The sequence below is a fragment of the Streptococcus sp. 27098_8_82 genome (assembly GCF_041431615.1).
Lineage (GTDB): Bacteria > Bacillota > Bacilli > Lactobacillales > Streptococcaceae > Streptococcus > Streptococcus sanguinis_K.
Map to the genome: position 1 here is coordinate 1 of NZ_JAPVYB010000009.1, position 55,538 is coordinate 55,538.

At 42.7% G+C, this 55,538-nt stretch carries 68 protein-coding genes (1 of these 68 running past the window's edge); 6 read left to right on the top strand and 62 right to left on the bottom strand.

Translation table 11 applies throughout. The features are described 5' to 3' along the window. The 8 genes from O3627_RS10420 to pcrA form a co-directional block, all read right to left on the bottom strand. Positions 1-2,294: GBS Bsp-like repeat-containing protein (locus O3627_RS10420; RefSeq protein ID WP_371621376.1), on the bottom strand; the 2,294-nt coding region annotated here is incomplete at its 3' end. 65 nt (positions 2,295-2,359) lie between these two features. Beyond that, complete coding sequence (tpiA, locus tag O3627_RS10425) at positions 2,360-3,118, bottom strand: triose-phosphate isomerase (protein ID WP_002906859.1); 759 nt, start codon at positions 3,116-3,118, stop codon at positions 2,360-2,362. 280 nt (positions 3,119-3,398) lie between these two features. Continuing rightward, entirely contained in the window at positions 3,399-4,253 is an 855-nt protein-coding gene (gene rfbD / locus O3627_RS10430) for a dTDP-4-dehydrorhamnose reductase (RefSeq protein ID WP_002906860.1), read from the bottom strand. A 261-nt stretch (positions 4,254-4,514) separates the two neighbouring features. Further along, positions 4,515-5,999, bottom strand: a complete 1,485-nt coding sequence (locus O3627_RS10435) for a glucosyltransferase domain-containing protein (protein ID WP_343091832.1) — start codon at positions 5,997-5,999, stop codon at positions 4,515-4,517. Further along, positions 5,996-6,922: a glycosyltransferase family 2 protein gene (locus tag O3627_RS10440; RefSeq protein WP_002895909.1), complete on the bottom strand. Its 927-nt coding sequence runs from the start codon at positions 6,920-6,922 to the stop codon at positions 5,996-5,998. Before O3627_RS10440 ends, O3627_RS10435 begins: the two co-directional genes overlap by 4 nt. A gap of 100 nt (positions 6,923-7,022) precedes the next feature. After that, positions 7,023-8,303: an O-acetylhomoserine aminocarboxypropyltransferase/cysteine synthase family protein gene (locus O3627_RS10445; RefSeq protein WP_125356955.1), complete on the bottom strand. Its 1,281-nt coding sequence runs from the start codon at positions 8,301-8,303 to the stop codon at positions 7,023-7,025. Between the two features lie 98 nt (positions 8,304-8,401). Next, complete coding sequence (locus tag O3627_RS10450; RefSeq protein WP_125356956.1) at positions 8,402-8,800, bottom strand: NUDIX pyrophosphatase; 399 nt, start codon at positions 8,798-8,800, stop codon at positions 8,402-8,404. Further along, on the bottom strand, positions 8,797-11,085 hold the full coding sequence (pcrA, locus tag O3627_RS10455) for a DNA helicase PcrA (RefSeq protein WP_125356957.1): 2,289 nt from the start codon (positions 11,083-11,085) through the stop codon (positions 8,797-8,799). The genes O3627_RS10450 and pcrA overlap by 4 nt, the downstream gene beginning before the upstream one ends. Before the next feature lie 260 nt (positions 11,086-11,345). Between pcrA and O3627_RS10460 the strand changes: the two genes are divergently transcribed. Further along, a complete protein-coding gene (locus tag O3627_RS10460) occupies positions 11,346-12,542 on the top strand; it encodes a cation diffusion facilitator family transporter (protein ID WP_125356958.1) in 1,197 nt (398 codons plus the stop codon). 32 nt (positions 12,543-12,574) lie between these two features. Here the strand turns inward: O3627_RS10460 and O3627_RS10465 are convergent, their stop codons facing one another. From O3627_RS10465 to O3627_RS10715, 51 genes are all read right to left on the bottom strand, one after another. After that, a complete protein-coding gene (locus tag O3627_RS10465) occupies positions 12,575-13,312 on the bottom strand; it encodes a hydrolase (protein WP_185756161.1) in 738 nt (245 codons plus the stop codon). A 138-nt stretch (positions 13,313-13,450) separates the two neighbouring features. Continuing rightward, a complete protein-coding gene (gene lepB / locus O3627_RS10470; RefSeq protein WP_002897850.1) occupies positions 13,451-14,008 on the bottom strand; it encodes a signal peptidase I in 558 nt (185 codons plus the stop codon). 419 nt (positions 14,009-14,427) lie between these two features. Further along, positions 14,428-15,132 carry a CHAP domain-containing protein gene (locus tag O3627_RS10475; RefSeq protein ID WP_371621377.1) on the bottom strand — a complete coding sequence of 235 codons (705 nt, stop codon included), beginning with the start codon at positions 15,130-15,132 and terminating at the stop codon, positions 14,428-14,430. A gap of 15 nt (positions 15,133-15,147) precedes the next feature. Then, positions 15,148-15,330, bottom strand: coding sequence for a holin (locus tag O3627_RS10480; protein ID WP_371621378.1), 183 nt, complete (start codon positions 15,328-15,330; stop codon positions 15,148-15,150). A gap of 3 nt (positions 15,331-15,333) precedes the next feature. Beyond that, positions 15,334-15,615: a hypothetical protein gene (locus tag O3627_RS10485; protein WP_161543108.1), complete on the bottom strand. Its 282-nt coding sequence runs from the start codon at positions 15,613-15,615 to the stop codon at positions 15,334-15,336. 26 nt (positions 15,616-15,641) lie between these two features. Beyond that, the gene (locus O3627_RS10490; RefSeq protein WP_371621379.1) at positions 15,642-16,229 is read right to left on the bottom strand and encodes a DUF1366 domain-containing protein; all 588 of its coding nucleotides are present in this window, start codon (positions 16,227-16,229) and stop codon (positions 15,642-15,644) included. A 16-nt stretch (positions 16,230-16,245) separates the two neighbouring features. Then, entirely contained in the window at positions 16,246-18,192 is a 1,947-nt protein-coding gene (locus O3627_RS10495) for a DUF859 family phage minor structural protein (protein WP_371621380.1), read from the bottom strand. A gap of 41 nt (positions 18,193-18,233) precedes the next feature. Continuing rightward, the gene (locus O3627_RS10500) at positions 18,234-21,515 is read right to left on the bottom strand and encodes a phage tail spike protein (RefSeq protein ID WP_371621381.1); all 3,282 of its coding nucleotides are present in this window, start codon (positions 21,513-21,515) and stop codon (positions 18,234-18,236) included. Continuing rightward, positions 21,515-23,065, bottom strand: a complete 1,551-nt coding sequence (locus O3627_RS10505; RefSeq protein ID WP_371621382.1) for a distal tail protein Dit — start codon at positions 23,063-23,065, stop codon at positions 21,515-21,517. Before O3627_RS10505 ends, O3627_RS10500 begins: the two co-directional genes overlap by 1 nt. Further along, positions 23,062-26,487 carry a hypothetical protein gene (locus tag O3627_RS10510; RefSeq protein WP_371621383.1) on the bottom strand — a complete coding sequence of 1,142 codons (3,426 nt, stop codon included), beginning with the start codon at positions 26,485-26,487 and terminating at the stop codon, positions 23,062-23,064. Before O3627_RS10510 ends, O3627_RS10505 begins: the two co-directional genes overlap by 4 nt. Further along, positions 26,487-26,819 carry a hypothetical protein gene (locus tag O3627_RS10515; protein WP_371621384.1) on the bottom strand — a complete coding sequence of 111 codons (333 nt, stop codon included), beginning with the start codon at positions 26,817-26,819 and terminating at the stop codon, positions 26,487-26,489. The genes O3627_RS10510 and O3627_RS10515 overlap by 1 nt, the downstream gene beginning before the upstream one ends. Before the next feature lie 38 nt (positions 26,820-26,857). After that, a complete protein-coding gene (locus O3627_RS10520) occupies positions 26,858-27,208 on the bottom strand; it encodes a tail assembly chaperone (protein ID WP_371621385.1) in 351 nt (116 codons plus the stop codon). 53 nt (positions 27,209-27,261) lie between these two features. Further along, a complete protein-coding gene (locus O3627_RS10525; RefSeq protein ID WP_371621386.1) occupies positions 27,262-27,735 on the bottom strand; it encodes a phage major tail protein, TP901-1 family in 474 nt (157 codons plus the stop codon). A 16-nt stretch (positions 27,736-27,751) separates the two neighbouring features. Next, positions 27,752-28,141, bottom strand: a complete 390-nt coding sequence (locus O3627_RS10530) for a hypothetical protein (protein ID WP_371621387.1) — start codon at positions 28,139-28,141, stop codon at positions 27,752-27,754. Continuing rightward, on the bottom strand, positions 28,131-28,493 hold the full coding sequence (locus tag O3627_RS10535; protein WP_371621388.1) for an HK97-gp10 family putative phage morphogenesis protein: 363 nt from the start codon (positions 28,491-28,493) through the stop codon (positions 28,131-28,133). Before O3627_RS10535 ends, O3627_RS10530 begins: the two co-directional genes overlap by 11 nt. Continuing rightward, a complete protein-coding gene (locus tag O3627_RS10540; RefSeq protein ID WP_371621389.1) occupies positions 28,483-28,800 on the bottom strand; it encodes a hypothetical protein in 318 nt (105 codons plus the stop codon). The genes O3627_RS10535 and O3627_RS10540 overlap by 11 nt, the downstream gene beginning before the upstream one ends. Continuing rightward, entirely contained in the window at positions 28,797-29,114 is a 318-nt protein-coding gene (locus tag O3627_RS10545) for a phage head-tail connector protein (protein ID WP_371621390.1), read from the bottom strand. The genes O3627_RS10540 and O3627_RS10545 overlap by 4 nt, the downstream gene beginning before the upstream one ends. 4 nt (positions 29,115-29,118) lie before the next feature. Beyond that, positions 29,119-29,301 carry a Rho termination factor N-terminal domain-containing protein gene (locus O3627_RS10550; protein ID WP_371621391.1) on the bottom strand — a complete coding sequence of 61 codons (183 nt, stop codon included), beginning with the start codon at positions 29,299-29,301 and terminating at the stop codon, positions 29,119-29,121. Continuing rightward, a complete protein-coding gene (locus O3627_RS10555) occupies positions 29,301-30,140 on the bottom strand; it encodes a N4-gp56 family major capsid protein (protein ID WP_150902333.1) in 840 nt (279 codons plus the stop codon). Before O3627_RS10555 ends, O3627_RS10550 begins: the two co-directional genes overlap by 1 nt. 5 nt (positions 30,141-30,145) lie before the next feature. Next, the gene (locus O3627_RS10560) at positions 30,146-30,736 is read right to left on the bottom strand and encodes a DUF4355 domain-containing protein (protein WP_371621392.1); all 591 of its coding nucleotides are present in this window, start codon (positions 30,734-30,736) and stop codon (positions 30,146-30,148) included. Positions 30,737-31,007: 271 nt separating this feature from the next. Beyond that, positions 31,008-31,922, bottom strand: a complete 915-nt coding sequence (locus O3627_RS10565) for a minor capsid protein (protein WP_371621393.1) — start codon at positions 31,920-31,922, stop codon at positions 31,008-31,010. Then, complete coding sequence (locus O3627_RS10570; RefSeq protein ID WP_371621394.1) at positions 31,912-33,306, bottom strand: phage portal protein; 1,395 nt, start codon at positions 33,304-33,306, stop codon at positions 31,912-31,914. The genes O3627_RS10565 and O3627_RS10570 overlap by 11 nt, the downstream gene beginning before the upstream one ends. Continuing rightward, the gene (locus O3627_RS10575) at positions 33,306-34,535 is read right to left on the bottom strand and encodes a PBSX family phage terminase large subunit (protein ID WP_371621395.1); all 1,230 of its coding nucleotides are present in this window, start codon (positions 34,533-34,535) and stop codon (positions 33,306-33,308) included. Before O3627_RS10575 ends, O3627_RS10570 begins: the two co-directional genes overlap by 1 nt. Further along, positions 34,528-35,016, bottom strand: coding sequence for a terminase small subunit (locus O3627_RS10580; protein WP_371621428.1), 489 nt, complete (start codon positions 35,014-35,016; stop codon positions 34,528-34,530). The genes O3627_RS10575 and O3627_RS10580 overlap by 8 nt, the downstream gene beginning before the upstream one ends. 495 nt (positions 35,017-35,511) lie before the next feature. After that, positions 35,512-35,958: an ArpU family phage packaging/lysis transcriptional regulator gene (locus O3627_RS10585; protein WP_371621396.1), complete on the bottom strand. Its 447-nt coding sequence runs from the start codon at positions 35,956-35,958 to the stop codon at positions 35,512-35,514. After that, positions 35,949-36,206, bottom strand: a complete 258-nt coding sequence (locus O3627_RS10590) for a hypothetical protein (RefSeq protein WP_371621397.1) — start codon at positions 36,204-36,206, stop codon at positions 35,949-35,951. The genes O3627_RS10585 and O3627_RS10590 overlap by 10 nt, the downstream gene beginning before the upstream one ends. A 35-nt stretch (positions 36,207-36,241) precedes the next feature. Beyond that, positions 36,242-36,400 (bottom strand): hypothetical protein, encoded by a 159-nt coding sequence (locus O3627_RS10595; protein WP_371621398.1) that lies wholly within the window; start codon positions 36,398-36,400, stop codon positions 36,242-36,244. A 48-nt stretch (positions 36,401-36,448) separates the two neighbouring features. Next, positions 36,449-36,856, bottom strand: a complete 408-nt coding sequence (locus tag O3627_RS10600) for a hypothetical protein (protein WP_371621399.1) — start codon at positions 36,854-36,856, stop codon at positions 36,449-36,451. 1 nt (position 36,857) lies between these two features. Further along, complete coding sequence (locus tag O3627_RS10605) at positions 36,858-37,052, bottom strand: hypothetical protein (protein WP_371621400.1); 195 nt, start codon at positions 37,050-37,052, stop codon at positions 36,858-36,860. Between the two features lie 10 nt (positions 37,053-37,062). Beyond that, a complete protein-coding gene (locus O3627_RS10610; RefSeq protein WP_371621401.1) occupies positions 37,063-37,485 on the bottom strand; it encodes a hypothetical protein in 423 nt (140 codons plus the stop codon). Then, entirely contained in the window at positions 37,469-37,669 is a 201-nt protein-coding gene (locus O3627_RS10615; RefSeq protein ID WP_371621402.1) for a hypothetical protein, read from the bottom strand. Before O3627_RS10615 ends, O3627_RS10610 begins: the two co-directional genes overlap by 17 nt. Beyond that, the gene (locus O3627_RS10620; RefSeq protein WP_371621403.1) at positions 37,666-38,088 is read right to left on the bottom strand and encodes a RusA family crossover junction endodeoxyribonuclease; all 423 of its coding nucleotides are present in this window, start codon (positions 38,086-38,088) and stop codon (positions 37,666-37,668) included. Before O3627_RS10620 ends, O3627_RS10615 begins: the two co-directional genes overlap by 4 nt. Then, entirely contained in the window at positions 38,085-39,110 is a 1,026-nt protein-coding gene (locus tag O3627_RS10625) for a DNA cytosine methyltransferase (protein ID WP_371621404.1), read from the bottom strand. Before O3627_RS10625 ends, O3627_RS10620 begins: the two co-directional genes overlap by 4 nt. Before the next feature lie 12 nt (positions 39,111-39,122). Then, on the bottom strand, positions 39,123-39,872 hold the full coding sequence (locus O3627_RS10630; protein ID WP_371621405.1) for a site-specific DNA-methyltransferase: 750 nt from the start codon (positions 39,870-39,872) through the stop codon (positions 39,123-39,125). Positions 39,873-40,003: 131 nt separating this feature from the next. Then, the gene (locus O3627_RS10635) at positions 40,004-40,192 is read right to left on the bottom strand and encodes a sporulation protein Cse60 (protein WP_371621406.1); all 189 of its coding nucleotides are present in this window, start codon (positions 40,190-40,192) and stop codon (positions 40,004-40,006) included. Next, complete coding sequence (locus O3627_RS10640; protein ID WP_371621407.1) at positions 40,189-41,190, bottom strand: DUF1351 domain-containing protein; 1,002 nt, start codon at positions 41,188-41,190, stop codon at positions 40,189-40,191. Before O3627_RS10640 ends, O3627_RS10635 begins: the two co-directional genes overlap by 4 nt. Before the next feature lie 15 nt (positions 41,191-41,205). Further along, the gene (gene bet / locus O3627_RS10645; RefSeq protein ID WP_371621408.1) at positions 41,206-41,949 is read right to left on the bottom strand and encodes a phage recombination protein Bet; all 744 of its coding nucleotides are present in this window, start codon (positions 41,947-41,949) and stop codon (positions 41,206-41,208) included. Positions 41,950-42,194: 245 nt separating this feature from the next. Beyond that, positions 42,195-42,356 carry a hypothetical protein gene (locus tag O3627_RS10650; RefSeq protein WP_371621409.1) on the bottom strand — a complete coding sequence of 54 codons (162 nt, stop codon included), beginning with the start codon at positions 42,354-42,356 and terminating at the stop codon, positions 42,195-42,197. Continuing rightward, on the bottom strand, positions 42,353-42,556 hold the full coding sequence (locus O3627_RS10655) for a hypothetical protein (RefSeq protein WP_371621410.1): 204 nt from the start codon (positions 42,554-42,556) through the stop codon (positions 42,353-42,355). The genes O3627_RS10650 and O3627_RS10655 overlap by 4 nt, the downstream gene beginning before the upstream one ends. Continuing rightward, positions 42,553-43,395, bottom strand: a complete 843-nt coding sequence (locus O3627_RS10660) for an ATP-binding protein (RefSeq protein ID WP_371621411.1) — start codon at positions 43,393-43,395, stop codon at positions 42,553-42,555. Before O3627_RS10660 ends, O3627_RS10655 begins: the two co-directional genes overlap by 4 nt. Before the next feature lies 1 nt (position 43,396). Next, positions 43,397-44,302: a DnaD domain protein gene (locus O3627_RS10665; protein WP_371621412.1), complete on the bottom strand. Its 906-nt coding sequence runs from the start codon at positions 44,300-44,302 to the stop codon at positions 43,397-43,399. A gap of 16 nt (positions 44,303-44,318) precedes the next feature. Further along, positions 44,319-45,593 (bottom strand): Ig-like domain-containing protein, encoded by a 1,275-nt coding sequence (locus O3627_RS10670; RefSeq protein WP_371621413.1) that lies wholly within the window; start codon positions 45,591-45,593, stop codon positions 44,319-44,321. Then, positions 45,590-45,949, bottom strand: a complete 360-nt coding sequence (locus tag O3627_RS10675) for a hypothetical protein (RefSeq protein ID WP_371621414.1) — start codon at positions 45,947-45,949, stop codon at positions 45,590-45,592. Before O3627_RS10675 ends, O3627_RS10670 begins: the two co-directional genes overlap by 4 nt. A 28-nt stretch (positions 45,950-45,977) precedes the next feature. After that, positions 45,978-46,364 carry a YopX family protein gene (locus tag O3627_RS10680; protein WP_371621415.1) on the bottom strand — a complete coding sequence of 129 codons (387 nt, stop codon included), beginning with the start codon at positions 46,362-46,364 and terminating at the stop codon, positions 45,978-45,980. Then, entirely contained in the window at positions 46,361-46,846 is a 486-nt protein-coding gene (locus tag O3627_RS10685) for a MazG-like family protein (RefSeq protein ID WP_371621416.1), read from the bottom strand. Before O3627_RS10685 ends, O3627_RS10680 begins: the two co-directional genes overlap by 4 nt. A gap of 22 nt (positions 46,847-46,868) precedes the next feature. Then, positions 46,869-47,660, bottom strand: coding sequence for a DNA adenine methylase (locus tag O3627_RS10690; protein ID WP_371621417.1), 792 nt, complete (start codon positions 47,658-47,660; stop codon positions 46,869-46,871). 26 nt (positions 47,661-47,686) lie between these two features. Next, positions 47,687-47,941, bottom strand: a complete 255-nt coding sequence (locus O3627_RS10695; protein WP_371621418.1) for a hypothetical protein — start codon at positions 47,939-47,941, stop codon at positions 47,687-47,689. Between the two features lie 43 nt (positions 47,942-47,984). Beyond that, on the bottom strand, positions 47,985-48,305 hold the full coding sequence (locus O3627_RS10700) for an excisionase (RefSeq protein WP_371621419.1): 321 nt from the start codon (positions 48,303-48,305) through the stop codon (positions 47,985-47,987). 9 nt (positions 48,306-48,314) lie between these two features. Beyond that, entirely contained in the window at positions 48,315-48,527 is a 213-nt protein-coding gene (locus tag O3627_RS10705; RefSeq protein ID WP_371621420.1) for a helix-turn-helix domain-containing protein, read from the bottom strand. 9 nt (positions 48,528-48,536) lie between these two features. Continuing rightward, positions 48,537-48,887 carry an ORF6C domain-containing protein gene (locus tag O3627_RS10710; RefSeq protein ID WP_371621421.1) on the bottom strand — a complete coding sequence of 117 codons (351 nt, stop codon included), beginning with the start codon at positions 48,885-48,887 and terminating at the stop codon, positions 48,537-48,539. 59 nt (positions 48,888-48,946) lie between these two features. Beyond that, positions 48,947-49,882 carry a DUF3102 domain-containing protein gene (locus tag O3627_RS10715; RefSeq protein ID WP_371621422.1) on the bottom strand — a complete coding sequence of 312 codons (936 nt, stop codon included), beginning with the start codon at positions 49,880-49,882 and terminating at the stop codon, positions 48,947-48,949. 105 nt (positions 49,883-49,987) lie between these two features. Here O3627_RS10715 and O3627_RS10720 point away from each other — a divergent pair, with 105 nt between their 5' ends. Next, complete coding sequence (locus O3627_RS10720) at positions 49,988-50,182, top strand: hypothetical protein (protein ID WP_371621423.1); 195 nt, start codon at positions 49,988-49,990, stop codon at positions 50,180-50,182. Between the two features lie 101 nt (positions 50,183-50,283). On the opposite strand, the gene O3627_RS10725 is transcribed toward O3627_RS10720, so the two are convergent. Then, on the bottom strand, positions 50,284-50,544 hold the full coding sequence (locus tag O3627_RS10725; RefSeq protein WP_371621424.1) for a hypothetical protein: 261 nt from the start codon (positions 50,542-50,544) through the stop codon (positions 50,284-50,286). Between the two features lie 303 nt (positions 50,545-50,847). Here O3627_RS10725 and O3627_RS10730 point away from each other — a divergent pair, with 303 nt between their 5' ends. The 4 genes from O3627_RS10730 to O3627_RS10745 all read left to right on the top strand — a co-directional run bounded on the left by O3627_RS10730 (position 50,848) and on the right by O3627_RS10745 (position 53,154). Further along, positions 50,848-51,198 carry a helix-turn-helix domain-containing protein gene (locus O3627_RS10730; protein WP_125352066.1) on the top strand — a complete coding sequence of 117 codons (351 nt, stop codon included), beginning with the start codon at positions 50,848-50,850 and terminating at the stop codon, positions 51,196-51,198. Between the two features lie 18 nt (positions 51,199-51,216). Continuing rightward, positions 51,217-51,600, top strand: coding sequence for an ImmA/IrrE family metallo-endopeptidase (locus tag O3627_RS10735; RefSeq protein WP_371621425.1), 384 nt, complete (start codon positions 51,217-51,219; stop codon positions 51,598-51,600). A gap of 66 nt (positions 51,601-51,666) precedes the next feature. Further along, positions 51,667-51,876, top strand: a complete 210-nt coding sequence (locus O3627_RS10740; RefSeq protein ID WP_371621426.1) for a hypothetical protein — start codon at positions 51,667-51,669, stop codon at positions 51,874-51,876. A gap of 126 nt (positions 51,877-52,002) precedes the next feature. Continuing rightward, the gene (locus tag O3627_RS10745) at positions 52,003-53,154 is read left to right on the top strand and encodes a tyrosine-type recombinase/integrase (RefSeq protein ID WP_371621427.1); all 1,152 of its coding nucleotides are present in this window, start codon (positions 52,003-52,005) and stop codon (positions 53,152-53,154) included. Positions 53,155-53,243: 89 nt separating this feature from the next. Here O3627_RS10745 and pyk read toward each other — a convergent pair whose 3' ends face one another. Beyond that, a complete protein-coding gene (gene pyk, locus O3627_RS10750) occupies positions 53,244-54,749 on the bottom strand; it encodes a pyruvate kinase (RefSeq protein WP_002897851.1) in 1,506 nt (501 codons plus the stop codon). Positions 54,750-54,805: 56 nt separating this feature from the next. Continuing rightward, positions 54,806-55,538 carry the 3' portion of a 6-phosphofructokinase gene (gene pfkA / locus O3627_RS10755; RefSeq protein WP_002895919.1) on the bottom strand. The gene runs 278 nt beyond the window's last position, so only the last 733 of its 1,011 coding nucleotides appear in the window; its start codon lies off the right edge, out of view; it ends in the stop codon at positions 54,806-54,808.

The window sequence follows — 55,538 nt, forward strand, 5'->3', positions numbered from 1 at the left end:
TTGTACCACTTGATATCATCTTGGCCATTGGCCTCTGACCAAGTTGGTAGGGAAACAGTCTTGAGACCGCCTGGCGATACGATATCTGAAACCACAATATCAAAATCGCCAGTTTCGCTGTTGCGATTCTGAATACTGATTTTGCCTTGAACTTTTGGTTTTTCTATAGAAATAGTCGTTTTAGTGCCACTTACACCTACCAAGCTGCCATCATTTTGCACATAGTAGAGATGAATATTGTACTCACCCTCTACATTTTTGTGATCGCTCAGACGGACACGCTTACGATAGGTGCCATCAGCTTGACGCTCAGCGTTGTACCATTTGATATCATCTTGGCCGTTAGCCTCAGACCAAGTTGGCAGGGAAACTTCCTTCAGGCCGCCCGGAGATGAAATACCTGAAACCACAATATCAAAATCGCCGGTTTCTTTATTTCGATTTTGAATACTGATGGTGCCTTTAGGTTTTCCAAGAGAAACGGTCGTTTTAGTGCCGCTTACACCAACCAAGCGGCCGTCATTTTGGACATAATAGAGATGGACGTTGTACTCGCCCTGCACATTATTGTGGTCGCTTATGCGTACTCGCTTACGATAAGTGCCGTCAGCCTGACGTTCAGCAGTATACCATTTGATATCATCTTGACCATTAGCTTCTGACCAAGTTGGCAGAGAGACAGTCTTAAGACCACCTGGGGATGAGATACCTGAAACCACAATATCGAAATCACCAGTTTCGCTGTTGCGATTCTGAATGCTGATTTTGCCCTGTGGCTTGATGACAGATACATTAGTCGTAGTACCGCCGACACCGACTAATTGACCGTCGTTGCGGACATAGTAGAGATGGACATTGTACTTTCCAACTGAATCTTTATGTCTGCTAGAATCAACAGAAACTTTATAAGTACCATTGGCCTGCTGAGTGGCTGTGTACCAGATAATATCGTCTTGACCATTAGCTTCAGACCACACCGGAACACTAACAACAGACACTCCATAAGGAGCAGAAACGTTTGAAATCACAACATCAAAGCTTCCGTTGACATTATTCTTATTCTGAATACTGATGTTACCCTTTAAAGGCTGCTTAGCAAGAGCAGACTGCTGGGTAAATCTTCCGGAATAGTCAACGCTATGGTCAAATACATGTTTGCCAGCTAAAAGCTGAGCCTGAGCTGTAAACTGCCATGCTCCAGCGCCACTGTTGTATTTGAGAGATTTAGCTCCATCAAGATTTAAATTAGAGGACGGATACTGGGCCACCCAGAAGTTGCTATAGCCAAATTGCGATGTATTAACTGGTCCCTTGCTGCGAAGATTATTTTGATCCAGCCAGCTGGCACTGGTATAATACATCAGGTTGGAATAACCCAGTCTGCGCATCTCATCCGCCCAAGCCTGGGTATGCTGGTTAATCCCATTTTGCATTTTGGGATCTTCCATGTCGTTGACCATGACTGTGTTTTTAGGCAAACCTAGTCTATTAGCAAAGGCAGCGTAATAACGAGCTTCTGCTCTCGCTTCTTCATCACTGGTATAGTGCGAGAAGGCATAGGTCGATACTTGTAAACCAGCTCCCTGAGCATTTCTCACTTGAGACTCGGCAAATGGATTAGTGTAATGGGTTCCTTCAGTCAGTTTGACAACGACACCGCCAACCCCTTGCTGGGCTAATTTACGATAGTCATCTACGCTGATATGGCCATTGTGGCTGCTGACATCTACAAAGGAAGTGCCTTTAATCTCTGCTTGGGAATTCCCGCGGGCTGCCTGAGCCTTTGACCCAGCATTATAAAATACAGTTTTTCCAGCACTACTAGCTTTTGGTGCTGATGCTACTGCAGGACTAGGCTTGGGCTCTGAGGCAGTAGCAGAATCTGAAACAGAAGAGCTTGCTTTTGCTGACTGATCAGCTGCAGTTTCATTCTGATTAGAAGCATTTGCATCTGGCTGACTTTGCCCTTCTGGCTTAGCAGAAGCTACCTGAGTTTCTACAGGAACTGATTGAGCTGCTCCTCCAGACTCAACAGCTGTTCCTGTAGCGTTCGTTGCTTCCTCCTCTTGCTTAACAGCTTGAACTGACTGTTCTGCAGTTGACACTGCTACAGTCGCCTGATTAGACGTTTGTGATGCGGCCGCATTCACTGTTTGATTCTGGGAACTAACAGACCTTTCTGTTTTTAAAACTTCTGACTCAGCGATATTATGTTCCTCGGCTTTTGCAACATTGGCAGTCGCTGCCAACAAAATAGCCGTACTCGCTAAATAAACTAATTCTTTCGATTTCAACTTTTCTCTCCAACTTTTAAAAAACTTGTCACCTTTGGGAGGACAAGTCTTTTTTCAACATTTTTTTATTTTACAAAATCAAGCAATGCCAAGAAGCTTTCAGCTTCAAGTGATGCACCACCAACAAGAGCACCGTCAACATCTGGACAAGCCATATAAGACGCAACATTTTCAGGTTTTACAGAACCACCGTACTGAACACGAACCTTGTCTGCTACTTCTTGACCAAAGTCAGCTGCTACAACGTCACGAACTGCTTTACACATCTTTTGAGCGTCATCTTGAGTTGCTGACTTACCAGTACCGATAGCCCAGATTGGCTCATAAGCGATAACCAATGATGCAACTTGCTCAGCTGTCAAGTCTTTCAAAGCAGCTGATACTTGAGCACCAACGAAATCTACTGCTTTACCAGCTTCGTAAGTTTCCAGTGATTCACCACAGCAGATGATTGGCACCAGACCATTGCGGAAGATAGCATGCGCTTTTTTGTTGATGTCTTGGTCTGTTTCATGGAAATAATCGCGACGTTCTGAGTGACCGATAACAATGTAGTCAACTCCAACTTCTGCAAGAACTTTAGGGCTGTTTTCACCAGTGAAGGCACCTGCATCTTCAAAGTAAGCGTTTTGCGCTGCAACCTTAAGATTGGTTCCTTTAGCTGCTGCCAAAACAGTTGTCAAATCAAGTGCTGGAGCAGCGATACCAGCTTCTACCAAATCTGAAGAAGGTAGCTTAGCAGCAACTGCTTCTACAAAAGCCTTTGCTTCTTCAGGATTTTTGTTCATTTTCCAGTTACCAGCAATAAATGGTTTACGTGACATATTCACACACCTCTTCTATTTTATTTATAGTAACATTGTAACACAGTTGAATGAAATAATAAAGGTTATCCACAGAATTTCATCAAATTGAAACATCTTTATTTTAAGGGGATAGGATCTGTGGAAAATTCTTCTCATTATCATTTCCCACCCGCATCTTCAAGCCAGCTCTTTCTCCACCAGAGCACGCACCTGAAACCACTTCCCCAACTAGCTAGAAGAAAAAAACAGAACCTAGTCTGAGACTAAGTTCTGTCGCTGTTATTAACTTCAAAGAAAATCACTGTTTCTTCTCTTGCTTGTAAAACTCTTTTAAGGCATCCTGCCAAGTCGGAATGATAAAGCCTGTAGCCTTGGCCTTGGTCAGGCTCATAGTTGAGTTGAAAGGCCGCTTAGCCTTGGCCGGGAACTTGCTGGAATCAACCGGCTGGACTTCCACATCTGTATCTTTGAGAATTTCCAATGCAAAGTCATACCAAGTTGTATCCTCAGCTGCATCATTAGACAGATGGTAATAACCAAATTCCTTTTGGTTTTCAGCCAGATGAGTCATAAATTCAGCCAGCGTACGAGTCCAAGTCGGACGACCATGCTGGTCATTGACTACAGTCAGAGTTTTGTGAGTCTTAGCAAGATTTTGCATGGTAAAGACAAAGTTTTTACCGTAGTTACCAAAGACCCAGGCAGTACGGATAATATAGAAACGGCTGGAATATTTCTCAACTAGCTCCTCACCCATGCGCTTGGTACGGCCATACTCTGTCTGTGGATCCGGCCGGTCATCTACTTCCCATTCCTCTCCGACAGGCTTTTGTCCGTCAAAGACATAGTCTGTTGAGATGTAGACCAAGGTCGCTCCGTGTGCTTCTGCTGCTTTTGCAACATTTTCGGTCCCGGTCACATTGATGGCATAGTCCAGCTCTTTTCCTTCGTCCTCAGCCGCATCAACTGCAGTATAAGCTGCGCAGTGATAAACCAAGCTTGGCTTGACTTCCGCAAAGACCTTGTCCACCATTTGTGCATTGGTAATATCCATTTCCGCCACATCAACAGCCACATACTCCTCATTGCGCTCATCCAAAAGATAGCGAAGCTCTGTACCTAGCTGTCCATTCGCACCTGTAATTAAAATCATTTGTCTTTCCTTTCACATCATAAACATTCAATGAGTTTATTATAACAAAAAAAGCAGAAAAAATCTGCTTGATCGAATCATACCTCTAGTCATTTTTAGAAAATAAAATCTCATACTTTTTATACTCCATATATAAATGATGCAACATTATGCAAGTGATAATCAGAAAACTTAGCATCATTTCAAATTGACAGTATAAACTTTAACAATGCATAATCATATTAAAATGAATCTTTTCTTTATTTCTCTCTTAGAAAGATTCTACTTCATGATAACAAATAATTCATTATTTTCAAGATAAATATTATATAACTTTGTTTCTTCAAGTAATGTATAATTTTCACTACTAAAATCGATATTAGCAATATCGATTAATTTGAAATCGACGTTTAAGTTCGTTATGCTATTAAATCTCAATGTCATATCCCAAGAAACATTCGTATTTGGCATAATCAAACTTTTTAACATTGGATAAACAGAAGCTGTATTGCTAAATACTGGCGAATCAGAAAGAAAGCGATTCACATTAATAACTGTTTTTTCGAGTGTAATGTACTTGTTTAGAGAGGAAGCTAGCAATATGCTCTGCGCTTTGAACATTTCATTTTGTTGTTTTAAACTGCTCACATAAGTAAAAGAGAAAGATAAGAAATAAAAAACTAATAATCCCGAGACGAAGGACTTCCCTCTACGTAGAATTTTACTCTTTTCAACGCACTCTAAGTTAACAATTAAGATAATCGCTAAAAAAATTCCGAAACCATATTCATATCTTGGTCTCATAAGATAATAAGGATTAGACAAAATCAAATAGGTTCCATAGCTAAATACACTTCCTAAACTTAGCCAAATCAGCATGTAAATAAAGTTTAAAAGGAATTTAGTTCTGGATAAGCGAATCACACTGATAGTTAAGAGAAATATAGCAATTATTGTTAATAAAACCCAGATAGTTGAACTTTGAAAAAATATATTGTTCAAATATCCTGTAGCATTCACCCCAATTATTTTAATCATCTCTAATCCCTTTGGAATATCAGCTTGATCAGCAAAAATCGGTGGCTTTATAAAAATTTGTATACGATATAAAAGCAAACCAATTACATATGACAACATTGAGATGAAAATTTTAGGAATTTTTTCTTTAAAATAACTTCCTTGCAATAATTCTAAAAATACTAGCGTCATGGTTACAATAATGTACACTCCTGAAGAAGCTTGGTATGAATTGCACATTAAGAATATACCAACAACTGACATAACTCCAAATATTTTTTTATTATCCCAGAAAATAAATGGAATGATGGAAACTAATATACTTAAAGTCATAAAAGGATTGTCAAACCTAAAACTTAATGGCTCTAAAAACCACGGATTAATCCCTATAATAGTTGAAACAGATGCTGTTATAAAAGAAATCTTTTTATTGGGATATAAGACAAACAATAAAATTAAGCTCGCTAAAGTTAAAAAACAAGCGGACAGAATATTTGAAGTCAAGCCTAGTTCTGTCAAATGATCCCCACCTTGTATTAATCGAGCGGAATACTCACTTAAATACCTTGAATAATGTTCAGAGAATTTTGAATAGCCTTGTAATTGTCTTCCAATATCATCAATATAGGGATACTCAGCTAAACCGATATTAATATTGACTACTGAATAAATAATAAAAATAACTAGGGCAGACGATTTATTTAAAAGAAGATAGTTTTTAAAATCAGAAAAACGTTTCCGGAAAATCATTTACTTTTCTCCTTAATCACATAAATCGGCCGATGCTTGGTTTCCATAAAGATTTTACCAATGTATTTACCCAGTATGCCGATGGTCAGCAGCTGGAAGCCGCCGATAAGGAGAATGACAGTCATAAGAGACGGCCAACCCGATGTCGGATCACCAAAAACCAAGGTACGAATAATAATCACTGCCATCAGGATGAAGGCTAAAATCCAAGACAGGATACCTCCTAAAAAGGCGATGTTGAGCGGCGCATCAGAGAAATTGACGATGCCTTCCAAAGAGTAGTTGAAAAGAGACCAGAAATTCCAAGAGGTCTTACCAGCCACTCGTTCAACATTTTTGTATTCCAAATACTCGGTATTGAAGCCAACCCAGGCAAAAATCCCCTTGGAGAAGCGATTGTACTCTGAAACTTCCAGAATAGCTTCTACCATCTGGCGGCGCATCAGGCGGAAGTCCCGCGCACCATCTACCATCTCTACCTGACTAATCTTGTTAATCAGCTTATAGAACAGATTGGCAAAAAAGCTCCGGATAGGTGGCTCTCCCTCGCGAGTAGTCCGACGAGTCCCCACGCAGTCCAGCTCAGGATTCGAGTCCAGCATGGCCTTCATCTCAATCAGGAGCTCAGGCGGATCCTGCAAATCTACATCCATGACCGTCACAAATTCCCCTCTCGCCTCTTGCAAACCAGCATAGAGGGCTGCTTCTTTTCCGAAATTGCGAGAAAAGGACAGATAGTGCACGTCTGGACAGCGACTGCTGAGCTCACGCAAAACAGCCAAGGTCCGGTCTGTCGATCCGTCATTGACAAAAATATATTCAAACTGGTCACGGATTTGGTATTTGACCGCTTCCATAGCTTCATGAAACAGAGGAATAGACTCTTCTTCATTGAAACACGGAACAATCACCGAAATTGTCATTTTAATCTCCTACTATTTTATATATTTCATCCTATTATAACAAAAAACTAGGCGAAAACCTAGTTTTATTCTCATTTTCACAGTCTAGAGGCCTTGAAAATTAGATAGATTCCAAGGCGATTCTCAAATCCTCTATCAAGTCATCCACATTTTCCAAGCCGATAGAGAGACGAATTTGATTTGGTGTAATGCCTGCTGCCAGCTGATCTTCTGGCGACATCTGACCGTGAGTTGTCGTAGCTGGATGGACAACCAAGGACTTAGCATCGGCTACATTGGCCAAGTCAGAGAAAATCTCCAGGCTGTCAATAACATTACGAGCTTCTTTCTCCCCACCTTTGACATTAAAAGTGAAAATTGAGCCCACGCCTTTAGGGAAATATTTTTCTGCCAAAGCATGATATGGACTGTCAGCAAGCTTGGGATAATTGACCTGCTCGACCTTAGGATGTCCTGCTAGGAAATCTACAATCTTTTCTGCATTGGACACATGGCGCTCTACACGCAAAGAGAGAGTTTCCAACCCCTGCAGGAAGAGAAAGGCATTGAAGGGAGACATGGCTGCGCCCGTATCGCGCAAGAGCTGAGTCCGGACTGCAGTGACAAAAGCTGCTGCTCCGACATCACGTGTATAACTGATATCATGATAGCTCGGGTCCGGATCAACAAACTGCGGAAACTTGCCAGAAGCTTCCCAGTCGAAACGACCGCTGTCCACAATTACGCCACCGATGCTGGTTCCATGACCGCCGATAAACTTGGTCGCAGAATGCACCGCAATGTCCACACCATGAGAAAAGACATTGATCAGATAAGGCGTAGCAAAGGTATTATCGGAAATCAACGGAATCTTGTGAGCATGAACCAGCTCTGCCAAAGCGTCAAAGTCAGGAATATTAATCAAAGGATTGCCCAAGCTTTCAATCAGAACCAGCTTGGTATTGTCCTGAATGGCTGCTTCTACTTCAGCCAGATTTTCAATATCAACAAAAGTCGTGGTAATGCCATAGCGAGGCAGGGTTTCCTTGAGCAGATTAAAGGTGCCGCCGTAGATGGTAGAGGCTGCCACTACATGGTCGCCAGCATGGGCCAAGGCTAGAATGGTGTAGGTAACAGCTGCCATACCAGAAGCTGTCGCTAGTGCTCCAACCCCACCTTCCAAAGCCGCAATCCGCTCCTCAAAAGCAGACAGGGTCGGATTGGTAATCCGAGTGTAGATATTGCCCGGCTTGCGCAGGGCAAAGAGATCTTCTCCTTCCTGAGTATCGTCAAACACATAGGAAGTTGTCTGATAAATAGGCAGAGCCCGCGACTTAGTTGTCGGGTCCACTGTTTGTCCGGCATGAAGCTGCAGAGTTTCAAATTTAAATTCACGTGTCATAAGGTCACCTCACTATAGTTATGTGATAAGTCTACCACTAAACGCCCCACTTGACTAATAGAATTTCCTTATCAAAAGAAATAAAGAGAAGCTATATCTTATAGCTTCTCTTTTATAATCTCAAAAGTCGCTTGATTGCTGGGCCAGTACAACTGCGACGAAACTTTGTCTAAAGCTACCCACTGAGCTCCCACATGCTCATCTGAAATCTGGATTTCCTTCTGTTCTGTCAGAACTAGAAAGAGATTTTTGTGAATGGTCAGATGTTCATCAATCTTTACTGTGAAATTTCCAAGACCTGTCAGACTTGAACAAGCTAAGACCAAGCCGGTCTCTTCTTTTATTTCACGAAGGCAGGCCTCTTCTGGGCTCTCACCACTCTCAATCCCACCAGTAATGGGCTGCCAAAAGGAAACTTTCTCAGCTTCCACTTTCAATAGCAAGATTTCTCCATCCTCTGGATGATAGATCCAGGCTTCAATTGACTGCCTCATCATGATTTTTTCTCAATCGGTGCTATGCTGGCCAGCACTTTCTTCAGACCGACTTCTGGGAAATTAATCTTAAGCTCTTGACTGTTTCCGCTGCCAGAGACTGCCAGAACTGTCCCATCTCCCCATTTCTTATGGTGGGCAATATCCCCGATAGCCCAAGCAACTTCTGGCTTAGATGGCTGGCTCTGACTGCTCTTTCCAAAAGGCAGACTGCCTGTAGAAATCGAGCTTGGTGCTGCCTGACGCTTCCGTTCTTGCAGGGCCTGGGCCAGACTCATGCCTTGACCGAATTGACTGGTATCACTATTGGTATAACTAACCTTAAAGGAGCTATTTGACGGTCGAGCCAGTCCCTGATAGTCTAGCAAGTCTGAGCTGATTTCTCTCAAAAAGCGTGTAGGATGATTATAGTTGGTTTTACCATAAAGCATACGGGAATTAGCATTGGTCAGATAGAGAATCTTCTCTGCTCGGGTGATGCCAACGTAAGCTAGACGCCGTTCCTCTTCCAACTCATCCTCATCTTCAGACGCCCGACTTAGAGGGAAGACATTTTCCTCCATACCAACCAGAAAGACGACCGGAAATTCCAATCCCTTGGCCGCGTGGAGGGTCATCAGAGTCACTTCGGAACTCTCCGTATCTCCGTCATCTGTGTCTGCAATCAAGGCTAAGTCATTGAGAAAACGGCTGAGCTTATCAAGACCAGATTCATCAGCAGGATTATCTGGACTTTCATCAAAGTTCTTGGTTACAGACAGGAATTCTTCGATATTTTCAATCCGAGCCTGGCTTTCCAAAGTTGCTTGCGCGGCTAAGACCGCAGCATATCCTGTCTTTTCCAATACAGCCTCTACCAGCTCCGTCACTGTATAGTCGTCCAAGCACTCCCGCAAATCCAGAAGTATATTGGCAAATTCATAGACCGCCTGAGCCGCCTTGCCCTTGACTGGCGACAGCAGGATATTGGCCGACGCATCCAGTAAAGACATTTCCTGACTGGACGCAAAATCTCGAATTTTCTCCACCGTTCCTGGTCCAACACCACGCTTAGGCTCATTGACCACGCGCTCATAGCTGATATTGTCGCTAGGATTGGCGATGAGATTGAGATAAGAAATAACATCGCGGATTTCCTTACGGCTGTAGAACTTGGTTCCACCGACCATGGTATAGGGAATATTGGACTTGAGCAGGGCTTCTTCCACCGTCCGTGACTGGGCATTGGTCCGGTAAAGAACTGCAAAATCCTTATGACTGTAACCTTCTCGGCTCAGCTGATCAATAGTTCGGGCGACAAAGAGAGCTTCGTCCTGCTCGTCATTAGCCCGATAGTAGACAATTTCCTCACCGTCTTCATTTTGAGTCCAGAGATTTTTGGGACGGCGGTTGCGGTTGTTTCGGATGACTTCATTAGCAGCTTGAAGGATGGTCTTAGTAGAGCGATAATTTTCCTCAAGCAGGACTACCTTAGCTTCTGGATAATCCTTTTCAAAGTCCAGGATATTCTGCATATCGGCTCCCCGCCAGCCATAGATAGACTGGTCAGCATCTCCGACTACGCAAATATTCTTAAAGCGGGAAGCCAAGAGCTTGACCAGCTGATACTGAGCATGGTTGGTATCCTGGTACTCATCCACATGGATATACTGGTAACGTTGCTGGTAGTAGGTCAGAACATCAGGATTTTGATCAAAAAGCCGCAGGGTCAGCATAATCAAATCGTCAAAGTCCATAGCCTCAGACTGGCGCAATTCCTTTTGATAGGCTGTGTAGCACTTGGCCACAATTTCTGTATACATATCATCAGCTAGATTTGCATAGGCCACCTCATCAATCAGGTCGTTCTTAGCATTGGAAATAGACCCAAGAATGGCGCGCTCATTCCACTTTTTAGGATCCAGATTGAGATTTTTGAGAATCCGTTTCATCAGAGTCCGCTGCTCACCTGGATCAACGATAGTAAAGTTGCGGTTGTAGCCAATATGATCTGCTTCTCGCCGCAGAATGCGTACACACATGGAGTGGAAGGTAGCGATTAAGCAATCTTGAGCTTCCGTTTTAAGTTTTTCAGCCCGTTCTCTCATCTCCCGCGCCGCCTTATTGGTAAAGGTAATGGCAAGGATATTCCAAGGATTGACCATCTTCTCATCAATCAAATAGGCAATGCGGTGGGTCAGGACACGGGTCTTACCCGATCCAGCTCCCGCCATAATCAGCAAAGGCCCTTCTGTTGTCTGAACCGCCTCAGCCTGACGGTCATTCATACCGTTTAATAAAGGATGCATTTTTCTTCCTCTTTCAAAGTCAATGCTACTATTATAACAAAAATCCTGATGAAGCTAAACCAGAAAGAAGAGGAATTTCTGATTTTAGGTTAGATTTTCGACAAAGTCATTTAAGGCACCCCAAGCCCAACTCAAATTGAAAATCAATCCTATTTTTGCTATAATATGCCCATATGAGACTTAGAGCATCTGTCCATAAATGACATTTTTTCGCAAGTCTCTTTTCCATTCTGCTGTCCCACTCAGAAAGAAAGGCTGTCATGAAAAATCCTAGTAACAATCTGAAACTAGCGGAGAGAGGAGCCATCCTGTCCATCGCTACCTATCTGATTCTCTCCTCGGTCAAGATTATCGCAGGCTCGACCCTCCAGTCCTCCAGTCTGACGGCCGACGGCTTTAACAACGTCTCTGATATCGTGGCTAATATCGCCGTTTTAATTGGCCTGCGTATGGCTAGAAAACCAGCCGACCGTGACCATCGCTTCGGCCATTGGAAGATAGAAGATTTGGCCAGTCTCATCACATCTTTTATCATGTTTTTCGTTGGATTTGATGTCCTGATTGAGACCATTCAGAAAATCATCTCCAACCAAGAGACTAAGATTGACCCAGTTGGTGCCGTGGTCGGAATCATCTCGGCAATCATTATGTTAGGTGTTTATTTTTACAATAAAACACTGGCTAAAAAAGCTCACTCCAAGGCTCTGGATGCCGCAGCCAAGGATAACCTATCAGACGCTGTCACTTCTATCGGCACTTCAGTTGCTATCATTGCCAGCGCCTTTAATTTCCCAATCGTTGATAAGCTAGCAGCCATTATCATTACCTTCTTCATTCTCAAGACGGCCTATGATATCTTTATGGAATCTTCCTTCAGCCTGTCCGACGGATTTGATGAAAGCCTGCTCCAAGACTATAAGCAAGCTATCCTGGAAATTCCTAAAATCACTCAGGTCAAGTCACAGCGCGGCCGGACCTATGGCAGTAATATCTATCTAGATATTATCTTGGAAATGAATCCAGATTTATCTGTTTTTGAAAGCCATGAGATTGCGGACCAAGTTGAGGATATGCTTATGGAGCGCTTCGGAGTCTTTGACATTGATATTCATATTGAGCCCGCTCCCATTCCCGAGGATGAGACGCTGGACAATCTTTACCCAAACCTGCTCATGCGTGAACAGCTCGTGGAGCAAGGCAGCCAACTGGATACACTTCTGTCCGCCGAATTTCTCTACATTTCCCAAGATGGCCGACAGCTGAACAAGGCTGAATTTCTGGCAGAAAGAGCCTCAAAAACACCTATCAAAAACTTTGAACTGCTCTCTGTCAGCCAGAAAACCAAGCTCATCCGCTATGAAATGGACGGTGTTATCCATACCAGCCTCTGGCGCCGCCACGAAGTATGGCAAAATATCTTTCACCAAGAGACACGAAAAAACCAGTCTGATGATTAAGTCAGTCTGGCTTTTTCATTGCAACACATCCTTCATTTCCCTGTATAATAAATAACAGTAATACTATCTAGACTTTGCAAATTTGTTGGTTTCTCTTTAGCTTTCAGGCCGTCTTTTTCAGGATTGTCAGACAAATAATAGTTGTCATAGCTATCATCTAGGTCGGTATAAATCTTTATCTTATCATTAACAAGTAAAGCAGCATATCTTGCCTGTCCAAAAGGCTTTCTTGAAATCTTTGTAAATTCAATTTTTTCAACATTTTCATAGTGATTCAGTAAAAATAAAGCCAGCCCCTCTTCCTGGTTGCGTACCTTTACTTTTTCCTCAGTCGTCAGCCAAGCATTTTCTCCAGAGTAAATAACATCTGTCTCACCCGTATCTTTAAAATTTGTGACCTTCTCTTTCTTTTTCAGACGAAAAGTCAATTCTGTCGAATCAGTGTGAGAACTATCATTTATATTATAGTTTTTATCTTTTGAGTCCAAAGAAACATGTGGGATATAACTGGTGTCATTTACAATCACACTAACAGAACCTGCTTCCCAGAACTTTCCCTTGGAAAATTCATCAAATTCAATTTTTTGAACATCTTCATAATGATTAATGATATAAAGTGCGATCTTTTCCTCTTTCTTATGAAGCTCACTCATTTCTGTATCTGACATCCATATTTTTTCACCATCTCTATTTACTATGCTGCTACATGCAGTCAGAAAAATCAGTGCAAGTATAGCCAAAAATAATAATTTTTTCTTTCTTGACTTCAAGAGCAGTCTCCTTTATCGGTCTTTTGATATTAGTATACCACATTAAGACAAGTATCTTTATGTTTACTTGTAACTTTAAAGTTGATTTTCAAAGAAAAAACCAAGGCTTGCCCTGCCTTGGTTGAAAATAGACTTCAATTATTTATTCTTAATAAAACCAAATTCATTAAGCGGTGAGAGTCGGAACTCCACCACTCCCTTGATTTGACTGGCTTTGATGAGCCCAAATTCTCGGCTGTCCTTCGTATTTTCCCGTCGGTCATTAATAATCAGATAAGAATCTTTAGTAATTTTATCAGACTTTGAATCTTTTAAATCCATAATAGAGAAATCATGAGTATAGTAACCCGAACTTCCTGCTGAAGCCAGATATTTCTCGCGCATTTTCTCGATATATTCTTCCGACATGACCTGACCGTTCAGGTAAAGGAGGTCATCCATATAGGTTACCTGATCTTTTTCCTGGGCAATGACCCGGCCGACATAGTCTTTGCCGTCCACTTCATAGAGAACAAAGTCTCCACGCTTGATGTCTTGCTTTTTCGTCGCCAAGACCAAGTCATTCTTTGCCAAATAGGAATTACTGTCCTGCTCAGTCACCCGATAAGGCGTATAAATAAAAACTCTCAGCCCTATAATGATAGCTGCCAGTACTGAAAAAATAATGATATTTCTTAATAAATCTCTCTTTAACATTCGTCTCCCCCATCTCTTTTATACCATTATATCATTTTTAGACAAAATAGACAAAGGTACAATTTTATTTCAAAAATCAATTCTCAAACTTGTTCTTCTCTCAAGTAAGATAAGTGGTATCACATAGACAAGAAAAAAACCGGTGATTTTCCAATCAACGGTTCTTTTTTGTTGTCTTAGATTAACGTACTGTACGGATGTGTCCCGCTATTCGCCTAAAAAGATAGAATAGCGTTAAAACGCATTAAATAAGCATATAAAGAGATGAAACTATCTATGTTTTTTGCTATAAAAATACAAAAGTTTTAAACTTATGCCCCCTTTTTGCCCCTCGAAGCAAACAAAAAAGCCCCGACCAATCGGCCGAGGCAGTGTATTATTTAAAAGTGTCTTATAAAGGAGCGAACTCCTTTCTGTTATTATCCGTGAGCTTTCGAAAAGCGAAGGAAGTCATCATCTCCCAGCTCGACGATAGCAAAACCTAACCTATCTTTCAGGCTGTTTACTGACTTGATGTCGGACAATCCAACATATTTCCCGCCTACGAAAACTCCGTATCCATATTTTTTGCTAGTTACGATAAATTCTTTCATTAGTTTTAAATCCTCCAAGTTTTTGATTACAATATCTGCTTTTGGTGCATCAAATGGCAGCTCAAACCAGCCGAGCATTTGCTGCGCCGGTGCTTGCCAATTAACATAGCTAAATGTGCCGTCGCTAGATAGATCGCGAATAACCTTGCGTGTCCAACCGCCGTTATACAGAGCATCGGCATTACTGTCGATGTTCTGCTCAATCGTTGTTACCGTGCCATCTGGATTGTGTGCGACCACGAATCCAATATGTCCGAACTCATGATAAGGCAAGCAATTCGACACAAACACCGCCCCTACAGGCGGGTTATTAGAGCCGTTAAAGTATGTCACTTTAAGACCTAGATTTGCAGCACGGTCTAAGCAATCTATTGCATTGACATAGCTAAAGTCTAGGTTATATAGTCCTTCGTATTGAAGTATTCGATCAATCGCAGCAACACATTGTCCTCCAAAAGGGTTGGTTGGTACGGTTAGCCGCTGATTGACTACACTTTCTAGCTTGTCAAGTAGTTGTTTTTGAGTCGTCAAAAGACCACCCCCTTATTAGTCTTCTTTGAGTTCAGACAAGTTCATCAAGATACATGTCAGACCTGCAAGTCCGACTGTTGATGCAACTACTACCCAGTTGACTTCTGTCAGCAGGGCAGACGAGCCAATGACACCAAGCGCTGCTTGAGCCATAGTCTTGATTACTTTGATAGCGAGTTTTTTAGTGTATGTGTTCATGATTTAACTTCCTTTCTTTTCGATCATGATTTTGAGTTCTTTGACATCTTCTGTCAAATTCTTGATTTGCTCTGTCATAGCGACGAGAGCTTGGTTCTGCTTGTCGTGGTCGTCCAAGCGACGAGTATGGTCTTTCGTCTGCTGCTCCAAAAAGCCTAATCGCAATTCCAATGAGTTGATTTTGGTTGCTTGCTCAATGCTTTTCGCACGCAGAACATTATAAAAACCGTAGACTGTTATGATAAATCCGCCCACGGTCATTAAAAGCTGGTACTCTGGTTTCAAATAATAATCACCCCCTTTCTAATTGCCTAATTGCTGATATTTGGCAGCACGATAGTCCATGCACCAGATTTGAGCATATCTTCTGCTGATTGGCCAGTGTAGTTGTAACCAGTCATGCCAGTGTATTTAACAATCGTCCGATTGCCTTTCTGCCACTTGGGATTGGTCGAGTAAGGATAATCAATAGTGACGAATGTAGGTCCTGTATACCGCTTGCCGTTGACTGGTGCGTCAATCTTCTGCGCCAAAGCTGTGTAGCTGTTGATGTCAAGGCCACCAGAAATCCCAAGAGCGATATAAGTGACAAGCTCGAGCACTTCTTTCATCTCTGCACGCTGCAGAGTAGCTTCTTGCTCTTTCTTGTCTGCTTCCTGGAATTTCTTCTTGATTTCCTCGTCCTGCTCTTTCTTGGCCCGGTCTGGGAAATTCTCTTGATAGACGACCTCCAAGGCTTTCTTTTCCAGTTCTTCGACTGGTAGGTCAATCGCTTCTTTCGGAAGCAATACCGGATAGAAAGCGCCCTCCGCATTCGTCAGAATAACATGAGTGCCCTCAACTTCGTTGTTGGATGAAGAGTAAATCCAACTCTTGCGATTAAATTGTAATTTAGACATATATTCCTTTCTTTGATTAAATAGACCAGTTAATCTGCGTGCCTATGTATTTATCGTTAGTCCCAAGCAAGGTCATAACTCCGTCAGGATTGACTTGCAAATGCCTGTCGTTACTTGATCCGTTTTCGAAAACCGGCACATTTAACATGGCAGCGTTACCTCTAATTGGGCTTAGTTCGTTTGGTATACGTCCAAGATTAACATTACCTGTAACATCTCTTATCTCAATCCTAAGCGACACGATATCCCCCTGCCGTTTGTAGTGCACACCGTTGACGCCTGTAGACGTCCATTCTATGCGCTTGAGGTTAGCGTGGTCACTCCTTGCATTGGTTGACCATGCGCTCCATTTCCCAGCAAGTAGGACACGCTTAGCTGGCTCTGCTGTTGCGATGGACGGAAAGAACATCTGGAAGCACTCGTTGTTACTATTGAGCACTAGCAGCCAGCCATATTGACGAGCTGGATTGTTGTTTTCCGTTCCGTTTTTAAAATAGACACCAGTCGTCCGTTCCTGGTCGAAGTCTTTTCCGTAGGCATAGATGGCAGTGCCGTTCTTCTGCGTCAACTGGTGCATTTGAATGAGTTTGTCATTCGCATAGATGTCGCCTTTTACATCAAGCGCCCCACGCTCCCATATTTTATTAATGCCAACGCCAAAACGGCTGTAAGAAATGACTGCGCCATCTGTCGTAATGACTGCGACAAATTCTGCGCTTGTGACTTTATCCTCAAGTCTGCCAACAACCTCCCAAGTCTTATCAGCCGGATACTGACCGGATAGGTTTGCTGGGCTGTTGGCAAGCTCTGATATGCTCGTCCAAGACCCAGCAGCAGGACCGGTGTCCGATGTGTAACTACTGTCCGAAAGGGGCTTGACCTTAAATGTCAGCGTCATCTTGTTCTTCTGCGAGCCATTTACAATTAGAGGAGCGACTTTGGCCGTCCGTGTAATGGTCAGCGTTCCGCCGTTCAGACCAGTTCTGGCCACATCAAATTTTAGGATTGGCGGGAAGTAGTCAAGAATAGTTACTGTCCGCTCTATAGCATTACTAGTACGCCCTCGACTGTCTGTAACTCTCGCTCTGATTACTACTTGGCCATCATAGTTCATCAGCCCAAGGCCACCGCCGTTGGTTGTCGTGGATTGATTTTTGCCGACAATCTCCGCATAATAGCCTGTAATCGTCGAGCCGTAAACCCCAGAAGCTGCGCCAAAATTGACTCTAATATCAGATAAAATCTTGATAAAGTGCTCGCCGCCAGAAACGATATTAGCCGCTATTGCATTGCCGTCTGTGAGGGTGAAACCTGTCAAAGTCGGCTTGACACTATCAGGAATTGAAAGATTAAGTCTTTTAACATCACGCCCAATCTCTCTGCTCCCGTCATAAGTGATAATCGTGACTTGTCCGCTACCGCTAGATGTGTTTGGGAATTCTTCGCATAATGCCATTTCTGGAGTCCATACATAGCTAGTTGCTATGTCGTCGCCAGCGATTTTCTTGTCATAACTTCCATACCTAACCCAAATAGAATGAGTAAATCTCTCATGCTTGCGATTAATGTTAATCGTCACCGGTTGACCTATGACAGCCGTCACGTCATTCCCAGAGCTTGCTCGAGGTATAGATGGTAATTTGACTGTCTGGATAACTCTGGCGATGCCATAATTACCAACGTTTATGTCTAATCCTACATCAAGACTGAACCCTTTAGAGCCGTCTTCCGAGTGGTCGATGCGGTAGTCTTTTGATAATAAGCTCTTATCTTGATTGCCACCGATACCAGCATCAACGTTGACTGTGTCAATAGCAAGCCCATTAACTCTGACTGTGATAGGTTTTGAATATGACGGTATGAAAACATAAGCATTAGAGATTAAATGCACTGATACATTGACCATCGTGTAGTTGCCAGCTATATCTTGCCGCCTTACGCCCCAAGTCACGTCTAGTTGCAAATTATGCCCCCAGCCGCCGCTGAAATTAGCTCTTACTATTTTTAAGCACCTCCCCCTACATATCGGATTACATTCATGTCCGGATTGAGCTGATATTGCTCCTCACGGAAACGCCCAATTTGAAGCGTCCGAGTGAATACCCCGTTCTCAATCTTTAAGACACCTTGTGAGATATAAGCTACCTCAGAGCCAGCAGAATAGAAGCTGATACGGTCGCTCTCAACACGGACAGAGGACGAGCCATCTTTTTTGCCAATGATTAACCCCTCATTGCTGGCGCTCATATAGCTGTCTAGGAAGCTCCAGCGCTCAGCCATGTCGCCAAGATTGTTTTCTATTTTGGCAACCCTTTGAGTTGCTGCTACAAGTTTGGCTTCTGCTGCAACTCGTCCGGCTTCGTCTGCTTTGACATAGTCTTGATAGGATTTAACCCATTCATTGACCGTATCAATGCTTGCTTTGGCTTCGAGTTCTGCCTTGGCTAATTGCATGGCTTCCGTTAAAGCGTTTAGTTGCTCTGCTGTCAGCTTTTGGTCAGCCTTGCTATCGATCTTGTCATTGACTTGCTTGAGCTGTTCCTCGTCGAGCGCTCCTTTATCTCCTTTAGGTCCTGGAGGACCTTGTGCACCCGGGTCGCCTTTATCACCTTTCGCACCAGCTTGACCGTCAGCCACATTGCTGAAAGTCACTTCTGCTGTTGCCACTTTCTCATCATTGAGATAGGCTTCTACAGTGATTTGCAGAGTCCCCTCAAAATCTGTCGCACGGACTAGCATTTGACTGCCACTGCCGATGATAGAGTCACCTTTCTTGTAAAAAATGATTGGCTCGTACACCTTGCCATTCTTCTCCAGTGTAGCCATTAGCAAGCTCTGACCTGTGCGGTTTTTAAAGGCCGTCCCTTGGTCTGTGGATAGCTTCAATTCGTACGGTATAGCCTGCTCTGCAAGCTTAGCCATGCGAGTTAGCAAGCTGTCTGATACCTTGTTCTGCAAGGCTTGGAAATTCGCAAAGACCGTCTTATTTTCGCTCGGATTGGTAAAGCTAATTTGCTGCTCACTGACACGAGCTTCCAGCACCAACATTGGACTAAAGCCTGTGTCTTGGATTTTGACAGTGTCACCAATATCCAAGTCAAAATATCCGTCTGCTTCGTATGTGATAGCTGGATAGCAATATTTCCTAAGATTACGCAAGGCCGTGGAGATAAGCACTTCTTCGCTATCTGTATCGACTTCCATGTCCTTGCGGATCCAGTTATCGCTTGTCTCAGTACCAGTCAAAACTGACGGATAGAGTTGCTTAGAAAGCGGAGCGAATAGCAAACTACCCTGAAGGTAAAATTCGACCTCACCTTTTTCATTCTTCCACTCTTGCTTTTTCTTAGGGTCTATGACAACCTGTGTGGTGCTGACGGTTACTTCTTTAAGTTCTATTTCTGGCAGTGGCACATCAACCGTTCCGCTCGTTACTGTGCTACCCTCGACTGTCTTTCCGGCTTTTAGTTCCGGCGGATAACATAGCGTCTCTATCGCTCCAAGATATGCTTGTGCGTTGTATGTCCCAAGCGTCACATACTGACGACCAGCATAGTTCTGCTCAAGTACCGTAACGGTACTTCCGTTATTTGCGATAATGATGGAAACGTGACCATACTGTCCAGTTGCTAGAAAAGCATTGTGAGCTTTGATGTTTGCCAAAGCCCCAGCTTTCAGCTCATTAGTTCCTCTTGGTCGCACTACAGACCAACCAAAATTAGCCCAAGCGTAATCAGTTCCGATGTAGGCTGCGGCCATACCAGCGCCTATCTTGCCAGAAAAGCCAGTTACACCACCGCCAAGACCGGGGCCGCCTAATTTCATCGAATACCAAGCCGCCAAGCCGTAACATTGACCACTACCAACTGTCCGGCCTTGCAGGCCTTTCATTTCGTTAATGACTGCTATCACTTTGTCAGCTTTAACGACTTGCGTTATAGGCTGACTAGGGCTGCTTAATTGATTGTTAGGCTGTTTCCAAAGGTCGTCTAGCTTGTCTAGGATATTACCATTAGAGCGATTGACACCACCTCTGATATCTCGCATGAGAGCGATATAGTGGCCGTATCCAGCAGCCGCATAGTCATATAACGCACCGCCAACACGGAAAAGGCCACGAGTGTAGTCTTCAATGTTCTGCTTGCCTTTGACTCCGTAGAATTTCCGCCCTCCGCTGGTCTGTTCGGCCAGCAGATAGGCATAGTCTTTCATGAAGTCATCAACTGACGCATAGTGGAAGTATGTTCCGCCCTCATTGGCAGGTCTAGCGCTTCCTGTCGTAACCTTGACACCACTTGGACGTGTCTGAGCAGAGCCAGACATACCAGACCAGTTATTGTCAATTCTGGCCACGTTAGAAGCGCCCCAGAAGCTTTCAAGATAGAGCTGGCAAATCATACCAGACGGCAGTATGTTGTACTGCACACAAAGATTGAGGATAGTTTGAACTATCCCTGCGCTCATAGGATGCCCTGCGTAGTTTAAACCGCCACCAGTATATTTCTTACCGCTTGCCGCTTGTGTAGCTGATGGATTGGAAACCTTGGTCGTTGTTTCCTTGGTTTCTTCCTTGCGTCCGATTGGCTTGATAGCGTTGTATAGCTGCGTCTTGTCAACGCTTCTCTTGATACTACGCACATTCTTGCCGTACTTTAAGACAACATCATTTCGCTTGCGTCCGACACCTTGATTTTCTGTGCTATGCGCCTTGTAGACATTCAAGACAAAGCGGTCAAGCTGACTGTTCGATTTCAAGTGCGTCTCGAACTCGATTTCAGCGTCAAAGTTACGAGCAAGGGAGATTAAGCGAGCAAGAGAGGTTTCTTGTCCCTCCCATTGCAGTGTCCTACGTTGGTCTGTTATCTCATTGATGCCGAGTTCGACTTTAGAAAGGCCAAGTGTACCCCAAGTGTCAAGGTATTCTGTAAATGTCATTGCTTTTGGTGCTTTGTATGCCCCTTGGTACTCGAGCATGAGTTCCAGACTAAGGTTTTCGCAGTAACACTTGATAATCTGCTCGTTTTCCTCGGTCTTCATCACGTTAAAGAGATAAGACCGACCTTTGTACTTGAAACTGACAAAAGCACGTTCGTTGAGGTGCTTATATGCTTGTTCAGCGTATGTGTCAGATTGGATTTTCTTTTTGAAAACTGAAAACTCAAAGACTGATGTTGCACTTTCGAGTGAGCGTGTCCACTTGTCGTTGAAGAAATTCAAGGTGGTCTGCTTGTCGTTATCGATAAAAGCGACCTTCTTCAAGGCGCTATCGTGGATTGTTAAAAGCATTAGAGCCACCTTTCTTCGAATTCAATCGTCACACTCGGTTTTTTCTTCGCCCAATTGGACTGCAGAATCTCAATCTCAGACTTCCCTGGCGGTATGACCGGCCATAAAGAGCCGTCGACCACTTGGTCCAAGTCAGGAATGTTATTCAAAATCAAACTGTCATTTTCACTGTTGATAACAAGAATACTTCCTGCAGCATAGCGATTAGGGATGTCTTTTGTGCCATTCACAAAGTCTTTCCGATAAACGATGCTATCTAAGTACATGTGAGTTGGTAGTGGCTTATCGCCAAAAGCTCCCATTGCAACATGGACTTTAATAGACTTCTTGCCTTTGATTTCAGGAATGGTGAATTTCTGATACGAACCATTCCAAAACAGTTGTACTTCGTCATCTCTTCGTAAGATGTCGGATTGTCCGCTATCTTTGTTAAACGGATTTTCGCTTGGGTTGTGAGTTGGCCAGAACGTCCATTGCTTAACCAGTTTATAACTACCGTTTCCGTTAGCAGCAAGGAAGTTGTACTCTGTATTTAGGCCATTCCCTCGCTTAATAGTTTCAACGCCATAGAGGAACTCACCATTTTCGCCAGTAAATGAAATCTTGATGAAGCCATACTGATTAGCTGGATTGACCCAGAAAATCTGTCTCCACCAGATATATTCATGAAGCGCCCCCTTTTCTCCCACGCTGTCTGCAGGAATTTCCCAAGTGACTGATCCGGCATGATTTCCAAGAGGACCACCTCCCCGATTAGCGAGGAATAAGTGAGGTCTGCCCCAAGCGCTTTGAATGGCTAGTGTCCCATTCAAATTCTGAGAGTTATCATTCAGTATTGCTACATTCTTCTGACCGTCCGCAAGACCCTTGATTATACCCTCGCCAGTAACATAGTCCCAGAGGATTTCAGAGTGCTTATAAGGTACGATGTCAGCTTCTTCGATACTTCCTGCTTCAAAAGCAAATCTGTCGCTCACAAGGCCATAATATCCGTTTTCGTCGTTGGCTTTAAACGTGATAATCGGGTAAGCGTCTGCCGTCCCCTTGTTATCAATCGCAAAGACCATCTTGCCTTGCTTTTCTTCATAGTCCACTACACGCTTGTAAGTCGTCGAGTGTGCCACGCCGTCAGGAATGTAAAACTTGATAGTCGTTTCATCGTACCAGTCAGTTATCCCCTCAAGCTCCATATCGCCCCTTACAAGAGCGTTAAAGTATCTGTTAGGGTATTTACCTAGCGTCAGCTTTTTCGGCGTTGTGGCGTCAAATATGCCCGCTATACGCTCTTTTAACTCGTTGATGTCTCCTCTGTCAGTGTTTGCTTGTTCAGTTGTGTCGACAAAAGTGATATTTGCAATATCAAAAGAGGCCAAGCTAACCTTGACCTCAATTTCTTTTGCGTCCACTTCGACCGCTGTTGCAATCGTACCAATCCGAGATAGTTTCTCGGTCTTGATTGTGCGTTCGTTTCCGATACTTGATTTTACTTCTAGGACTTTGAGCAGACCAGAAAGGTCTACTCCGTTATATGTCATAGATGTTTCTGTCACACTCTCACTCCTTTCAGAATATTGCTGATGTATTCTCTATCACTTTGATAGCGGCTGAAATCATCGCCTGTCAAACGAGCAAATTCTTGACCGTTGACATTCAGCACTACTTCTCTATCAAGGCTTTGTTTGATAGTGTTGAGTGCATCTTTGATAATGTCTAACTTTTGGTCTGATTGTTTACTTTCCAATGTCAGTGAGCCATTTAGGTTTGCTGTGTAGCCATGTTGCTTCAATCCGTCGTCAAGCAAATCGCTGTAATCAAATTTGCCCTTGACATCGTATAGATTCTCCAAGGCTTCGTTTACATACTTCTGGCTTCTGTCGATACCGACTGCAATACCTTGACCGATATAGATACCTACATTGTCACGGAAAAGCCGTGATGGTGATTTGATTATCGCTTTGGCTTTTGCGGCCACTTCTGCCTGTTCTACCAATGCTTGAGCTGCGGATGTAACTGCTGGTAAAGCTGCAATCATACCTCGAGCCAATCCGTTACCGATTTGTGCGCCAACTGATAGCATGTTTCGTGCGCCGATGTTACCGACACGCTGGACGGATAACATGAGATTGTTCATCGCTGCAGTTGCTTGACCAACGCCGGCACGAATACCATTGACGATACCTCTTGAAACACCTTGACCGGCTTGCTGTCCTGCTGCAGTCATACGAGCCGCACTTGAAACAATGACTGTCACTATCAAGGTCATTCCAGATTGTACGCTTGTTACAGATCTAGCCACAGCGCTTGCTACAACTGGAGCTAATGCAGAAAATCCAGAAGCTAACGCTGGAAGAACTGCAGATACTGACATAAGCGAAGCAGAAGCGCCTGCGCTATATGCTTGTACCATTGCCATTCCTTGACCTAGCGCTTTCATGCCATTGCCAGCCGTTGCTATTCCTGCTCCGTTAGCTGCTATAGCACCAATACCAGTAGCTACCGCCGCTAAACTTGCAGCCATATCACCAAGGTTGGTTTTGGTAATCATGACCACACCCTCGGCCATGAGTTTGAAACCTTTACCGGCATTTAAAGCAGCATTTCCGATTGCGTCAAATATTCCGGAAATGCCATCTAAGATATTCCTTACTGCTCCGCCAAAACTTTCGATTACACCTTTAGCACCGTCAAGCACGGTCTTGATAGACTCTCCTAAACTCTTAAAGAGGTTAGCTATGCTATCAATGATTGGGCTTATTTGGCTAACTAAAGTCGTAAATGCTTCAACAATTGACTGCAGTACAGGAGCTAATGCTTGAACCATTTCCGATACTGCTGGCATGAATGGTGATAGAGCTTGCACGATGCGAACAATAGCATCCGCTACTATTTGAGCTATATTAGTAAACACATTGCCCACAATTTCAACGATAGGTGTTAATGCCGAGATAATAGCTGCCGCTCCCTCACTTAAAGCTGTAATAACAGGCGGAAGAACTGAGATAATAGAGCTTAGCGCTTGCCCTAACGCTGTCACAAATGGCGCCGCTTGACCTACTGCCGTACCGACTGCTACGACTAATGGAGAAAGTCCAGCAAGCGCTGATGTTACCGTTGGGAGAACTCCTGCAACTGTCACGATTGCTTGTGCGAAAGCTCCGATAATCGCTGTTGCTACTGCCGAAAAGGCTTGTCCTACTGCGCCAATGATTGCGCTTATACCCTCGCTCTGAGTTGCCAAAAGAGCAAATCCAGCAGCGATAATAGCTACTCCTGCGCCGATACCAACTGCAGCAATGGCAACCGCTCCACCGAATGCTAGAATATTAGCTACCCCTGCCGTTTTAAGTGCTGCGCCGAAAGCTAAGATGACTTGCGATACACCGCTAAGTGCCGCTTTAATCGCAAATCCAACACTTTTGAAGATTTGTGCGATTTTTGAAACACCACTGCTTACAACACTGCTTGCGCCACCTAAGTCGCTTACTGCGTTTCGCCTGAAAATAGCAAATGGATTGAAAGACTTCAAAAAGTTAAATGCCTTAAAAGCAAGCACCCCGCCTCCAATTCCAGCGATTAAACCGCTCCATACATCTTTACTGATAGATTGGGAAAGTTTAGAAATCCAGCTTATAATCGTTGAAATCGCATTGATTAAATGCCCAGCGGCTGCGCCTACGACATCCCAAGGGATTACATCCGAAAGCTTCTTAGCTAGGTCAAGTGCTGCTTCTGTTAAATCTTTAAATGCTTTGTACGCATTATTTATTGCTCCAGTTTCAGCGAATGCTTCTAAGGCAAATTGAATAGCTCTCGCTAGGTCTTGGATAATAAAATTGACTAATTTAACAATATTTCCAACGCCGCTAATCACATCATTAAAGCCGTTCGCTTTATTCGTCAGCGTAGCAAACACCGTCTCAACAGTTACGACAACATCCCGGAACGAGTCTTTGATGGTGTCAAAAATAGTTGTGTCAACTCCGAAACCAGACATTAAGCCCTTTAAATTTTGCTCTATCTGTGGCCCGGCTTCGGCTATTGCGCCGCTAATTGCTTGCGGGAGCTGCTTCATGATGTTTCCGACCATAGGAATAAAATTCCCAAGCAAGAAAGTAGAAGTCGTAGAAATCAAGTTTTTGAGCGCAGGGCCTATATCACTACCAAGCGCTAACTTACCAAGCAAGTCTGACCAAGAAGCTTTCATAGAAGCGAGAGAGCCGCTCAATGTTGTTGCTGCTTCTTTTGCGGTCGTTCCTGTTATTCCGAGTTTCTTCTGCATGACAGAGATAGCATTAACCATGTTACCGAAAGACATATCTCCGTCTTTTACTTCGACATTTAACTCTTTCTGTACATCGGTCATAGCAGCGGCATCCTTGATTAACCGCTGCATTTCCGTTTTGGTACCGCCATAACCAAGTTTCAAATTGTCCAACATAGTGAAATTGTCTTTTGCAAAACCTTGATAGGCGTTTTGGATCAACTCCATATTAGTACCCATCTTGTTGGCATTATCAGACATGTCAATCATTGCCCTGTTGGCTACGTCTGCCGCTTTCTCTGTGTCACCACCTAAAGACTGCAATAAGCTAGCAGAGAAGCTAGTCACGCTTTCCATGTAGGCGTTAGCAGACACACCGGCAGTTCTGAACGCTTGGTCTGCATAAGCTTTCACTTTGTCGGCAGAACCCTTGAATAGTGTCTCAATTCCTCCGAGCGATTGTTGGAGTTTCCCGCCCTCTTCAATAGCAGAAGAAAACACACCTTTGATAGACCCGCCTAGCTGCTGGACTCCTGAAATCAAAGCGCTACTAACGATGTTTGCTCCTAAAACAGACTTAAAAACCGAACCTGTTTTCTCGGCCATGGAAGATAAGCCACTAACCGACCTCTCCGCTGCTCTCATAGCGTTAGAAAATCCGCTATCCCTTGCTCGTAGCACCGCTTCGACTGTATAGCTCGAATTTGCCATTAATATCCCTCCTCTCCTTTGTAGTTTCTCATTCTTTTAGCGATAGCGATTAAGTCACTATTGACTGGTTTTGCGTAATTAGCGCCCAAGACAGACTGTCTGCGCTTCGCTTCGTCGTAAAAGTCCGTAAATGTCTTATAGACATAAGCTTTGCCGTTCTTATCTGTTGCCTGGGCAGTTCTATTTAGAAATGCTTGCAGATATAATTCTTGCTCACGTTCTAATTGCTTCATGACATGCCCTCGTTTTCGTAGCTTGTACTCTGCAATCGTCATTCTTCTTGCCACATCGTAGTCCGTAACGCCAAACAATCCGAATATCGTTGCAAGCATGTCCTCGTATACCTGTTTAGATGTCGATATGACAGTCTTTACAGGTTCATTTCCTTGAGGACTTTGTTCACTTTCAATCTTGTCACCGGCGATTTCTTCAAGCTCTCTAAAAAATCATCAAACACTTTCTCGAGGTTGTCGCCTTGAGCTTCGATCCACGCTTCAATATCTGCACTTTTTAGCAGAGGGCGCTCCGTTGCTGTTGCAGCTTGGATAATGTCTGCGATAACAACCGGATTGAAGTCTTTCAGATAGACAACGGCTGATTGCAAGCCCATGCCGAAGCTGACACCATTACCCTTGATTTCATAGCGCTTGTCCATTTCACGGATAAAGTCAATGCCATAGTGTAAGTCGTATTTCTTGCCGTTGATTTCAATTTGTTTCATGTTCTTTGGTTTCTCCTTAAAAATAAAAAGGGGCTAAATGCCCCAAAGTTTGATTACAGCTCTTGAGTAGTGTCCTTGAATGCGTACTGTACAGCCTTTTGTTGTTCTTCTGTCAGCGTTGCATATCCCTCTACTGGTTTGCCATCGATCTTCATTTCAGTTGAGATTGTAATCAAATCCTCAACATTCGCAGGAAGTTCCCAACTAGACAGAGAACCTTGCATGTATTTGGCAGGGTATTTGTCCGATTGTTTAGTTCCTGCAAGGTCAATTTCCCAGACTTCAAGCTTAAAGCCCTCTGAAACTGATTGCTCAAGAAGCTTATTCAGGTCATCACGGCTTGAAACTGCTTCAATTTCAAGCGTTACTTCCAAACCGCCATCGCTATTGATAGCCCCGTCTTTCGTCTTCTTCGTGTCGTTTGAGCGCTCATATTTCAGTTTATGCTCAATCTGAAAAGCCAACTTAGCAGCAGCTTTCTTTTCACCTAATTTGCGGAACATCAAAATTTTATCTTTTCCGTACATGTATCATTTTCCTTTCTTAGTTGAATTTAAACTTTAGATCAAGAATGCCATGATAAAGCAGTTCTTGAGTTGAATTGTCTTTGATAATTTGCGTTGGACTTGTTAAGTCCATAGACCACCTAGTGCCATTTATAAGCTTAATCGTCGAAAACTCAGCCATAAGCTTACCTATCCAGTCAGATACCAGTTTCCTATCGTCTACACGCCCCCAGACATCAACACGAGCCGACACCTCGCCGATGAGATAAGACTTAGTCGCTTGTGGGGTAATCTGCGTGTAAGATACAACCATAAACGGGTAAGGCGTTCCGTCCTCTGGCAGATACGGATAAGCGGTCAATCCAAGAGCGTTCGAGCGCTTGATAAGCTCGTCATGCAGTTGTTGGTCTGGTTGTTTACTTAACAATGCCTGCCCTCCTTAAGTCTGCTATAAACCTTGGCTGAACTACATCAAAAGCCGGCTTCATAAACGGTTGTGCGTTCATCTTGCGTGTACCAACTTCCAAATAAGCAGCGTAGTCTGTGCCAGCTTCTACCTTGGCAGCAAATCCGCCATCTTCCAATTCGAGACTGATTTTGCGCTTCGTTGCGCCTGTTGCATACCCTTTGGTAAAGACAGCGTTTCTTTTAGCAGTTCTTTGCAATTCGCCGCCATACTTCTTAACAATGGCTTTGTGCGCTTCCATGTTAGCAGCGGTCTGCAAGGCTTTTCTCAATGGCACATCGCCGTTGATGCGTAAAGTTCCGTCAAACCCCATTTTTCACCTCGCTAACATAAAAAACAGTCATACCGTTCGTATGTTCTGGCGTTCGTACAATGTTATAAGGCTGCCCATCAATCAAAAGGCTGCTGATTTTACCTTTTATGCGCCTAACTCTCACTACCTTAGTAGCTTCTTTCAATTTGTCACCTAAAAGGTTTTGGAGCTGTGCGCTTACCGGCCCGATATTAGCAGGTACGACCTTTTCAGTCGTTTCACCGCCTACCATTTTGCCTAAATCAGCGTCATACCTTGGCTTTTGCTCGCTTTTAATAATAAGCTTGCATCGTTTGTCAAATCTCATAACATCTTAAACCCCGCTTGGAAGCTACCGGCAAAGTTGCGCCTGATTACTGCGTCATATACCGCAAAGTCGTCTAAGTCAAAGGACATGCTCAAACCCTCTACGCTTTGAGAGGACAAACCCTCTGAGCCTAGCTTGTTAAAGCGTTTGACAACTACTTCGACAATGATATAGCTTAGCTTATCTGGTATATCGTCTTGTTTTGAGTAGGCTTTGAAGTGCGCTTCCGTAAGATTTTGGATAATTAACAAGAGATTATCTTGCAAGTTATCCTCAATTCCTAGCAGAGCTTTTACTTGCTCAATAATCGTCATGTTCTTATCCCTCCAATGCGTCGATTAGGCTTGCTTTATCAAGCCCAGAATAGCCCGTCACGCCGTTTTCTTTGGCAATCCCTCGTAACTCCTGCACCGTCATATCAGACAGTGTAGAGGGGCTTTCTGCCACCTCTACAACTGGCTTAGGAGATTTCGGGTGATACCTGCGCAGCAACATACCCATTAAGCACCTCCGAATTTAACAACCTTAGTTGGGTCATACAGATATACACCGTAATGTTCGTCACCTGTGATGACTGTTGTCTTCTTCAAAATATCACGGTCTGTTTCGATTGCAACGTCACGTTTGAGGTTGATTACAAATGCGCCGTATTTAGCAACATCGGTCGTGTCGTTTGCGGTTGGTGACACTTTGACAAGGAAGCCTTTGCCTTTTTCAACTTTCTTAGTGCGGACGATTTGCACACCGTGAGTTTCGCCGAATGTTCCTGATACAACTGTGTTAGCCCCAATTTCAGAGCCGGATAGCCAGTTCTTGATTGTGTCAGCACGCAAGTCGATAGCGTCAGCAGGGTTGATAAGAGCGACATAGTTTGCGTCTTCTTCGTCGTCAAACACTGCCAAGGCTTTATCAAGCGCTGCGCCAGTTGTAGGAGCTTCTGTGACGAATTGAGTTGCTTTCTTAGCTTCTTCGATCAAGTCATTATCTACTTTGTTAGCCAAAGCAAGAGCGATTTGTTGCGTCGCTTGACCGACTGGATCGCCATAACCAGACAAGACGGCTTCGTCTGTCAACTCGATACCTTTACCGGCTTTCTTGATAGTCATAGTAGACTTAGCAGTAGTCAGTTGGTCTGGCTCGATTGCTACACCCTCAGCAATGTCTTTAGCGTCACCAGAGTAAACCCATTTAGGCACTGTGATAGTGCTTCCTGGTTGTCCTACAAGCTCACGTTCTACATAAGCAAGCGGCGTGAATTTAATCATCTTGGGAAGTTTAGCCGATACCATGTCAGCCATTACTTCGGGGTTGATCATTTGTGCAAGTTGTGTTTGTGTCATTTAATTTATCCTTTCAATTGTGCGTATAGCTCCGGATTGCTTTGCAGCAATTCGTTGCGGTCTTTGTATCCCATGCGGTCAAATTGTTCTTTGGTGATTGCTCCTGCAGTCGATTGCTCAACTTTTCGAGGAGTTTTACCTTTCAGCATTTCTTTGACCTTGTTATCTGCTAGTTGGTTGACTAGCTCTGTAAAGCCATTGACAGCTTCCTGTGTGCTCTCTGCGCTATCCTTAACGACAAAGGCAAGGATTTCATCACTGGCAACAATACCGGCTTCTGAGAGCATTTTAGACGCTTCTTTCTCGAGTCCGCTGCGATTGATTTTAGCTTCAAGCTCTGCAATGTATGCCGCTTGTTTTTCGGCTTCATATTTTGCTTTTTCATCAGCATTCATCTTCCGCAGTCGTTCTGCTTCGTCAATCTTGGCTTGGTATTCCTTTTCAGCCGAGCGTTTCGCTTTTGCCTTTTCCTTTTGGATAATCGCATCTAGTTCAGCTTGCGTGAATGTCTTCTCAGCAGTCTCTTGTTCTTCTTGAGCGCTAGCATTCTCATTTACTTCTTCAACTACTGATTGTTCTTTCGTTTCTTCTGCCACTTTTGGCTACCTCCCTTTTAAGTCCTGAGTGGACTGATACCTTGGCTTTTTATGTCTTCAAAGTTCGGACAAAAAGAAAACCAGCCAATTCGACTGGTTTGAATTATGCAACTAAGTAGCAGTCTATTCCTGCAAGTCAAGATGTTGGATCACCTCCTAATCTGTAAAACCTAGCACCGACATATTCTGCTTTCGACCTCCTATTCTAAAATTTTGTATATATAACTGTTCTCGCTCTACTGTCGCCTGTTTGATTTTGCGCTTTTCTTAATCAAGCGTTCGTATTCTTTCTCTGGCATAGAGAAGTGAGCGGCAGTAGAGCATCTACAAAAGGGTGCATCGGAGAAGCGTTTTCACCAGGCAACATATCAGCCACTTTAAAGATTTTCCCGTCAAGTGGCTTGCATATATCGCATGCTTTCGGCTCTGCGATAAACTCGTATTCATCGTAGCCGTTAGCGGTGTATGACTGTCGCTCTGCTTCCGTGGCTATTCTAGCTCCCTCTGTGACCGCTAAGCGTTTTGCTTCATGAGCCGACACATCAAACTCTTTTTTGATTTTCGGTATCATGGTCGTTGGATTTTTGCCTTTTAGCAAGTAGTCCTCTGTCAGACGAGCCACAACTTCCCGTAAAGCGTCTTGTCGTTCCCAAAGCCTGTCAGACCATTTTACGCCCTTAAATGGCGTGTTTAAGACCGCCTGCGCAGCTTTGCCAATCTCACTGGCAGACAATACAGATTTGCCAAGCAAGCCTGACTGTGCTTTTAGCGTTGTTGTGTATTCCTCGTTCAGAAACCGCTCTGAAAGCTTGTGTTCAGAGTTTGCAAGAGCAACCATTTCTAAATCTAGCTGATATTGCAGCAATTCAAGCCTTGACATCTTCATTTTCAGATTGTATAGCTCGAGTTCCGCATTTGCTTTGGGTGAAAAGTCTTTCTCCTCAACGTAGCGTCTTGCCTTTTCTTCAAAGGCTTTAACATCGAGTGCATCAACCCTATCTTTCACTTCTGCTATCGGCAAGTTGTTCTTGTCTGCGTAACGCTGTTCAAAGGCTCTAATTTCCTTTTCTAACTCTCTGAAATGGTAGTCGTACAATCTAGTCATTTCATCGCTTAAACTTACGTCACGGCTTAATCTCGCTCTCTGCTCGGCTTCTATGCGTCGTTTCCAGTAATCACTCGGCATCAGCAATCACTTCCTTGCTGTCGTCTTGCAAATCCTTGTCTGCAAAGCGTTCATTCTGTGCAATCTTCCTAGACAGCAAACTAGAGCTTTCTTCCTCATCGTCCATTTTCTCAATCTCTTGTTTCGGATTGTCCACGATAGACAAGACGGATAGCTTGGTTTCGTTCGACACTTGGCCGGATAGTTGCGATACGATTTGCGCTTCTTCTAAGATATTTCGTGGCACATTTCTAGTAAATTGATACTTAATATCAATCCAGCCATCGCTTAGCACTGCAGCCATTGGCACACCGAACACGATTTCATACAGACGATTAAATGCTGACTGCATCTTGCGGTCTTTCATCTTCGCTAGATTGTCCATTGCTTGCAATTTAAAAGCTAGAGCAGTGCCAGACGCATTACCAAAATCTTCCTCTGACAGATTAGCGACCATGGAAACAGCGAATATGGAATCTTTTAGCAGTTTGATTAGATTTTCTTGCGTCGTATCCGAGTTTGGTTTTTCCAAGAATCCAACATCTGGCAAAGGCCCGTCAGAGCCATTCTTCCACAAATTAAAGATACGATTTTCTCTAATCTGCGTTGCCATATCTTCTTTTAGCTCGACACCTACGATTTTAAGATAAGCGTCTGCGAAGTAGTCAACATCATTGGCTTTCTCGCTCGCTGCCTTGTTTAATGCGTTGATTAGCGTCTTAACGCTATCAAAGATGCCTTGCCGTTCCTCGTTTTCGATTAGTTCCACGACTGGCAACTTGCCGTAAACGTGGTTGTTACGTTCCACAAACCGAACACCGCCGCCCAACTGGAATGTCGCTTCTATTACTTCGTTAGCAGTAATGACTTGTCCGTAACCCGTTGGATCATTATCATTAAACGCATACCGAACGGCAAACAAAGGCTTTTCCTCAATGCTGTTATCATGTACTATAAACATATTGATTGGGCTGTTATATGTTGTTCTTGTATTCCCTGCTTCGTCTTGATAGACATATAGAAACGCATGGCCGAATACATCGGCTAGCTTAGCAAGCTCAAACTCGCTATCTTCCATATCGTTTAACTTACGGAAATCGCTGATAAACTCTGCTACGTTGTCGTTATCGTGCGTCACTTTGACCGGTACGCCGATTTGATATCCGCTAAATGTATCAACGATATACTTTGCGTAGTTAATGACTAAGCGATTATCTGGCTTCCAAGGCTCTTTAGGCCCACCTTTCAATATCTTGTGACTGGACATATACATGTCTTCGTTCTCGATATAGCCTTTCAGCAAGTGCGACCTATGCAGTTGCACGGCTTCTGACACTAAATCTTGCGTTACTTCGCTTGCTGTCGTAGTCAATAACTTTCGCTTGTTTAGATTGACTTGCGCCATTAAAACCCTCCCTTGAATACTTTGATTTTGCTTCCCATGTCTGCGACTTTAGAATATATCGCATATCGGACACTATCCAGTACGTCATCATGTTCTTTGAATGGCTCACCCGTCCGCTCATTCCAAATATACTGATAAACTTCATCTTTGAAATTGTTTACTTTGTCTTTCGCAACATAAAAAAGCCCTAGTTTCATGCGCTTGGCCACTTCCTCTATGCCGGACAAGACAGACTTGTTCGCATTTCTGCAATCGATATCCTCACGCTGAAACCTTGCAACGTGTTCCGGTCGTGCGCTATCAGCCCAGAATGGGATATTGCCATACCTCGACTTAATATCAAGTGCTATCTGCACCCAGAAATCAATTTCCTTGTGTTGATACGAATGTTCTTCCAGCAGATATGTTCTGCCGTCCGATGTTTCGCCTAGCACAACAATAGAGCCCAAGTGCTCATATCCCCAGTCAACACCTGCATAATAGCTTGTAATCTCGCTTGTAGGCACTTCATCGCTAGTGAGATACATCTTATCATTGAAATCACGATACACAACACCCTCACCAGTCACCCAAAGACCGAGAATATCACGATCATAGAACACACCGGCCGGCGTTGCTTGCTTGATGTTTCTACGGTATCGCTCTGACAAGAAAGTGTTATCGTCTAACTCAAAGTGGAAGTCGATAATCATATCATCGTCAGACGCTATATAGTCCTTCCTAAGCCAGTGTGTCGGAATATCTGGGTTACTATCCCAAACAACCCTTGCACCTTCACCAGAACAGCGAGAAATGATTTCTTTGAAGACTGTTTCATTCGCTAGCGACGCTTCGTTTACATACGCTCCAAAAGCCGTGAAACCTCTGGCACGTTGCAAGCCACTGATAGAGCCAGTATAGACTTGCACCACTTTAACACCTTGAAAAACGAAAGCTCCGTGCTTGTCGTATTTTGGAGTAAAACCATACTTGTTGAAAAGTTCTTGCAGTACGTTGTTCTGAATAGAGGTTGAAGATGTACCAGCTAAGATATAGATAGGCTCGTCAACGCCTAGCTTATCTGCTATCTTCCGCACTCTGACTAACTCACCGATAAATGTATCATTGTTGACCACTGTCTTTCCTGCACGTTTAGCGCCATGCAAACCGCAAATAAACCAGTCTTTCGACCAGATACGTTTTAGGACTTGTTGCTGTTTTGGCGTGTATAGAGCGTCTAATTTAGCCATCCAAGGCCTCCTGCACCGCTTCGATGTAACTTGATAGCTTTTCATCGATAGTTAGATCACCACCAATTTGTGCTTTCAGCTTCTCGATTTCAAGCTCCATCTTCTCGGCTTGCTTAGCAGTCGGATAGCGTTTCAGTATTTCTTGGATAGCCTTGATAACCGTTGCATTATCAGCTTTCTTCGTCAACCTATCGACTTCACCAGTTACAGGGTTCATCATCAAGACTTCTTCGTCTCGCTTTCCTCTTGCGATGTCAGACAGGATACTCAAAGCTTCCCTGGCACTCATGATGTTGTGCTCTTGCATTTCAATCATTCTAGCGTCAATATAAGCCTTTATTTCAAGTTTTTTCAAGTTCTGGCCGGCTATGCGCCCTGCCGTCTTTTCGCTATACCCTGCCTTGATAGCAGACTGTGTCGCATTGCCAGTAGCGATGTACTCGTCTGCGAACTTCTGCTGTCTTACATTTAACTTGCTGATTTTCCATCACCTCTTTTCGTTTTTGAGCAAAAATAAAGACAGTCTCATTGACTGTCGAAAACCATAAAAGCCGTGCAGGACTCGAACCTGCGCTTTCGCAGCACCGCGCTACGACTTCCCAGAAAATTAAATAGGAGCTTAATAAAATAGAAAAAGTTTCAGTCGGCAGACTGTTGCTTATCTGCCAAAAGACGATACCGGAATTGAACCGGTTGACTTCCCCAAATCGTCTATAAACCCTGCCGGCCACAAGCAGGAAAATTCAGAAAGGTAAAAAATTGAAAACATATTTTAAAGGAGATTATGAAACATCGCTCGTTTGGTCAACGTCCGCGCTTTCGTGTGGCCTTATGAGCTAACAGCCTTTGACAACTGCTAGCCCAGAATCATAGGAGTAACGTATGGAAAAAGTTGAAAAATCCATCTGTCAATTTCTTGACAATACTATTATATCAAGTATTTTCGCTAACGCTTTACGCGTTTTCTACGCTTTAACTACGTTTCAACGACAAGCACAGCATTTCTGTACTGCTCCGCAAAAGCTAAGAGAGCCATTCTCCGCATTTCAAAGTATCTTGTGTTCTCAACGTGGATCAGTTTTGCTATATCCTCATGCTGCATTCTAGGATGTCTGATATATCTGTTGGTTAAGATACATCGATAATCTGTATCAAACATGCGACTAACCGCTTGTTCTATTTGCTCCATCTCAGAAGTTGCGTCTGCTCTGCGAACTCCCAAAGTTTCGACTTGCTTGCTAGGGCCTCCTCCGCCCCTTGGTTCTATCGTGAACTCTTGAGTTATCTTCTGCTCCATAGACTCGCAAGCAATGACCCTCCAACGATGATATTCAGACAGCTTTGACTCCGCTCTTTTGATGGTTGCGTCTTCATCTACCAAAGGTAATAGCGGTATTCCATCCGGACTGTATTTCAATGCCATCTTTTCTCCCGCTCTTTTTTTATTTTCTTTTTCTCGAAGAAAGCAAAAACTTCGCTCAAAAGGTAAATTATTAAGCCTATCGCAAAAGCGATTGCTAGAGACACAACATACTGATACACCTTATACGGAAATATAACAGATAACCAATCTATATATGCTTTAATTCCTAAAATAATACCTATTCCCAAAAAACAAAGTGCCGTTAAAAACATAGTTATGAAGCCGATTACATTCAATAATTTACTCATTCTTTCACCTCCTCTTTTTTAATCTGTGTTTTCCGCTAAAATCCTCTCTTGAAAATAATCCTATCAATATTGACATGCTGGTTAATTTCAACGGGCATGATAATCTCTGCCCCTTTTGCCAATTGCTTGATATGGTAGTCACTTAAGTACAATTCAAGACGGCCTAAATCGCTGCTAAAAAAAATTTTATTCATATTCCAAACCCCTCAATTTAACATAATCACCTATTTTTAATTTCATACTTAAATCCCAAAAGACCTCTCTAAATACATTTCACGCTTCAATCTGCGTCTTAGCTTACGTTGTCGTTCCGCTTCACTGTCGCTCGTCGCCCCCCCCACCCCGATTTTTGAATTGTCATCGATGTAATCTTGTGCGACTTTTAGCCATCGCTTATCAACCGTCTTGCAGTCCATTTTTTCACGCAAGCAAGTGATAAGGAACTCTTTATCAAACAAGCTGTCTAGCTTTATCATCAGTCGAACTGGTGGAAAGCGCCCTGCTCTTTCGTCGCTGTTAAGTCTAGTTCTGTCGGAATTTAGCTTTGCACCCTCAAACCCTAACTGTGCCATCATTTCTTTCTTTGTGCCAAAAGTTTCTGTTTTCTCAGCTAAGATTCTGTAAAACTTTTGGACATTGGTTTCAGTCATCTCAAACCTCTTCGACTTTCCAACCAAGAATATCTGCCACTTTCTGCGCTTCTTCCTTGGTATCAAATTTCTTAACGTAAGTCATCGTGCCTGGTTGTTCGTCGGCTAATATGACAATTTCAATGTCTTCTTGATATTTTTGGAAATACAAATGATTGCCATCTGTAACAACATATTCATATGATTTTTCTTTCATTTCTCTTCTCCTATGCTTTCACAACTGGGAAATGAATATCACCAATCACTAGGGACCCTACGCTGTAATAATATCCGTTATGTTCTGCCTCACAGTTGGCAATAGCTACAGGGTTCTGATTGTGGAAGATAGTTACTTTGTTTTTATAACCCGTTCCCCAATGGTCAGGGATTTCTTTAGGTTCCCCAATTTCAACATCAGTAATCATAGCATCAAGTGATACATCTTGGAACTCCCCACCTGCTGAGGCACAGCAATCACTTTCAGACATTTCAATAGTGATCTTTGTGCCATCTTCAAGTATCAGAAAGTCTTTATCCCATTTCACGATACGCTTGTAGAGTAACAATTCTTTAAGTTCTTCCAGTGAGCCGTATCTTGCATTTTTCCAATCAGGCTCAAAGTAGTTTGGTAGTTTAATAGTTTCTGTCATCTTCCAGCTCCTTTATCTCCTTTTGCAATTCCTTGATGTGTCCTCTTAATCGTTCTCTGCGAAGACCTGCGTTGCGATAACCTAACTTGCGATTGCAGAAGTTATCTTCTTCTTTGTTATCCAAACGCTTTTGATACACTTCCAAAGAATGCCTAAGCTGTTTCAATCTCTCCTCTTTAGTCATTCCAATTCCTCTATTTCTACCTCGATGCGAGGATTTAGGCTATATACTTTCTTAGCCCATATTTCCGATACTCTACCGTCGTCCGTCCACACGCAACCAGCGTCTGATATGCTGTCAAACAGAGACTTAATGTAGTTGTCTGTGTCCGGCAGTGTAGCGACTGGTATTGTTTCATCTTCCAGCATCGGGCGCTTGTATTTCGTATTCAGCAGTTGCTTCGTCGGCTTGATGTAGAAAATTGCTCTAACTTTTAAAGCTGCATCGTACTTCTTACCTTTCCATTGGTTTCTAACCAAAAGAGCACACTGTCTGCGCCACAAGCGCATATCATTTCTTTCATAAGCCGAAGCTCTACCACGGACGACCGCTAGTCTTGGTCTGCTCTGTGGTTTCGGCTCTATGTTTAGTGTTAATTTCATCCCAACTCCCTTGCTATCGCTTCGATCACATTGACTGTCACGCTGTTTCCTGCTTGTTTGTATAGTTGACTATTACTATTCACCTCTTGCGCCTTATCAAAAGCCCAATCAGGGAAGCCTTGCAGTCTCCAGCACTCTCGAGGTGTCAGCTTTCGAATACGAAAGTCTGGTGTGACTACTCCTTGGCTTTCTCCCGTCAAAAGAGTGTTAGCCTGTCCTTTTCCAACTCGCCCTCTGCGTGTTTTAGAGTTTGGGTGTGCTAGGTTTACGCTGTCACCGATTTCGGCTTCAGCATATCCTTGAGCGGTTGCTTCACGGACTTTAATTTTTGGCTCTCTATTCCCACCTTGCATAGTATCTAGTGTTGGAGCGATTCCTTTCGTATCAATCACACGCCAAATGTTTTCGTACTTTAGCTGTTTACGGATTTTCTTAGAGTCATTAATCTGTATTATATTGTTTCCGTTAATTTCTTCACTATTTCCTCCGAAAGGAAATACTCCTCTGGTACGTTTTCCTCTAAGATGTCCGATAATGAACACACGTTCCCGGTTTTGGGGGACTCCAAAGTTTTTGCTGTTAAGCACTTGCCATTCAGCGTCATACCCCAACTCATCCAAGGCTGCGATAATGGTCTCGAACGTATTCCCCCCATCATGGTTGAGGAGTCCTTTGACGTTCTCAAGGAATAGCAAGCGAGGTCTGAGAATAGATGCGAACCGTGCGATTTCAAAAAACAAAGTTCCTCGAGTATCTTCAAATCCTTTCCGTTTTCCCGCAACGCTGAAAGCCTGGCACGGAAATCCTCCGCAGATAACGTCAACTCGTCCAATTCCTCGAACAGACTCGTCTGATACTGCTGTGATGTCATGCAGTTCAATTTCTCCTTTCGTATCGTGTATAGCTTTGTAGGATTTGCGAGCAAATTTGTCTATTTCGCAAAAACCCACACATTCATGGCCTGCAGCTTCCATGCCAAGACGAAAACCGCCAATGCCTGCAAATAAATCTAAAAATTTCATAATCTAAACCTCCTAAAACAGACTTACTTGAAAATTGGCAAGCATTTTTTCTTTCGCCTTTTTATAAAAATCTTTTTTAATTTCAAAACCATAGGCAGAGCGCCCCATCTCGATTGCTGCTCTCAATGTTGAGCCGCTTCCAGCGACAGGGTCAATTACTACATCTTCTGGATCAGTAAAGATTTCAATCAATCGCTTCAAAACTGGTATAGGCTTTTGTGTGGGGTGGATAACAGGGTAAGAGTTATCTTTTTCCCAAGGTGCATGATTGAGTATCATTGCGCCTTGGTTATTAAATTTAGGGAGCTTATCACGATATAAAACCGTAGCTTCCTCAACCGCACCAACAATTTTCATATTTGCTTTTAATACCTGCGGGCTAGATTTTTTTGTGAAATAAAGTGGATAAGCATTATTAAAACCATGCTTCCGTCCGCATTCAATTACTAGCTCCCTTTGCTGCCAAGCATGAAACACAATCATGGCTGGCGCTTTGCCTTTTTCTTTTGGTTCTTTTTTAAGCAGACGACTACAAAAATCAAAGAAATTGTTGATTTTAAAGTCATTGTCTGTATCAAAGAAAGATTTTCCTGCAAGTTTACTTTCGCCATTTGAGTTGTCCCCGTCTTTATACCAACGTGGATCAGAAGCATAAGCATTGTTCCCTAAATTATAAGGAATATCAGCGATAATCAGCTGTGCTCTTGGAATGTTATAGCGCTTCGCATTTTCAAAATGGTCGTTAAATAATTCATATTTCATAATCTAATCAAAATCCACCAGCCAATTTGTTGTGAGCATGGCTTGGCTGGTGAAATCCTTTACGTCATTCGTCCAAGTCTGACGCTTAATTCTAGTTCGCTTTTTACGTGGTTCACGGCACGTTGTTTTGTTTATTTTTCAGTTTCTTTGTAAATAACCATAGCTGCACATCGTTCTTCAAAGCCGTACTTTGTTTCAGCTATAGCATTTTGGAATTTAATATCAATCAGTTCGGCTTTGGGATTTCGCTTGAAGAAGTTGTTTACATCCCATTCTAGGTCGCCGCCAGTGTTTTCTTTAAAAACTTTTACTTGGATCATGCTTTCTTCATCCCCTCAACTGTTTCAAATTCGATGTCATTTGCATCAAGCCACTCTTTAAACGCATTTGCTTGCTCTAAATCCAGCCAGAACTTGATAGTCGTTACATACTTAGCCGTATTGCCGTCTGTTTTCGTCTGTGCTGCATTTTTTTCTTGTCCGAGGGTATTTGTACCGCCCTCGATTATCTCGCCTGTATCGGCGTCGTATGCCTTGATATGAGCTTGCGCATTTTCTTGAGCTAATCGCTCAATTTCTGCTTTTCGTTCTTCTTCGGCTTTTGCTTGCGCTTCCTGCTGCTGTCTAAAGAGCTTCGCAGACTCAATGTCCTTGTTAATGTTGTTCAGCACTTCTGCAAGCATCAATCCGCTTTCGTAAGCTCTGATGTATGTTGCAGGGCCCAGTCCGTTGTTAGCACATTGAGCGCTGATGGCTGTGATGTCTTGGTCTTTCTGATTTTGCTTATTTAATTCATCCATAACGATAGCTTCAAGCTCTGTTTCTGTTTTCTTTAAGAGCGTAAAGCTATCTTTCTTGAATTGTGTAGCTTTCGTGTACTCGTCCAAGTATTGCTCAAAAACTTCCGGATTGAGATTGCCTGCTGCTGCTTTTTCTGCAAACCAATTGCGGACTGCGTCTTTTCGTAGCGCCTTTTGGTTTTCTTCGTATCCGTCAATTTGACGCTTGAGTTCGTCAATCAAGCCTTTTAGTTTGCTGTAAGGCGCTTTGTACGCTTTTTCAAAGTCGGCATAAGGTTCATTGATTGCCCCCTTGATTTCTTTGCGTCGGTCTTCTAGGCTTTTGCTCAACTTGTTCAAGTCGGTTCGTGCTTGTTTGACTTCCTCAATCGAATTGACTTCAAGGTCAAATGTTCCATATCGAGCAATAGCTTGCTCAATTCCTGCTTCAAAGGCCGCAAAGTCGCTAAATGCGACCTTGGCCGGCTCGAAAGTAATTTTAATGTTGTCTAGTTGATTGATTTTTTCTGCTTCTTTCATTCTTCACTCCTCGTCTCAGATAAAAGGCAATTCGATTTGTTCTGCTTCTGCTTCTGTCCGAGCTTCCGCTTCTTCAAAAGCTTTTTGCAATTCGGCTTCACGGTTGCGTTCTTCTTCCTCTTGCTTCATCTGCTCGATTTCTTGCATCTTGCGTGCTCGGACTTCTTCTTGGGTTTCTTGCGGCGTCACATCGATAGGTGCTGCTTGTTCCATTTCGTCGCTTGTGTAGAGTCCGCCAACGTCTTCAGAGAATGAATCGCGAATTGCTGCAACGGTAGCGACCTTTTCAATCATCTGTCCTGGAGCTTTCTGCCACCAGTTCTTGCCAGTGTTATATGCTGACAACTCCACTTCACGATAGACCGGTCTTGTTCGGTCTTTGCGATAGACCTCACACCAGCCGCCGATTAGAGTGCTATTTTTGGGTAAGATAACGCCTTTTTTATTTTTCAATTCTCCGCTTGCGTCTTCGTAGATAATCCCGCTTTCAAGTCCGTCATAATTAGGATTCTGTTCAGCTCGTTTCATAAAAGCATCCTTTGAAACAACGATTTGAGCTGGGTTGTTGCCATATTTAATAAAATAAACTTCTCTCGTGAACGGGTTTAGATTGCGATTTTTCACGAGAGCAAGTAAGGTCTGTAATTCCTGCGGGCTTGCTTGATGTTTTGGATCAACAAAGTCTCGCAAAGTTTTGCCGTCCAGTTGCTGCAGGTCGGTCAAATAGCCGCCCTTTTGTACTGAAATTTCATTAGTCATTTTGTTACTCCTTGTTCTACATTTGTAGTTTTTGCTTATATTTTCGATTCTAATAAATTTTATTGTTTTAGTGGCACAATTATACTCTCGATAGTTTAAAATCGATTGTGCGCCATTCTGTGGCTTTCTAGGCACATATACGCTATAAGTCGTCTCCGATATATAGCCATTGGCCGCCTGAGAAGATAAAACATTCTTCTTTTGGCTCTGGTTGCTCTGGTTCTGTCATCAGCCACTTGTCATAGTCAAACGGTTCTATCATTGCCGACCTCGCTATATTTCTTCAACAGCAGCCAAGTTTCTTGTATAAATTTCACTTTATCGTGCCGCTTGTACCATTTCAGCCGTTTCCGCTCGTTTGGCGTGACATAGTAGAGTAAGGCTGTTTCGTACTCTTGGATTGTCATAGTCCCACCTCCCAAGTGAATACTCCGCCCGCTTGATGCAGACTTTCCATTTCTCGCAGCTTCCAATAGCAGACATCGCCGCTGACTTTCATCAGCCTGTTTACAAGCATGTCTGATAGCTCGTAGTATTTGTCGCTAAACACTGCCACCATTTCAAAATTGCTCATTTCTGGCTTTAAGACACTTTTTCTTTTTTTCATATCCTCCTCCTGCTTTCTGTATCTGTCTTAAATCTAAATACATTGTCCTTTCCGGCAAGTATGCGGTCTAGCAAGCTAGGCTCATACAGTTGCTTTAGTTGTTCCCCTGCGTAATTAGTTGTAATAATCGTTTTTGTTCTTCCCTCAAGCAGCCGATATAAAACTGACTGCGCCCAACTGCTGCCCTCTCTGATAGAGTTCCCAACGTTTGACTCTTTGCCAAGGTCGTCTAATACCAAGAAATCAACATCTTGCAAGAATTTGATTGTCGCCCGTTCTTCCCACTTCGCACCTTTGAGGTTAAAGGCTTCTTTCATTCGCATAAAAAGTTCAGATACTGGCATATAGACCACTGATTTCTTTTCTCCGATTTTTTGAAAGCCCTCATTGAGCGACTTTGCCATGCCTAAAGCAAGGTGACTTTTCCCGACGCCGGGAGGGCCTTGTAAAATTACATTTCCCTCATAGCGCCCTTTGAAATAGTCGGTCGCAAATCGTTTGACGAAGTTCACCGCTTCTGCGTCTTGCTCTGTGTGGATTTCATAACTTCCGATTGTTTCTTTTGCGATTTTCGGAGATACAATTGACTCTCTCTCAAATACTGCATAGCTTTTAAAATTTCTGATTTGTGCTTCCGCTTCTGCTCCTGCTCTTGTGATGTCATCGTTGATGATTTCTTGTCCGCATTCAGGGCAGAACTCAAATGTGTTTTGAGTGCATGGGTTTTTAGTCCTTATCATCAAGACTGTTGGATGCTTCTGGCATCGCTTGTCAATAGCATGCGTGTTAGCGTAATATGCTGCTCTTAGGTCTTTAATGCTTCTAACTTCTTCTGCCATACTAAATACCTAGCTTTGGATCGTAGCCGTCGTCTAGCATTGTGACTTTGCCAGACTTTTTCCTTGACTTAACACGATTGCGGACAAGCTCTGCTGTTGTCAACCCCTCATGCTTCCAGCGATTAAGGATTCCATTCAGATAAGCAAAGTATGGCTTTCCATTGTCTACGGCTTCCTTGACTGCCAAGTGCAAGACCTCCATTTTGTGTTCTTCAACCAAATAGCGCATTTCATCGACTTGCAAAGGGGACGGCTGTTTCCCAAAATTTTCTAAAATTAGTTGATTAAATTCTCCTAACGGAGTGGCGGTGGCGGGCGAAGCTGGCTTGTCTTTTTTAGCCTTACTAAATAAAGTGTTTCCCCCCACCGTCGTAGACCCGTTATAGTTATTATCAGTATAGATATTATTAGTATAGTTATAATTAGTATAGTTAGAGTTAAGCTCGTTTACTTTCGGAAGTAAATCTGTTTTACTTTCGTGGTAAAGCTCGTTTACTTTCGGAAGTAAATCTGTTTTACTTTCGTGGTAAAGCTCGTTTACTTTCGGAAGTAAATCTGTTTTACTTTCTAAAACCTCAGTAAACTTATTAACAAAGATGACATCAGAGCCATTAAAAACCTTTCTTGTTTCAATCAATCCAGAGTCGATTAGCTCTTTCTTGACCTTGATTGCTGTTGGTCTTGATTTTTGGACAATCCGCTCGATTTCGTCAACTGTACAATGAATATAAGGCACAATCCCGTCTATCCAGTTGTTCTTGATAGATAAGCTTAGTCGATTTCGCATGTAGCTGTATAAAAACTTAGCTTCCAAGCTTAAATCTGCTAACTTTGGATTTTCTAGCAATTCAAGCGGTACTGCAATAAAGCGTAAATTTTCGTTGATGTCATGGACTGTATAGACCATATTCTCCCTCCTAACTTTATTTTTTCTTTTTACCCTCCCAGATAGTTCCAATGCAGATTAGAGCAGAAACTCCGAGGATTGACAGAAAGACATTGCTGACCTCTCCTGTCTTCGGTAATTCGTTCGCAGAGGTCTTTAATTTGCTCTCTACTGCGTTTTTCGGTTCTTCCTTGGTACTTGGAGCAGGCGGTTCTTTTTCGAGCGTTTTAGGCGGTAATTCTGGCTTTTTAGGTTCGTCTGGAATTACTAACTCTGGCAAGTCTAAGGTTGGCGCTGGTGGAAGCAATGGAACATCGTTCAAATCAAGTTCCGGTTTATCAACCTGTGGCGCTTCGTTTGGAATTTCCCAGATTGGTTTAGGACGGTTCTTTCCGTCTGCTGTACCGCTGCCAGATACCCACTTGTAATCAACCTTATGCTCGATCCAATAGTCATTAGCAGTTACCTTGATAGTGTTGACTGGTACAGTCGCTTGTGTAGCATAGCGAGTGCTATACTCAAAGACCAGTACATTGTTTAAGAAGCCAACATAGTAGTCAAAGCCATTCTCACGCATGCTAAGCATATCCATATTGCCAGGCCAAGCGTATGTCCACGGATTGGCAGAATGCAAATAGCTGATTTTCATGCTGCCTGGAACATAGCGGGCTTCGTTATCCCAAGTATCAGATACGCTAACACGGTTCATGGTTGCTTTGCGGTAGTTGATACGAGCGACCCAATGAACGACATTTGGATCTTCCTTGTCCTGATAACCCCATTTATAAAGTTCTTCGTTTGGGTTAGTGTCGCCCTTGCTGCCACTTTCCATTTCAACGATTGTGCCGCTAAAATTCAAGTTCATCTTGCCCTCTTCACGGACGATTTCAGAGTTGATTTTCGTCTGCAGATTAAGGCTGATTGACTTGTTCAAAGGGTGTTCCTTGAAGTAGTCGTTGAATACTGTAGTCACGTTATTTTCTTTGGCATTTGCGGTAGCTTGACCGACTTCTGCACCCTCGTTGTTGGTTACTGGAAATTCGTAGTTAGTTTCTAGTTCCAACTCTTGCGGGAGCGGCATTGTTAGCGTGTCGCCTTGATTGATTTCAACATCGTCTGGAATGTCTGTCTTAACTGTGACATCTACCTTGTCGTAGTAGCTGTCACCTTGCTTCTGCACTTCGACTGTCGGCTCTGTGACAGTAATTTCTGTGCCTTCTTTTGTGACTTCGCTTGCTAGTACATGATTTGAGATAAGCAGCCCGCTAACTGCTGCGAGTGCGATTGCTGATAATTTAATTGTGTTTTTCATTTTCTTTCTCCTTTCTCAATTCCTCCCAAAATTTTTATTTCACGTTCAATTTGCTCTTTTTTATTTTTCAGATCCGACAGATTTTGTGCATCAATCGCTTTCTTGATGATATCAAGCCGTTCAATCTCTTTTTTAAATTTTATTAATGTTTCAACTTCTCTCGCATAATCTCTAAAATTATTCGACCACTCGTAATCATCCCAGCCGAATGATTTGATTAGCTCTCGTCTTAAATCATTGTATTTTCGTCTCAAATCATTATTGACTTTCGCTTGCAGATGTAAAGCGAACATAGTCATAGCGATAATCATCAAACATGCTGAAAACATTGACCAAAACATTATATTTTCCATCATCTCAACTCCTTAATTTTCTTCTTAGTTTTTATTCAAGCAATTCTGGATTTTCGTATGTGTTGCCGACGACATCTAATGATATGTGGTCGGCCAAGCCGTTAAAGAATAGCGCTCTTGGTTCGTTGTGTTCTATATCAATCCCAAACATGGCCCAATTATCAAAATATCTGACAACTCCTTTACTGTCAGCAGATGGAACTTTGGTATTTTGATATTGGACAACATCCCCCTCGAAAATCTCCTTGCCATTCTTGTCTTTTAGTCCTGTTGATTGTATGAGGACAAGGTCGTCTGATTTACATTTAAAAGTGATACCATCACCAATGAACTCAAATTCACCACGGTACCAATGAATTTCATCAACATCAATCATTTCTTTCTCTTCTTTGAGCCAAGCTCTAAATTTCGGTGTCATTTCAAATCCTCCTCTTTCACAAACACACCATCAACCATTTTCCCTTTACGATCCTTGATTTCATTCCATGCTAGTTCAAGGCAGGCTTCAAGTGTAGTGTCGTATCTAATGCTGATAATTTCCAAGTATCGGTTGATTTCCAGTATGTTTCGCTTGCTTGTTCTAGGCCCGATGTTTCCGGATAGATCGCCGATTGAAATTGCGATGTCGCAGAGCAGCGTAGTCATGCCATGAGGAGAGGTCGGTTGCTCCACATACAAGCTTCCAAGCTCAATCCCTCTTTGCTGACAGTAGATTATTTCCACGACCAGCATGTCACCGATACTGTCCTTGACTTGCTCAATATTTCCTTTGAGGTGTCCTTGGACGAGTTCCCCAAACTCCTCATAGAGTTTCAATAGCTGCTTACGACTGTCAGCCTTATCCAATCCACGGTCTTTCGACCATTGCTGCACATTTTCGATTAATTCTTTCAATTCCATTATTTTCTCCTTTTTGTCTGTTTTAAAATAATTTAAGCTGTTCTTTTGATTGGAAATTCATCCAAAGGACTTCTGTCCTCGGCAGTCCTTTCTCTGCAGTCGCCGAAAACTCCAGCCTGTCCCAATTTGATAATCGCTCGTTATACAAATCGCTATCATATCCGCTCAGAAGAATTTTGGCCTTAGACTGATTTAAAATTTCTAATAAATCTTCGTGGTCACGGTCATCCATTTCTACTGAATATTGCTTTCTCGTTCTTGTGCTAAGGACGTAAGGAGGATCTACATACATGCATACATCCTTATAATTGTGTTTTGCGATCAATTCGATTGCCGGCCGAGACTCGATCTGAACCTGTTTAAGGCGCAAAGTTGCTTCGCGAATAAGTTCAGGTATGTCGTTCCAATGTTTGACAGCATAAGATTTTTCTCTTCCAATCACATCATTTTTCCAGCCTGATTTTTCATTTAATCTAAAACCATGGCTCATAACAGAGCGAATAATAAAATTAAGCGCTTTGTCAACTTCTTTTTCTGGCCGTACTGCCCAAGCTAAATCATAAACTTTTCTGCTATATGGTGTTAAGAATACTTTTTCTGACAGTTCTTTTGGCTTATTTTTTATTACTTGAAACAAATTAACGATATCATCGTTTAAATCATTAACTGTTTCAATAGCGCTTACTTGCTTTGTGAATAACACTGCGCCGCTTCCAAAATATGGCTCTAAATATGTTTTGTGTTCAGGAAGTAACTGCGAAATTCTAGCAGCAAGATTCCATTTGCTTCCCGGGTATCTCAAAATAGATTTCATTTCATCACTTTCTTCTTCGTCTACACCTAAAAGTATTCAAACGCTGGCGTAATGCCTTTCCTAGCCATCGCCAAAGCAGCAATTTCCGCTTGTCGTTGTTCCATGTGGTACAGCTCCAAGTCTTCGTGATACTGTTCCATCAGTTCGGCTTGCATGCGTTCCAATCGCTCTTTCTTTGCACGTTTGCGTGCGTCCATGCGGTTACCGTACCAGCCGGCTAAAAATGCGATTGTTGCAATCAATGCAACTCCCATCAATTGACTTGTTAATGTCGGCTCCATTGTTTTTTCTCCTCGTTGTGTGATATAATTAAGCAAATACTTTTTAGAAGCCTAATCGCTTCGCTAGTGCCTTGTCCGACTCTATCTCGGCAAGGCTTATTTTTTTAGCTCGGTAGCGGTTTACTTGCTTCCACTTCCAGAACTTTCGGAAACCCTCATAGTCTACAAACATCAGCTTGTGCGTCGGATTGAAGACATATTGCTCGAATTCTGCATTTTCTCGCATTTCTTTGACAAATTGCTTTGCCGTTGGAAGTGTCAGTCCTTGCCACCTTTGCATTAGATGTTCATAATCTCCGCCTGTCGGTTCTTCCGTTCCGTCAGCTGGCGTATAGATAATTTCTTTTATCTTTACCTGCGGCATCTTCTCCCCCTACCTTTCTTCAAAGACAGTCCAACTATCAGAGATAGACAGCTTTTTAGTGATTTCAAGCTTCAGGCTATCACTTCCATGCCCCTCTTTGATTAGTCGATTGATTGCAGCTGGTGTGACGCCGATGACTGTTGCCAAGTCCGACTGACTCCAACCTTTTTCGTTGAGTCGCTGCTTGACTAGCTCAATCCATTTCTTGTGTTGTTGGCTCATATTCCCTCCTTAATTGAATAGCGATACTTGCTGATTTGCGTTGAAAATTTCATCTTTCAGCTCTGGGCTGATAGACCAGCGACGAATGAATGACACTGCATCGTGGAAGTTCTTGGCAGGAATTTCGCGGCGACGAACTCCAAAGTGTTTGCGGATCGCATGATTAATGTCAGAGTATGCCTTTCCTCGGATATGGTTATCCCGATAAGCCGGGGCTTTCTTCCCTTGCAGGAAACCAACGATTTTCTTGTTGACTTCTTCTGTCAGCATGTTCTCTTGTACGGCATTCACTCGCATAGTGTCTTCAAGATTAGTAATGCGGTGTTCGTGATTTTCAATGCTATCTAGCATCTTCCGCATTACGCTGATTTCTGATAGCGATTGTTCGCTGCTTGCGCTTTTTCCAATAATTTCGTTTGTCATATGATTTCTCCCTCTAATACTTCTGTTTCCTTGAGCATACTTCCCATGTCCTCGGCAAGTCTGCTGATTGCTTTTTGCAACTGTTCAAATTCGTTTCTGACTTTACTGTCAGAGTGTAATATCCGTTGTTCGTCCACATAGACCAGACCGCCCATGTTTACGACCATTTCATTTCCTTTCCGGATAAATGATAGTAGACTCTTATAGCTGCCGATTTTCGCTTGTGCTTCGTTCAATTGTCCTTGCGACTGCTTGATGGCTTTTGTCAGCTCGTCATACTTAGCCGACTTTTCATCAACTGCTTTGCGCTCTTCGACAAGCTTGTTATATTGCTCCTCGATGAACTCTGCTCGGTCGTTTAAGTCGTCGTATTCTCGTTTGAGCTGGCTATTCTTCTCTAGCAGCGTGGCATTTAGCGACTTAGTAGCGTCGTAGTCTGCCGGTGCGACTTCGATTTCTTTGACAACTTCCTTTTCAATCGTCTTGGTTTCAAGGCCTTTCAAGGCTTGTTCTGCCAAGCGCTCGTTCTTCTCTCGCAAGCTGTCGTTGGCGCTTCGTGCGAGATTAAGCTGGCGCTTGACCTCTTGTAGCTCTCTGACTGTTGGATTGTCGCCTTGCTCAATCCGTTCAATCTGTTCTTGCCTATTTTCCTCTGGCAAGGTTGCGATAAGATGCAATGCTGTTGTTCCTAAATTTCGTAACGTTTCGAAATTTGGCAATTCTTTAGCGATTTTCATAGACTTACTAGCAAAGTCCTTGTCAATCCCTAAATTCTGATACCATTCCATAAACTGCCCATGCACTAAGTCATGCTCCTTAACATGATTAAGCCGTCTGCCGATTTCCCAAATTGACTGACCGGCAAGTTGCTTGTGGTGATTGATTTCAAGCTCAATCTGCGCTAAATTGTCAGATAATGCTATTTCTTGCATTTACTTTTCCTTTCTCCTGTGATATAATTTAGTCGAAAAATTTTTTGTAAGCGCCTCACCCAGAGGTGCTTTTTTGTGCTATAATCATCTCGAAGGGAGGTGAATATGATGAAAACATTCGATGATTTTAGAAAGTCTTTGACAGAAGAAGATATGGATTACATAGCAAGCAAAGCCAATAATGCCATCAACCATATCGACCATACTGACGCTCTTCAAATCGGAACTGTCAGCGGTTTAATTTCTGCTGTTACTACTCTTGAGCTTCTTGAGAAGTATCATGAATGGCTTCACGAATAAGCCGACTAAAATCTTTGGGGTCTATCATTAAATTGATAGGCTCTTTTTTGTTCCCTGTATACGGATAGCGTTTTGGTTTCATTCGCAAAACTCCTTTCTTTTTAAAAAACTGACACACCACGTTTATCCCAATACTCAATGAAATCTTGTTGGCCTTGTCCGTCATAACCGCAGGCAAAGAATGCTAGACCATAATTGCTTTCGCTTTCCATTTTTTCCTCTAAGATATCTTTGTTAGCGGCGCAAAATCTTTGCAGGTTTTTTAATTCCTTTGCATATGGGTGAAACATTGTCCGATCATCCTTTTCGTTTACAATGTGGTAATTCCAACCTACAACATTTTTTTCGTATCTGTATCTCATTTTTGATACTCCTTTCTTAATTAGAAAGTTAAAGAAATAGTAAATTATTTTATAAAAATGCTTGACAGATTTTACACTAGGGTGTAAAATGTAAGCATGATTAAAAGGCTTGATAAAACGGTATATCTATCAATTCGATGCGCTCGCCAAAGCTATTTAATTTTTAGATAAGTTTTTACAAGGTTTTTTACTAAATCTTTAACTTACAAAAACTATTTTACACTAGAGTATTATTTTTGTCAATAGAAAATAACACTTTTTTATAAAATATTTTTTGTCGTGCCCAAGAAAGGCTTTGTGACAATGTTTTCTACACTTGAAAAAATAAAAGAGCTATCCTATAAACGGCATATAAACTTACAAAAAGTTGCCGAAGACCTAGGTTATAGTGTAAATTATTTTTATTCGCTTAAAGAAAAAACTTTAAAATCTGACCGTCTTCAAGAAATCGCAGACTATTTCGGAGTATCTACTGACTATCTACTAGGTCGGACAGATAACCCTGCTATCGCAGGAGAAAAAGCTCCAGAGCATGAAATAGAACTTGACGACTTGGACGGCCGCATCATGCTATTTGACGGCAAGCCATTGTCTGACGACGACAAGCGAGCCATTAAGGGCATCATAGAGGGCTACCTCAATAGCAAGAAATAAGTTTAAGTGAGGGAGATTATGGATAAAGAAAAAGAACTGTTGGAGCAGTATGAGGTATCACTTTATACTTTTAATCCAGACCAATGGGCTGGGCGTGGTTTCTATGACGCAGAGACAAGGACTATTTTCTTAAACAGCTCCTTATCGCCTGCGGAACGTCACAGAGTGCTGCTACACGAATTAGGGCACTTAGAGCATATCGGCTCTATATATCGTCACTCTGCTATGCGCTGCGAGAATGAAGCTAATAGACACATGATCCATAAGCTGTTAGAAGAAGAACTTGCATCATCGGACGACCATCAATCATTTAACTTCTTACACTTTATGCAAAAGCATAAATTAAAGACGGTAACAGACGAATTGATGGTCATTGACGAATATTTTCAATTGATTGGTTAATTAAAAACAAAATAAAACAATGTGCAATCGCTGAACCACATTAAAAGCTGCAGGGAGGATTTTATTATGGGAATGTTTGCTCAACGTTGTCCTTATTGCAAGTCGACTGAAATCGAATTTATGGCTCAAGACAGAAAAGGATTTAATGGTTGTGTTGGATGTATCGGTTTTTTGATCGCTTGGCCTTTTCTACTCCTGGGACTGGTTGGTAAAAAAGGGAAAAATAACTGGCATTGTAGAAACTGTGGCAGAACATTTAAAGCAAAAGCAAAGTAAATCAAAATAAAAAATCCCCACATTCTCGGCCGGCAAGCTTGAATGTGAGGAAATCCTGTATAAGAAACAACCATTCAAAAGGTCGTTTTCTTGTACTCATTTTACCAAAAATGAGGAGAAAAAACAATGTGGATAGAGAAATTAGAAAATGGAAAATATAAATTTTTCGAGAGATACAAAGATCCATATACAGAGAAATGGCGCAGAGTTTCAGTTACTTTAGATAGTGGCTCTAGTCGAGCCAAAAAAGAAGCCCAGAAGATTTTAGATGAAAAGATTGAGAATGTTCTCCAGAAGCTTACGACATCAGACAGGCTGTTTGTCGATGTCCTGGAAGAATGGTGGACATTTTACCAAAAAGAAGTCAGGCGGTCTAGTGTCCGTGCTCGTAAACCAGCATACAAAAGACTATCCAACAACTTTGCGCCTAATGTTCCTATCCGCAATATCGATGTCGCTTATATTAAGAGATATATTGCTAATTCTGACTACACAGCTTCTCAACTAAACCATATCAAAGTTGTCTTAAACGGAGTGTTTGATTATGCTCAAGAGCTAAGGATCATAACTGACAATCCTGCTAGGGCTACTACTCTTCCTAAACGTGTATTGACGTTGGAAAATATGCAATCAGTCACTGAGAAATACCTGGAGCCAGAAGAACTAAATTTGCTCTTAAAAGAGTTATACAAAAGTACTAGAACATACAGAGCTGGGCTATTGGCTGAATTTATGTCTTTGAATGGTTGTCGAATTGGTGAAGCTGTAGCTATCGAAAGACACAATTACCACAGAGAAAGCAGAGAGCTGGATATACACGGCACATTAGATAGCATTGACAGAAATGCCAAGAAAGAACTGACGAAAACTATATCAAGCTACCGCACGACTAACTTGACTAGCCGTGAAATCGAGATCATCGACGAGTTTATCAAACTAAATGAACTAGCCACTAGTACGAACCCTGAACTCTCTGATACAGATTATATCTTCCTCAATAACCATGGGAAGCCAATACAAAGAAACGCTTTTAACATTACCCTGCAGAAAGCCAATCAGAGATTGGATAAGCCGATTAATAAGCCCCTCAGCTCCCACATCTTTAGGCATACACTAATCAGCATGCTTGCCGAAAAAAACGTACCTGTAAAAGCTATCATGGCAAGAGTCGGGCATAAAGACTCTAATACTACCATGCAAATCTATACCCATGTCACAAAGAGCATGAAGTCTAATATAGAGAATATTTTAGACACGATTGCCAATAGTCGAAAATAGATTTTTTGCCCCTTGCTTGCCCCTTACAACAAATAAAAACCTTGCTAACAACGCAGAAACGTTGATATAGCAAGGTTTTTTAATTCCTATTAACGTACTGTACGGATGCGCATTGTGTTGGTACGAACTGCTTCACCAAGCGGCACACCAGCAACAATAACGATATCATCGCCAGATTCAACCAATCCTTGCTCAACCGCAATCTTTTCAGCGATTTCAAACATATCATCTGTATTAGATGGAGTTTCAGTAGTCACTGGAATAACACCCCAGTTCAGCATAAGACCACGTTGAGTCAATTCGTCAAAAGTGATAGCTAAGATATCAGCGTTTGGACGGTATTTAGAAATCAAGCGAGCTGTGTGACCAGTCTTAGTAAGGGTAACTACCAACTTGATATCCATTGAATTTGTAGCATCTTTAACTGCTGAAGCCATAACTTCAGTCTTAGAGTTGCGCTCAAAGTTGTCAGTTGTCAAACGGCCATATTCGTTAAGAAGGGTTTGAGCATTCTTATCGATAGTCGCCATTGTTGTTACTGACTCAAGTGGGTATTTACCATTTGCAGACTCACCTGAAAGCATAGTTGCGTCAGTTCCATCGATAACAGCGTTAAACACGTCTGATACTTCTGAACGAGTTGCACGTGGTTTTTCTGTCATGGTTTCAAGCATGTTAGTTGCAGTGATAACCACTTTACCAGCTGCATTTACCTTAGTGATGATCATCTTTTGGTAAACTGGAACCATTTCAAATGGTACTTCGATACCCATGTCACCACGGGCAATCATGATACCATCAGCAGCTTCAATGATTTCGTCCAAGTTATCGATACCTTGTTGGTTTTCGATTTTCGCGAACAATTGAACGTGTCCATTACCAGTTTCTTCACAGATTGCACGAACTTCGTTGACGTCTTTTGCAGTACGTACAAATGAAATCGCGATGAAGTTGATTCCTTGCTCAAGACCAAAGCGGATATCGTCATTGTCACGCTCAGCAAGTGCTGGGAAAGGAATCTTAGTGTTAGGGATGTTCACACCTTTTTGCTTAGCAATGATGCCGTCATTTTCAACTTCTACTTCAAATTCACGAGTAGCATCGTCTTTAGCGACAACACGAAGACCAAGTTTACCATCGTCAACCAATACTTGACGACCAACTTCAACATCATCATAGATGTCCAATCCACCAGCAACGTTCAAAGCAATTACTTCACGAGTAGATTTGATACCTTGCTTAGTAGCAACACGGATTTTTTCACCTGTCTTGTATGAATACTCTTTTGCATCGCCTTCGAACAATTCTGTACGAATTTCTGGTCCTTTTGTATCAAGAAGGAAACCAACTTTTTGACCGGCAATTTCTTCTGCACGCTTAACAGTTGCCATGCGCTCTCCTTGCTCAGCATGGTCACCGTGTGAGAAGTTGAAACGGAATGTGTTTGCGCCAGCTTCAATCAACTTAGCAATGTTTTGAGCTGATGCTTCAACATCCAGCTTTTCTCCCCAATATCCGTCATCACCGAATTTTTTACCACCGCGGATTTCTACCGCAGGACCTAATGTTGCAACGATTTTTACACGTTTATTCATGATTGTATGAAACTCCTTCTTCTATTTGGCCTCTTGGCCTGAATAACAAATAATAATTAAATATTGATGCTGCGGTTCAAATCAGCCAAGTCCAGATCAGCCTTGTGCGGATTATTGACAACAATCTTGCCTTCAGCAGTCAAGCTAAAGAGTGCTCCTTCTTCAGCAGTTCCCAAAATTGGGCTTTCAACCATCTGCTCATTGCGGATTCCAACAGCAACTCCGCCGATACCTTCTTTAAGCAGTTTAACAGCATGTGCTCCCATACGAGATGCAAGAACACGGTCACGCGCAGTCGGTGAGCCTCCACGCTGGATATGTCCGAGCTCTGTGACACGCAAATCGCTCATATCTCCAGCTTCTTTCAGCTTTTCAGCAAATTCATCCGCTGACATGACACCCTCAGCCAAGACGATGATGTTGTGCTTCTTACCCTTGGCATAGCCATTCTTAATGCTTTCAACAACTTCTTCGATCTTGAAACCTTCTTCAGGAACGATGATTTCATCCGCACCAGATGCAATACCTGCCCAAAGAGCAATATCACCAGCATTACGACCCATTACTTCGATAACGAAAGTACGACGGTGACTGGATGAGGTATCCCGAATCTTGTCAATCGCATCCATAGCTGTAGTAACAGCAGTATCAAAACCGATAGTGAAGTCTGTTCCGACGATATCATTGTCAATGGTTCCTGGAACACCAACAGCTGGGAAGCCATGCTCTGTCAAGCGCATCGCACCGTGGTAAGATCCATCACCACCGATAACAACGACACCTTCGATT

What these genes read in the sequence shown, in the direction of transcription:
- tpiA (WP_002906859.1), bottom strand. Translation starts at nt 3,118, where the DNA reads ATGTCACGTAAACCATTTATTGCTGGTAACTGGAAAATGAACAAAAAT.
- rfbD (WP_002906860.1), bottom strand. Translation starts at nt 4,253, where the DNA reads ATGATTTTAATTACAGGTGCGAATGGACAGCTAGGTACAGAGCTTCGC.
- O3627_RS10435 (WP_343091832.1), bottom strand. Translation starts at nt 5,999, where the DNA reads ATGATTTTCCGGAAACGTTTTTCTGATTTTAAAAACTATCTTCTTTTA.
- O3627_RS10440 (WP_002895909.1), bottom strand. Translation starts at nt 6,922, where the DNA reads ATGACAATTTCGGTGATTGTTCCGTGTTTCAATGAAGAAGAGTCTATT.
- O3627_RS10445 (WP_125356955.1), bottom strand. Translation starts at nt 8,303, where the DNA reads ATGACACGTGAATTTAAATTTGAAACTCTGCAGCTTCATGCCGGACAA.
- O3627_RS10450 (WP_125356956.1), bottom strand. Translation starts at nt 8,800, where the DNA reads ATGATGAGGCAGTCAATTGAAGCCTGGATCTATCATCCAGAGGATGGA.
- pcrA (WP_125356957.1), bottom strand. Translation starts at nt 11,085, where the DNA reads ATGCATCCTTTATTAAACGGTATGAATGACCGTCAGGCTGAGGCGGTT.
- O3627_RS10460 (WP_125356958.1), top strand. Translation starts at nt 11,346, where the DNA reads ATGAAAAATCCTAGTAACAATCTGAAACTAGCGGAGAGAGGAGCCATC.
- lepB (WP_002897850.1), bottom strand. Translation starts at nt 14,008, where the DNA reads ATGTTAAAGAGAGATTTATTAAGAAATATCATTATTTTTTCAGTACTG.
- O3627_RS10480 (WP_371621378.1), bottom strand. Translation starts at nt 15,330, where the DNA reads ATGAACACATACACTAAAAAACTCGCTATCAAAGTAATCAAGACTATG.
- O3627_RS10490 (WP_371621379.1), bottom strand. Translation starts at nt 16,229, where the DNA reads ATGTCTAAATTACAATTTAATCGCAAGAGTTGGATTTACTCTTCATCC.
- O3627_RS10500 (WP_371621381.1), bottom strand. Translation starts at nt 21,515, where the DNA reads ATGCTTTTAACAATCCACGATAGCGCCTTGAAGAAGGTCGCTTTTATC.
- O3627_RS10510 (WP_371621383.1), bottom strand. Translation starts at nt 26,487, where the DNA reads ATGGCAAATTCGAGCTATACAGTCGAAGCGGTGCTACGAGCAAGGGAT.
- O3627_RS10515 (WP_371621384.1), bottom strand. Translation starts at nt 26,819, where the DNA reads ATGCTTGCAACGATATTCGGATTGTTTGGCGTTACGGACTACGATGTG.
- O3627_RS10520 (WP_371621385.1), bottom strand. Translation starts at nt 27,208, where the DNA reads ATGAAACAAATTGAAATCAACGGCAAGAAATACGACTTACACTATGGC.
- O3627_RS10525 (WP_371621386.1), bottom strand. Translation starts at nt 27,735, where the DNA reads ATGTACGGAAAAGATAAAATTTTGATGTTCCGCAAATTAGGTGAAAAG.
- O3627_RS10535 (WP_371621388.1), bottom strand. Translation starts at nt 28,493, where the DNA reads ATGGGGTTTGACGGAACTTTACGCATCAACGGCGATGTGCCATTGAGA.
- O3627_RS10540 (WP_371621389.1), bottom strand. Translation starts at nt 28,800, where the DNA reads ATGAGATTTGACAAACGATGCAAGCTTATTATTAAAAGCGAGCAAAAG.
- O3627_RS10545 (WP_371621390.1), bottom strand. Translation starts at nt 29,114, where the DNA reads ATGACGATTATTGAGCAAGTAAAAGCTCTGCTAGGAATTGAGGATAAC.
- O3627_RS10550 (WP_371621391.1), bottom strand. Translation starts at nt 29,301, where the DNA reads ATGGGTATGTTGCTGCGCAGGTATCACCCGAAATCTCCTAAGCCAGTT.
- O3627_RS10555 (WP_150902333.1), bottom strand. Translation starts at nt 30,140, where the DNA reads ATGACACAAACACAACTTGCACAAATGATCAACCCCGAAGTAATGGCT.
- O3627_RS10565 (WP_371621393.1), bottom strand. Translation starts at nt 31,922, where the DNA reads ATGCCGAGTGATTACTGGAAACGACGCATAGAAGCCGAGCAGAGAGCG.
- O3627_RS10570 (WP_371621394.1), bottom strand. Translation starts at nt 33,306, where the DNA reads ATGGCGCAAGTCAATCTAAACAAGCGAAAGTTATTGACTACGACAGCA.
- O3627_RS10575 (WP_371621395.1), bottom strand. Translation starts at nt 34,535, where the DNA reads ATGGCTAAATTAGACGCTCTATACACGCCAAAACAGCAACAAGTCCTA.
- O3627_RS10585 (WP_371621396.1), bottom strand. Translation starts at nt 35,958, where the DNA reads ATGGCATTGAAATACAGTCCGGATGGAATACCGCTATTACCTTTGGTA.
- O3627_RS10590 (WP_371621397.1), bottom strand. Translation starts at nt 36,206, where the DNA reads ATGAGTAAATTATTGAATGTAATCGGCTTCATAACTATGTTTTTAACG.
- O3627_RS10595 (WP_371621398.1), bottom strand. Translation starts at nt 36,400, where the DNA reads ATGAATAAAATTTTTTTTAGCAGCGATTTAGGCCGTCTTGAATTGTAC.
- O3627_RS10600 (WP_371621399.1), bottom strand. Translation starts at nt 36,856, where the DNA reads ATGACTGAAACCAATGTCCAAAAGTTTTACAGAATCTTAGCTGAGAAA.
- O3627_RS10605 (WP_371621400.1), bottom strand. Translation starts at nt 37,052, where the DNA reads ATGAAAGAAAAATCATATGAATATGTTGTTACAGATGGCAATCATTTG.
- O3627_RS10610 (WP_371621401.1), bottom strand. Translation starts at nt 37,485, where the DNA reads ATGACAGAAACTATTAAACTACCAAACTACTTTGAGCCTGATTGGAAA.
- O3627_RS10615 (WP_371621402.1), bottom strand. Translation starts at nt 37,669, where the DNA reads ATGACTAAAGAGGAGAGATTGAAACAGCTTAGGCATTCTTTGGAAGTG.
- O3627_RS10620 (WP_371621403.1), bottom strand. Translation starts at nt 38,088, where the DNA reads ATGAAATTAACACTAAACATAGAGCCGAAACCACAGAGCAGACCAAGA.
- O3627_RS10625 (WP_371621404.1), bottom strand. Translation starts at nt 39,110, where the DNA reads ATGAAATTTTTAGATTTATTTGCAGGCATTGGCGGTTTTCGTCTTGGC.
- O3627_RS10630 (WP_371621405.1), bottom strand. Translation starts at nt 39,872, where the DNA reads ATGAAATATGAATTATTTAACGACCATTTTGAAAATGCGAAGCGCTAT.
- O3627_RS10635 (WP_371621406.1), bottom strand. Translation starts at nt 40,192, where the DNA reads ATGATCCAAGTAAAAGTTTTTAAAGAAAACACTGGCGGCGACCTAGAA.
- O3627_RS10640 (WP_371621407.1), bottom strand. Translation starts at nt 41,190, where the DNA reads ATGAAAGAAGCAGAAAAAATCAATCAACTAGACAACATTAAAATTACT.
- bet (WP_371621408.1), bottom strand. Translation starts at nt 41,949, where the DNA reads ATGACTAATGAAATTTCAGTACAAAAGGGCGGCTATTTGACCGACCTG.
- O3627_RS10650 (WP_371621409.1), bottom strand. Translation starts at nt 42,356, where the DNA reads ATGACAATCCAAGAGTACGAAACAGCCTTACTCTACTATGTCACGCCA.
- O3627_RS10655 (WP_371621410.1), bottom strand. Translation starts at nt 42,556, where the DNA reads ATGAAAAAAAGAAAAAGTGTCTTAAAGCCAGAAATGAGCAATTTTGAA.
- O3627_RS10660 (WP_371621411.1), bottom strand. Translation starts at nt 43,395, where the DNA reads ATGGCAGAAGAAGTTAGAAGCATTAAAGACCTAAGAGCAGCATATTAC.
- O3627_RS10665 (WP_371621412.1), bottom strand. Translation starts at nt 44,302, where the DNA reads ATGGTCTATACAGTCCATGACATCAACGAAAATTTACGCTTTATTGCA.
- O3627_RS10670 (WP_371621413.1), bottom strand. Translation starts at nt 45,593, where the DNA reads ATGAAAAACACAATTAAATTATCAGCAATCGCACTCGCAGCAGTTAGC.
- O3627_RS10675 (WP_371621414.1), bottom strand. Translation starts at nt 45,949, where the DNA reads ATGATGGAAAATATAATGTTTTGGTCAATGTTTTCAGCATGTTTGATG.
- O3627_RS10680 (WP_371621415.1), bottom strand. Translation starts at nt 46,364, where the DNA reads ATGACACCGAAATTTAGAGCTTGGCTCAAAGAAGAGAAAGAAATGATT.
- O3627_RS10685 (WP_371621416.1), bottom strand. Translation starts at nt 46,846, where the DNA reads ATGGAATTGAAAGAATTAATCGAAAATGTGCAGCAATGGTCGAAAGAC.
- O3627_RS10690 (WP_371621417.1), bottom strand. Translation starts at nt 47,660, where the DNA reads ATGAAATCTATTTTGAGATACCCGGGAAGCAAATGGAATCTTGCTGCT.
- O3627_RS10695 (WP_371621418.1), bottom strand. Translation starts at nt 47,941, where the DNA reads ATGGAGCCGACATTAACAAGTCAATTGATGGGAGTTGCATTGATTGCA.
- O3627_RS10700 (WP_371621419.1), bottom strand. Translation starts at nt 48,305, where the DNA reads ATGCCGCAGGTAAAGATAAAAGAAATTATCTATACGCCAGCTGACGGA.
- O3627_RS10705 (WP_371621420.1), bottom strand. Translation starts at nt 48,527, where the DNA reads ATGAGCCAACAACACAAGAAATGGATTGAGCTAGTCAAGCAGCGACTC.
- O3627_RS10710 (WP_371621421.1), bottom strand. Translation starts at nt 48,887, where the DNA reads ATGCGGAAGATGCTAGATAGCATTGAAAATCACGAACACCGCATTACT.
- O3627_RS10715 (WP_371621422.1), bottom strand. Translation starts at nt 49,882, where the DNA reads ATGCAAGAAATAGCATTATCTGACAATTTAGCGCAGATTGAGCTTGAA.
- O3627_RS10720 (WP_371621423.1), top strand. Translation starts at nt 49,988, where the DNA reads ATGATGAAAACATTCGATGATTTTAGAAAGTCTTTGACAGAAGAAGAT.
- O3627_RS10725 (WP_371621424.1), bottom strand. Translation starts at nt 50,544, where the DNA reads ATGAGATACAGATACGAAAAAAATGTTGTAGGTTGGAATTACCACATT.
- O3627_RS10730 (WP_125352066.1), top strand. Translation starts at nt 50,848, where the DNA reads ATGTTTTCTACACTTGAAAAAATAAAAGAGCTATCCTATAAACGGCAT.
- O3627_RS10735 (WP_371621425.1), top strand. Translation starts at nt 51,217, where the DNA reads ATGGATAAAGAAAAAGAACTGTTGGAGCAGTATGAGGTATCACTTTAT.
- O3627_RS10740 (WP_371621426.1), top strand. Translation starts at nt 51,667, where the DNA reads ATGGGAATGTTTGCTCAACGTTGTCCTTATTGCAAGTCGACTGAAATC.
- O3627_RS10745 (WP_371621427.1), top strand. Translation starts at nt 52,003, where the DNA reads ATGTGGATAGAGAAATTAGAAAATGGAAAATATAAATTTTTCGAGAGA.
- pyk (WP_002897851.1), bottom strand. Translation starts at nt 54,749, where the DNA reads ATGAATAAACGTGTAAAAATCGTTGCAACATTAGGTCCTGCGGTAGAA.